At 66.4% G+C, this 57,671-nt stretch carries 45 protein-coding genes; 29 read left to right on the top strand and 16 right to left on the bottom strand.

Translation table 11 applies throughout. The features are described from left to right. The first annotated feature begins 115 nt into the window (after positions 1-115). The 5 genes from J4H91_RS09625 (at position 116) to J4H91_RS09605 (ending at position 6,607) form a co-directional block, all read left to right on the top strand. Complete coding sequence (locus J4H91_RS09625) at positions 116-1,288, top strand: TIGR03364 family FAD-dependent oxidoreductase (protein ID WP_208046053.1); 1,173 nt, start codon at positions 116-118, stop codon at positions 1,286-1,288. A gap of 70 nt (positions 1,289-1,358) precedes the next feature. Beyond that, positions 1,359-2,270: a phosphate/phosphite/phosphonate ABC transporter substrate-binding protein gene (locus J4H91_RS09620; protein ID WP_208046052.1), complete on the top strand. Its 912-nt coding sequence runs from the start codon at positions 1,359-1,361 to the stop codon at positions 2,268-2,270. Continuing rightward, a complete protein-coding gene (locus J4H91_RS09615) occupies positions 2,270-3,061 on the top strand; it encodes a phosphonate ABC transporter ATP-binding protein (RefSeq protein ID WP_208046051.1) in 792 nt (263 codons plus the stop codon). The genes J4H91_RS09620 and J4H91_RS09615 overlap by 1 nt, the downstream gene beginning before the upstream one ends. 8 nt (positions 3,062-3,069) lie before the next feature. Then, positions 3,070-3,894: a phosphonate ABC transporter, permease protein PhnE gene (phnE, locus tag J4H91_RS09610; protein ID WP_208046050.1), complete on the top strand. Its 825-nt coding sequence runs from the start codon at positions 3,070-3,072 to the stop codon at positions 3,892-3,894. A 169-nt stretch (positions 3,895-4,063) separates the two neighbouring features. Beyond that, positions 4,064-6,607 carry a LuxR C-terminal-related transcriptional regulator gene (locus J4H91_RS09605; protein ID WP_208046049.1) on the top strand — a complete coding sequence of 848 codons (2,544 nt, stop codon included), beginning with the start codon at positions 4,064-4,066 and terminating at the stop codon, positions 6,605-6,607. Positions 6,608-6,644: 37 nt separating this feature from the next. Here the strand turns inward: J4H91_RS09605 and J4H91_RS15580 are convergent, their stop codons facing one another. Next, a complete protein-coding gene (locus J4H91_RS15580) occupies positions 6,645-7,217 on the bottom strand; it encodes a MarR family transcriptional regulator (RefSeq protein ID WP_208046048.1) in 573 nt (190 codons plus the stop codon). A gap of 9 nt (positions 7,218-7,226) precedes the next feature. After that, on the bottom strand, positions 7,227-9,065 hold the full coding sequence (locus tag J4H91_RS09595; protein ID WP_208046047.1) for a DHA2 family efflux MFS transporter permease subunit: 1,839 nt from the start codon (positions 9,063-9,065) through the stop codon (positions 7,227-7,229). Positions 9,066-9,294: 229 nt separating this feature from the next. Here J4H91_RS09595 and J4H91_RS09590 point away from each other — a divergent pair, with 229 nt between their 5' ends. Next, positions 9,295-10,443, top strand: a complete 1,149-nt coding sequence (locus tag J4H91_RS09590) for a 5-(carboxyamino)imidazole ribonucleotide synthase (RefSeq protein WP_208046046.1) — start codon at positions 9,295-9,297, stop codon at positions 10,441-10,443. 78 nt (positions 10,444-10,521) lie between these two features. Here the strand turns inward: J4H91_RS09590 and J4H91_RS09585 are convergent, their stop codons facing one another. After that, positions 10,522-11,871, bottom strand: a complete 1,350-nt coding sequence (locus J4H91_RS09585; protein WP_208046045.1) for an FHA domain-containing protein — start codon at positions 11,869-11,871, stop codon at positions 10,522-10,524. Positions 11,872-12,119: 248 nt separating this feature from the next. Between J4H91_RS09585 and purE the strand changes: the two genes are divergently transcribed. After that, the gene (purE, locus tag J4H91_RS09580) at positions 12,120-12,632 is read left to right on the top strand and encodes a 5-(carboxyamino)imidazole ribonucleotide mutase (protein WP_208046044.1); all 513 of its coding nucleotides are present in this window, start codon (positions 12,120-12,122) and stop codon (positions 12,630-12,632) included. A gap of 36 nt (positions 12,633-12,668) precedes the next feature. Here the strand turns inward: purE and J4H91_RS09575 are convergent, their stop codons facing one another. Then, positions 12,669-13,793 carry a glycosyltransferase gene (locus J4H91_RS09575; protein WP_208046043.1) on the bottom strand — a complete coding sequence of 375 codons (1,125 nt, stop codon included), beginning with the start codon at positions 13,791-13,793 and terminating at the stop codon, positions 12,669-12,671. A gap of 244 nt (positions 13,794-14,037) precedes the next feature. Between J4H91_RS09575 and J4H91_RS09570 the strand changes: the two genes are divergently transcribed. From J4H91_RS09570 to J4H91_RS09555, 4 genes are all read left to right on the top strand, one after another. Continuing rightward, on the top strand, positions 14,038-15,390 hold the full coding sequence (locus J4H91_RS09570) for an LCP family protein (protein WP_208046042.1): 1,353 nt from the start codon (positions 14,038-14,040) through the stop codon (positions 15,388-15,390). A 27-nt stretch (positions 15,391-15,417) separates the two neighbouring features. Continuing rightward, positions 15,418-16,839, top strand: a complete 1,422-nt coding sequence (locus tag J4H91_RS09565; protein WP_208046041.1) for an LCP family glycopolymer transferase — start codon at positions 15,418-15,420, stop codon at positions 16,837-16,839. 280 nt (positions 16,840-17,119) lie between these two features. Beyond that, positions 17,120-18,685, top strand: a complete 1,566-nt coding sequence (locus J4H91_RS15895; protein WP_208046040.1) for a sulfatase-like hydrolase/transferase — start codon at positions 17,120-17,122, stop codon at positions 18,683-18,685. Next, the gene (locus tag J4H91_RS09555; RefSeq protein WP_208046039.1) at positions 18,678-20,384 is read left to right on the top strand and encodes a sulfatase-like hydrolase/transferase; all 1,707 of its coding nucleotides are present in this window, start codon (positions 18,678-18,680) and stop codon (positions 20,382-20,384) included. Before J4H91_RS15895 ends, J4H91_RS09555 begins: the two co-directional genes overlap by 8 nt. Here J4H91_RS09555 and J4H91_RS09550 read toward each other — a convergent pair. After that, complete coding sequence (locus J4H91_RS09550) at positions 20,332-21,726, bottom strand: sugar nucleotide-binding protein (protein ID WP_208046038.1); 1,395 nt, start codon at positions 21,724-21,726, stop codon at positions 20,332-20,334. The genes J4H91_RS09555 and J4H91_RS09550 overlap by 53 nt on opposite strands. Positions 21,727-21,728: 2 nt before the next feature. After that, entirely contained in the window at positions 21,729-22,730 is a 1,002-nt protein-coding gene (gene rfbB, locus J4H91_RS09545; protein WP_208046037.1) for a dTDP-glucose 4,6-dehydratase, read from the bottom strand. Positions 22,731-22,893: 163 nt separating this feature from the next. Between rfbB and J4H91_RS09540 the strand changes: the two genes are divergently transcribed. From J4H91_RS09540 to J4H91_RS09525, 4 genes are all read left to right on the top strand, one after another. Next, positions 22,894-23,817: a glycosyltransferase gene (locus tag J4H91_RS09540; protein ID WP_208046036.1), complete on the top strand. Its 924-nt coding sequence runs from the start codon at positions 22,894-22,896 to the stop codon at positions 23,815-23,817. Then, on the top strand, positions 23,814-25,133 hold the full coding sequence (locus J4H91_RS09535; RefSeq protein ID WP_208046035.1) for a UDP-glucose dehydrogenase family protein: 1,320 nt from the start codon (positions 23,814-23,816) through the stop codon (positions 25,131-25,133). Before J4H91_RS09540 ends, J4H91_RS09535 begins: the two co-directional genes overlap by 4 nt. Positions 25,134-25,204: 71 nt before the next feature. Continuing rightward, positions 25,205-26,065: a glucose-1-phosphate thymidylyltransferase RfbA gene (gene rfbA, locus J4H91_RS09530; protein ID WP_208046034.1), complete on the top strand. Its 861-nt coding sequence runs from the start codon at positions 25,205-25,207 to the stop codon at positions 26,063-26,065. Next, a complete protein-coding gene (locus tag J4H91_RS09525; protein ID WP_208046033.1) occupies positions 26,062-27,030 on the top strand; it encodes a glycosyltransferase family protein in 969 nt (322 codons plus the stop codon). Before rfbA ends, J4H91_RS09525 begins: the two co-directional genes overlap by 4 nt. Before the next feature lie 27 nt (positions 27,031-27,057). On the opposite strand, the gene J4H91_RS09520 is transcribed toward J4H91_RS09525, so the two are convergent. Beyond that, positions 27,058-28,308 carry an ABC transporter ATP-binding protein gene (locus J4H91_RS09520; protein ID WP_208046032.1) on the bottom strand — a complete coding sequence of 417 codons (1,251 nt, stop codon included), beginning with the start codon at positions 28,306-28,308 and terminating at the stop codon, positions 27,058-27,060. Positions 28,309-28,315: 7 nt separating this feature from the next. Then, positions 28,316-29,245: an ABC transporter permease gene (locus J4H91_RS09515; protein WP_208046031.1), complete on the bottom strand. Its 930-nt coding sequence runs from the start codon at positions 29,243-29,245 to the stop codon at positions 28,316-28,318. A 268-nt stretch (positions 29,246-29,513) separates the two neighbouring features. On the opposite strand from J4H91_RS09515, the gene J4H91_RS09510 reads away from it, so the two are divergent. The 4 genes from J4H91_RS09510 (at position 29,514) to J4H91_RS09495 (ending at position 36,168) form a co-directional block, all read left to right on the top strand. Further along, entirely contained in the window at positions 29,514-31,601 is a 2,088-nt protein-coding gene (locus J4H91_RS09510) for an acyltransferase family protein (RefSeq protein ID WP_341783503.1), read from the top strand. A 93-nt stretch (positions 31,602-31,694) separates the two neighbouring features. Continuing rightward, positions 31,695-32,978, top strand: coding sequence for a glycosyltransferase family protein (locus J4H91_RS09505; protein WP_208046029.1), 1,284 nt, complete (start codon positions 31,695-31,697; stop codon positions 32,976-32,978). A gap of 336 nt (positions 32,979-33,314) precedes the next feature. Continuing rightward, a complete protein-coding gene (locus J4H91_RS09500; RefSeq protein ID WP_208046028.1) occupies positions 33,315-34,145 on the top strand; it encodes a rhamnan synthesis F family protein in 831 nt (276 codons plus the stop codon). After that, entirely contained in the window at positions 34,117-36,168 is a 2,052-nt protein-coding gene (locus J4H91_RS09495; protein WP_424960839.1) for a glycoside hydrolase family 99-like domain-containing protein, read from the top strand. The genes J4H91_RS09500 and J4H91_RS09495 overlap by 29 nt, the downstream gene beginning before the upstream one ends. A gap of 45 nt (positions 36,169-36,213) precedes the next feature. Here the strand turns inward: J4H91_RS09495 and J4H91_RS09490 are convergent, their stop codons facing one another. After that, a complete protein-coding gene (locus J4H91_RS09490) occupies positions 36,214-38,610 on the bottom strand; it encodes a glycosyltransferase (RefSeq protein WP_208046026.1) in 2,397 nt (798 codons plus the stop codon). 122 nt (positions 38,611-38,732) lie between these two features. After that, complete coding sequence (locus J4H91_RS09485) at positions 38,733-40,097, bottom strand: glycosyltransferase family 4 protein (RefSeq protein ID WP_208046025.1); 1,365 nt, start codon at positions 40,095-40,097, stop codon at positions 38,733-38,735. Positions 40,098-40,220: 123 nt separating this feature from the next. Here J4H91_RS09485 and J4H91_RS09480 point away from each other — a divergent pair, with 123 nt between their 5' ends. Together J4H91_RS09480 and J4H91_RS09475 are read left to right on the top strand one after the other, a co-directional pair. Beyond that, positions 40,221-42,704 carry a glycosyltransferase gene (locus J4H91_RS09480; RefSeq protein ID WP_208046024.1) on the top strand — a complete coding sequence of 828 codons (2,484 nt, stop codon included), beginning with the start codon at positions 40,221-40,223 and terminating at the stop codon, positions 42,702-42,704. Positions 42,705-42,835: 131 nt separating this feature from the next. Further along, positions 42,836-44,362, top strand: coding sequence for an ArnT family glycosyltransferase (locus tag J4H91_RS09475; RefSeq protein ID WP_208046023.1), 1,527 nt, complete (start codon positions 42,836-42,838; stop codon positions 44,360-44,362). Here J4H91_RS09475 and J4H91_RS09470 read toward each other — a convergent pair. Then, complete coding sequence (locus tag J4H91_RS09470) at positions 44,359-45,201, bottom strand: glycosyltransferase (protein WP_208046022.1); 843 nt, start codon at positions 45,199-45,201, stop codon at positions 44,359-44,361. The genes J4H91_RS09475 and J4H91_RS09470 overlap by 4 nt on opposite strands. After that, positions 45,198-45,707, bottom strand: a complete 510-nt coding sequence (locus J4H91_RS09465) for a GtrA family protein (RefSeq protein WP_208046021.1) — start codon at positions 45,705-45,707, stop codon at positions 45,198-45,200. Before J4H91_RS09465 ends, J4H91_RS09470 begins: the two co-directional genes overlap by 4 nt. Positions 45,708-45,773: 66 nt before the next feature. On the opposite strand from J4H91_RS09465, the gene J4H91_RS09460 reads away from it, so the two are divergent. Next, complete coding sequence (locus J4H91_RS09460) at positions 45,774-46,889, top strand: glycosyltransferase (protein ID WP_243752854.1); 1,116 nt, start codon at positions 45,774-45,776, stop codon at positions 46,887-46,889. Between the two features lie 2 nt (positions 46,890-46,891). Beyond that, a complete protein-coding gene (locus J4H91_RS09455) occupies positions 46,892-47,893 on the top strand; it encodes an NAD-dependent epimerase/dehydratase family protein (protein ID WP_208046020.1) in 1,002 nt (333 codons plus the stop codon). 230 nt (positions 47,894-48,123) lie between these two features. Here the strand turns inward: J4H91_RS09455 and J4H91_RS09450 are convergent, their stop codons facing one another. Both J4H91_RS09450 and J4H91_RS09445 read right to left on the bottom strand, forming a co-directional pair. Continuing rightward, the gene (locus J4H91_RS09450; protein ID WP_208046019.1) at positions 48,124-48,849 is read right to left on the bottom strand and encodes a DapH/DapD/GlmU-related protein; all 726 of its coding nucleotides are present in this window, start codon (positions 48,847-48,849) and stop codon (positions 48,124-48,126) included. Continuing rightward, positions 48,842-49,840, bottom strand: coding sequence for a Gfo/Idh/MocA family protein (locus tag J4H91_RS09445; RefSeq protein ID WP_208046018.1), 999 nt, complete (start codon positions 49,838-49,840; stop codon positions 48,842-48,844). The genes J4H91_RS09450 and J4H91_RS09445 overlap by 8 nt, the downstream gene beginning before the upstream one ends. A gap of 120 nt (positions 49,841-49,960) precedes the next feature. On the opposite strand from J4H91_RS09445, the gene J4H91_RS09440 reads away from it, so the two are divergent. After that, entirely contained in the window at positions 49,961-50,473 is a 513-nt protein-coding gene (locus J4H91_RS09440; RefSeq protein ID WP_208046017.1) for a DUF1990 family protein, read from the top strand. A gap of 16 nt (positions 50,474-50,489) precedes the next feature. Here J4H91_RS09440 and J4H91_RS09435 read toward each other — a convergent pair whose 3' ends face one another. Together J4H91_RS09435 and J4H91_RS09430 are read right to left on the bottom strand one after the other, a co-directional pair. After that, entirely contained in the window at positions 50,490-50,843 is a 354-nt protein-coding gene (locus tag J4H91_RS09435) for a DUF2304 domain-containing protein (RefSeq protein WP_208046016.1), read from the bottom strand. 10 nt (positions 50,844-50,853) lie between these two features. Further along, on the bottom strand, positions 50,854-51,558 hold the full coding sequence (locus J4H91_RS09430; RefSeq protein ID WP_208046015.1) for a glycosyltransferase family 2 protein: 705 nt from the start codon (positions 51,556-51,558) through the stop codon (positions 50,854-50,856). 44 nt (positions 51,559-51,602) lie between these two features. Between J4H91_RS09430 and J4H91_RS09425 the strand changes: the two genes are divergently transcribed. From J4H91_RS09425 to J4H91_RS09405, 5 genes are all read left to right on the top strand, one after another. After that, entirely contained in the window at positions 51,603-52,712 is a 1,110-nt protein-coding gene (locus J4H91_RS09425; protein WP_208046014.1) for a DegT/DnrJ/EryC1/StrS family aminotransferase, read from the top strand. A gap of 18 nt (positions 52,713-52,730) precedes the next feature. Further along, entirely contained in the window at positions 52,731-54,566 is a 1,836-nt protein-coding gene (locus J4H91_RS09420; protein ID WP_208046013.1) for an ABC transporter ATP-binding protein, read from the top strand. A gap of 9 nt (positions 54,567-54,575) precedes the next feature. After that, complete coding sequence (locus J4H91_RS09415) at positions 54,576-55,775, top strand: glycosyltransferase family protein (protein WP_208046012.1); 1,200 nt, start codon at positions 54,576-54,578, stop codon at positions 55,773-55,775. 103 nt (positions 55,776-55,878) lie between these two features. Beyond that, positions 55,879-56,895 (top strand): DUF4436 family protein, encoded by a 1,017-nt coding sequence (locus tag J4H91_RS09410; protein WP_208046011.1) that lies wholly within the window; start codon positions 55,879-55,881, stop codon positions 56,893-56,895. A gap of 131 nt (positions 56,896-57,026) precedes the next feature. After that, the gene (locus tag J4H91_RS09405) at positions 57,027-57,416 is read left to right on the top strand and encodes a hypothetical protein (protein WP_208046010.1); all 390 of its coding nucleotides are present in this window, start codon (positions 57,027-57,029) and stop codon (positions 57,414-57,416) included. The last annotated feature ends 255 nt before the right edge of the window (positions 57,417-57,671 follow it).

Genomic DNA, 57,671 nt, shown 5'->3' with positions numbered 1-57,671 from the left:
CGATCGGGTGAACGCTCGTTTGCCTTTCTGGCTCATCGGCGAACGGCGGTGAACTCTGTCCGAACGAGGTCGCGAGAAGTTGTTATGACTACTTCTCGCTCGTCACGATGGTCCCATGACACCCATCGCATCAGCACCGCGCATCGCGGTCGTCGGGGCCGGCATCGTCGGCCTCGCCCACGCCGTGGCCGCGCTCGACGCCGGCTACCGGGTCACCGTGGTCGAGCAGGACTCGGCCGCCGTGCTCGCGAGTGTGCGCAACTTCGGTCACGTCGGCGCTTCCGTGCAGGCCGGCGAGTTGCGCGAACTCGCGGAGGAGTCGCTGCCCATCTGGCACTCACTCGTCGAGCGCGCAGGGGTCGAGGCCCGGCGCTCGGGCACTCTCGTCGTCGCCCGCTCGGCTGCGGAGGAGGCGGTACTCCACGAGCTAATGGGGCGCGCACCGGAGCGCGCCCGGCTGCTGTCGGGCGCCGAGACGGGCGACGCGCTGCGCCTCGACCCCTCGGTGCGGCCCCGAGCGGCGGCCCTCCTGCCCGACGACATCACGGCGAACCCGCGCACGACGGTCGCCCGCATCGCGGCATGGGTCGACGCGCACGAGCGCGGCGAGGTGCGCTTCGGCACGACCGTGCACGCCGTCGAGACGGGCGCGCGCGGCGGCGTCGAGGTCGTGACGAGCCGAGGCGCGCTGGAGGCCGACCACGTGGTCGTCGCCGCCGGCCACCTGCTCGGGCGTCTCTTCCCCGAGGTCGCCGAGCGCGGCGGGGTGCGGGAGTGCGCGCTGCAGATGGTGCGCGTGCGCGCGCCCCACGCTATGGGGCTCGGCCCGGCAGTGCTCACCGGCACCTCGATGCTGCGCTACGGCGCGTTCGAGGGCCCCGCTGCCGAGGCGCTGCGGGCGGAGCTCGCGAGGGATCGACCCGAGCTGCTCGAGATCGACGCCAATGTCATGCTCACGCAGCAGGACGACGGCACGCTGCTCGTGGGCGACTCGCACGCGACGCACGACACCGCGCCTCCGTTCCTCGACGAGCGCTGGTCGCAGCTGCTGCTCGATGAGGCGGCCGCGCTGCTCGGCGCCCGGCGTCTCGAAGTGCTCGAGCGCTGGCAGGGCGTCTACGCCGCGAGCGATCGTCGGCGCATCCTGCGGGAGTCGCCGGTTCCCGGCGTCACCGCCGTCTCCGTGACGACGGGCACCGGCATGACCGTCGGTCTCGCGCTCGGCGCCCGCACCATCGCCGCCCTCCCCGCCGCCGGTCGAGCGAGCGCAGTACCTCCCGCTGGTTGAGCGAGCGCAGCGAGTCGAAACCATGCGAGTCGAAACCAAGTCCCCGAACCCCGAATCCACAAGGAGAATCGTGAAGAAGAACACCATCATCGCCGCCTCGGCGGTCGCACTGCTCGGCCTCGGCCTCATCGCGTGCTCGTCGCCGGCGGACGCCGCTTCGGGCGAGGCCTCGGCCACGTGCCCCGACGGCAGGATCCGCTTCGGCATCCTGCCCTACGAGGATCCGGAGCGCCTGGAGCCCGCCTACCAGGTGCTCGCCGACGCGCTGTCCGAGAAGCTCGACTGCCCGGTCGAGGTGAGCATCACCGAGGACTACGCGGCCGAGGTGCTCGCAATGGAGAACGACCAGCTCGAGATCGCGCAGTTCGGCCCGCTCGGCTTCGTGTTCGCGAACGAGCGCGCCGGCGCCACCGCCCTCGCCTCGTTCGGCGATGCGGAGGGCAAGCCCACCACCTACACCGGCGGCATCTGGGTGCCGAAGGACTCGCCCGTGCAGACCATCGAGGACCTCGAGGGCAAGACGCTCGCGCTCGGCAGCCCGGGTTCGACCTCGGGCGACGCGCTGCCGATGTCGGCGCTCGTCGAGGCGGGCATCGACGGGGACGTGCAGTGGGACTACGCGGGCGGACACCCCGAGGCGCTGCTGGCTCTCGTCAACGGCACGGTCGACGCCGCGCAGATCAACTCGCAGACCCTCGCGACCGCGAAGGCGGAGGGCACCTTCGACGAGTCGGAGTACCGGCAGATCTGGGAGTCGGAGCCGATCCCCAACGATCCCATCACCGTTCGCGAGAACCTGCCCGAGGAATTCAAGACCGCGGTGAAGGAGGCGCTGCTGAGCCTCGACGCCGAGTCCGTCGAGCAGGTCAGCGGTTTCCTCGGCGTCGACCCCGCGGGGCCGCTCATCGAGGTCGACGACGCGACCTACCGACCGCTCTTCGACCTGGCCGAGACCATGGGCCTCACCGAGGAAGACGTGTGATGAGCGCCGCCACACTGCTCGGGGCTCAGGCTCCCGCGGATGCCGCAGCCGCCCGCGAGGTGCTGCTGGACGTGCGCGCCATCTCCAAGAGCTTCGGCGACCGCGTCGTGCTCTCCGACATGAGCATGCGCGTGCACGCTGGCGAGGTGGTCGCGTTCCTCGGGGCCAACGGCTCGGGCAAATCGACCACGCTGCGTGCGGTGAACGGCCTCATCGAGGCGGACTCCGGCGACATCACGATCGCGGGCGTCAGGCTCAGCGAGGCGAGTGCGCAGCGTCGTGCCGAGGCGCGCCGCACCGCGGCGACCGTGTTCCAGAAGATCCACCTGGTGCAGCGCCGCACGGTGCTGCAGAACGTGTGCGCCGGAGGGTTCGCGCGCCTGCCCGGCTGGCGTTCGATCCCTCCGCTCTTCCCCCGGAGTCTGCAGGAGGAGGCGATGGTGTGCCTCGACCGCGTGGGCCTCGCCGACCGCGCCCACGATCGCGCGGGCAGCCTGTCCGGCGGCCAGCAGCAGCGCGTCGCGATCGCCCGCGCGCTCTGCCAGCGGCCGCGCATGATCCTGGCCGACGAACCGGTCTCCGCGCTCGACCCGAAAGCCGCCGACGACGTCATGCGGCTGCTGCGCAGGCTCGCCGTCGAGGAGAACCTCGGCGTCGCGGCGGTGCTGCATCAGCCGCAGCTGGCCCGGGCATACGCCGACCGCGTGATCGGCCTGCGCGGCGGCCGTCTCGTGTTCGACTCCTCCGTGCTCGATATCGACGACGTCGAGCTCGGCTCGCTCTACCTCTGAGGAATCCGATGACCACGACCCTCACCCGCGCCCCCGAGGCGCTTCCCGTTCCCCGCGACCCCCGGGCCCCGTATCGCGCCGGCTCGTGGGCCGTCATCGTCGCCGTGCTCGTGCTGCTGCACCTCATGGCGTTCTCGGCCACGGAGTTCTCCCCGGGCAAGCTCGTCACGGGCGCTCAGGGCATGACGAACTTCCTGGCGGAGGCGATCCCTCCCGATCTCAGCCCCGATGTGGTGCGCGCGGGCATCGACGGTGCGATGACCACGCTCTGGATCGGCCTGCTCGGCACCACGATCTCCGTGCCGTTCGCGCTGCTGCTCGCGGTGCTCGGCGCGCGCACCACGAGTCCCAACGCCGTCGTCTACCAGGTGGCGCGAGGGATCCTGTCGTTCTTCCGCGCCGTGCCCGACATCGTGTTCGCCCTCATCTTCGTGACCGCGGTGGGCCTCGGCCCCTTCGCGGGCGTGCTCGCGCTCATCGCCCACAACACGGGCGTCATGGGCAAGCTGTGGTCGGAGGCGATGGAGGACGTCGACCCCGGCCCGGAGCAGGCGCTGCGCACGGCCGGGGCCTCGCGGTGGCAGGTGGTCGCGAACGCGACGATCCCTACCGTTCTGCCGCAGCTCACCGGTCTGCTGCTCTACCGCTTCGATGTGAACGTGCGCTCGTCGCTCGTACTCGGGCTCGTGGGCGCCGGCGGCATCGGGCTGCTCATCAACAAGGCCATCAAGACCTTCCAGTTCGACGAGATGCTGACCTACCTGATCATCATCCTCGTGGTGATCGTCGCGGTGGACCTGGCATCGGCCTGGATCCGCAAGCGGCTGCAGTAGACGCCTCACTGCTCCGCGCGTATCGGCGCGCACCGATCCGTGCGCGTGCGAGCACGCCTTCGCCCGCGCGCCCGCGGTAGACTGCTCGGTGGGGAAGCACCACGAAGAAGACTCGGTGGTCGGCGGTAACGGGGAGACGCCGACGGGAACCGGGCGGGGCGAGGAGGAGATGAGCACACCAGTCCTGCGCTTCCTCGCGCTTCCCCGCGGCAGGATCAGTGATCGCCTCGCCGCTTCGCCCGACGACCTGTCGCCGCTGACCCTGCTCAGGGCCCCGGCCGGGTTCGGGAAGACCACCGCGGCCATCCACTGGACGGACGGACTGCGGGGCTCGGGGGTCGGCGTCCGATGGGTGCGGCCGCTCGAGCGCGACGCCGATCCGCGTCTCATCTGGCAGCGCATCCACGAAGCCCTCGGCGGCGACGCCAGGCGCCGCGACCAGGCTCAGCTGCGCGATGACGTCGACCGCATCCTCTCGTCGCTCGACCGCAGCACCGTGCTGCTGCTCGACGACTACCAGCACGTCACGTCGGGCGATCTCGACCTCGCACTCTCTCGCCTGCTCGAGCGCAGCGGCCGGCTCCACCTCGTGGTGCTGGGGCGGCGCTTCACCTCGCTCGACGGCCCGCTCGTGAGCAGCCGCATCGGCGTCACCCTGCTCTCGGGAGACGAGTTGGCGTTCTCCGAGGAGGAGAGCCTGGAGCTCGCTGCCCTCTACGGCGTCTCGCAGCAGGATCATGTCGCGAGGCTGCACCGCCGTTCGCACGGGTGGCCCGTGATCATGCGCTCGACGCTGCAGCAGATGTCCGAGGGCATCGCGCCGCGCGACAGCGCGCGCACCCTCGCCGTGTTCGGCCGACAGCATCTCGAGGGCATCGAGATGCCCGGGGCCAAGCGCGCGCTGCTGACCGCGGTGCTGTGCCCCGACATCAGCATCGAGGTGCTGACGGAGGTGCTCGACTGCGAGGTGGACCGCGCCGAGCGCATCGTGCGCGAGCTGTGCGAGCAGGGACTGCTGCAGGAGAGCCTATGGGAGTACACGTCGCGCTATCGCTGCCACGGCGGGCTGGCGGGGCCGCTCCGCACGCTCGCGCTGCAGGAGCTCGGCGACGAGATGCGCGACATCCGCCTGCGGCACGCGGCCGACCTCGGCCGCGACGATCCGGCCGCCGCCGCGATCCAGCTGCTCGACGCTGAGGAGTACGACGGTGTCTCGCGGCTGATGGCCCGCTACTTCCTCGAGGTCGTGAGACCCGACGGCGGGGTGGTGCCGCGCCTGCTCCGCATTCCCGACGATGTGCTCCGCGAGCAGCCGGTGCTGACCGGTGCGGTCGTCTTCCTCATGGGCCCGGGTGTCGAGGTGCCTGAGCAGCGCATGGCGCAGCTCTTCCGCTGGTTGCGGGCAGGGATCCGGAGCGAGCTGCGCGAGGGCAACTACGAGCAGAACATCGCCGCCATCGGCCTGCTGATCGCAGCCGAGAGGATGCGCGGCGACGGGGCTGAGGCACTGCGCATTAGCCGCGATGCGGAGGAGCGCATCGCCCAGGTGCCCGAGACCCGCATGGCGGGCTACCGCTTCACCTTCCCGCTGCTCTTCTCCGCGCTCGGCGCAGCCGGTCTGGTCGGCGGCGACCTGGAGCTCGGGCGGCGCAACTATCAGCAGGCCGTCGATGTCGCCGCGCGCTTCGAGAACCGCATCGAGGAGGTGCGGGCGTGGAACGGGCTCACCCTGGTGACCGCGCTCTCGGGGGATCTGCGTGCTGCGGAGGACCACATGAGGCGGGCCGAGGAACAGCGTGCGGCTCTCGGGGTCGACGCCCCTCAGTTCAGCGGGTTCAACGCGGTGATGAGCGCGGCCCTGATCGCGACCGAGCGGGGCGACGCAGAGGAGGCCCTGGGCGCGCTCGACCCGGGGCTCGCCGTGCTGAACAGGCTCGAGCACTGGCCGCTGATGATCGTCGCCGAGGCGCAGGCGCTCGAAGTGCTCGAGGGGCCGCGCGCCGCGCTCGAGGCGATCGAGCACCGGCGCGCCTCGGCGCAGGGCGGCATGCCGTCGACCTTCACCCTGCGCTGCTCGCTCGCGGCGTTCGCGGCGCGGCTGAGCGTGCGACTCGGCGACTACGCGGAGGCGGAGCGGGTGCTCGAGACGCTGCCGCTGCCGCACCCCGATGTCTCCCTGGCTTCCGCGACGCTGCTGCTCTACCGCGGCGAAGCCGAGGGCGCTCTGCGCCGCGTCGGATCCCTCTCCGCGGTCACGCAGCGGCAGCGGGTCGAGGCGCTGCTCATCGAGGCGGCGGCTCACTGGGCGCGCGGGGAGACGGAGACCGCGATCGACTGCTTCGCCGAGGCCGGAGACGTCATGCGCCGACTCGGCCTGCGGCTGCTGCTCGGCACGGTCCCCTACGACCGTCTCGTGCAGCTCGCCGCAGCCGCGCGCGGAGCGGGGGCGATCGACCTCGTCGACGAGGTCGCCCGTCTCCCCGAGACCCTGCGCACCGAGACCTTCGAACCGCTCACGAAGGCCGAGCTGCGCACGCTCGGCGCGCTCGCCACCGGGCTCACGGTGTCGGGCATCGCCGAGCAGTGCTTCATCACGGAGAACACGGTGAAGTTCCACCTGCGCGGGATCTATCGCAAGCTCAGGGTCACGAGCCGCACCGCTGCGGTCGAACGCGCCACGGCCATGCGTCTCGTGCCGCTCGAGTCGGATTAGGTACGTGCGCGGCGCGTTGTCGCGGCACCGAGCCCGCCTAGCCGCGCGCCTCTCCGCCGCCGTGCCCGCCGCCGTGATCGCGGGCGCAGCGCCCCGCCGGGCCCTCGACGCGCACGTCGTGCGCCGACGAGTTGAAGCGGTGCAGGCCCGCGCGCAGCTGCGCGAGATCCTCGACGCTCCAGTCTCCGAAGCGTTCGTGGTAGAGGTGCGCCCAGCGCTCGCGCAGCTGCTCGATCAGCTCGTCCGCCATGGGTGTGGCGGTGAGCAGTACCACCCGTCGATCCTCGGGGGCCGGCTCCGTCTCCACGAAGCCGAGCTCGCGTAACTTCGCGACCTGGCGGCTCACGAGAGCCTTGTCCATGTCGAGCATCTGGCTGAGGCCGGTCGCGGTGACGGGACCCTTCTTCAGCACCAGCTGCATCACCATCATCCCGACGCCCTTGAGATCGGGGTGGATCTCATTCGCGAAACTCGTCCAGCGGCTGCGAGCGAAGGCGAAGACCTCCGAGAACTCGGAGATGATCGCCGAGATCTGCTCCTCCTTCGAGGCGGATGCGGCGCTCGCCCCCGCATCCGGCCGGTGCGGGGACGAGTCGCTCTGCGTGTGCACGCTCAGATCCTAGCGGTCCGACCCGGCGGAGCCGGCTGCACCCGGGTCGCGCGGATCCGGGCGGCCGGCGGCTGCGGATCCCTCGCCCGCGCCGGCACTCGACCCCGAAGTCGCGCGCGCGGATCCCTCGCCCGCGTCCGCCCCCTCGCCGGCCGAGGCCGATCCCTCGCCGGGCAGCCGGCCCGCGACGACCGGGATCTGACCCGTAGCCGCCTCGACCGCGGCATCGAAGAACTGCGGAGTGACGGTTCCCGTGGCCTCCGAGCCGGCGGCCGCCTCGCGCTGCAGCTCGGCTCGCTGCTGGGCCGCGCTCTTCGAGCTGAGCGGGATGTTCGGGATGAACATGATGGCGATGATGGCGACGATCGCGACCGGTGACGCAGCGAGGAACACATCGCCGATGCCATGGCCGTAGGCGTCCTCGACGACGGTGCGGATCGGGGCAGGGAGCTCGGCGATCTTGGGGATCGTGCCTCCCGACAGCTTGTCGGCTCCGGCCATCGCGGCCGGATTCGTCTTGGCGAGCGCCGCCAGCCCCTCCTTGATGAACTCGATCACCTGCTGCGAGAGCATCGCGCCCATGGCCGACATGCCGGCCGTGCCGCCGATGGTGCGGAAGAAGGTGACGGCCGAGCTCGAGACACCGAGTTCGTTCGGCGACACGGTGTTCTGCACGACGAGCACGAGGTTCTGCATGCACATGCCGACGCCGGCGCCGAGGATGAACATCGAGACGCCCACATACCAGAACGACGTGTCGTAGCGCAGCTGCCCCATCATCACGAGGCCCGCGAGCAGGACGAACGAGCCCGCGACCATGTAGCGCTTCCATTTGCCGGTGCGCGAGATGATCTGGCCCACGACGGTCGAGGCGAGCAGCACGCCCGCCATCATCGGAATCGTGAGCAGGCCCGACTCGGTCGGGGTCTTGCCCCGGGCCAGCTGCATGTACTGGCCGAGGAACACCGAGGTGCCGAACATCGCGAGGCCGACGGCGATCGAGGCGATCACGGCCATCGTGAAGGTGCGGTTCTTGAACAGGTGCATCGGGATCAGCGGCTCCTCGACGCGCAGCTCGACGATCACGGCGATGACGAGCAGCAGCAGCCCGCCGCCCACCATCACGAGCGTCGGGAGCGACCACCAGTCGAACTCCTGGCCGCCGAGCGTCACCCAGATGAGCAGGCTCGAGAAGCCGGCCGAGATGAGCACGGCGCCCCAGTAGTCGATCGTCACCTTGCGCCTGAGCGTCTGCAGGTGGAGCGTGCGCTGCAGCACGACGATCGCGACGATCGCGATCGGCACGGAGACGTAGAAGTTCCAGCGCCAGCCGGCGGCGTCCGTGATCCAGCCGCCGAGCAGCGGGCCGCCGACGGTCGAGACCGCCATGATGGCGCCCATGATGCCCATGTACTTGCCGCGCTCGCGGGGGCTGATGATCTCGGCGAGCACGATCTGGCCGAGCGCGCCGAGGCCGCCCGCGCCGACGCCCTGGAAGACGCGCGAGGTGATGAGCCACGTGGGATCGTGCGCGAGGCCCGCCGCGGCGGAGCCCAGCACGAACACGATCAGCGAGAGCTGCAGCAGCACCTTCTTGCTGGTGAGGTCGGCGAGCTTGCCCCAGATGGGCGTCGTGATGGCGCTCGCGAGCATGGTCGCGGTCATCACCCAGGTGAAGGCGGCCTGGTTGCCGCCGATGTCGGCGATGATGATCGGCATCGAGGTGCCGACGACCGACATCGAGAGCATGGAGACGGCCATGCTGAGGAAGAGGCCGGTGAGCGCGAGGTTCTTCGCGCGGCCGGTGAGCACGCCCGCGTCTGCGGTCTGCGCTGTGGTCGAGGTCATAGAGGCTCTTTCGGGTCGGGGTGTGCGATGCGCGGGGGCGAGGGATCCCTCTCGCGCGGCTGCCGGGCGCGGGCATCGGGTGCCGGGGGTTGGCGCCGGATGTCGATGTCGGAGCGCCCGATTCGTTGACAGTTGTCAACTATATCGCGATGGTTGACTAGCGTCAACTGATTCGGGTGGCGCGACAGGCTCATCAGCCGGCGGAGCCCGGTAGGGCAGAATAGAAGCCATGGGTCTGGAGAGCGGCAGCATCAGCATCGGCGTCATCGGGGGCGGGCAGCTGGCCCGCATGATGGTGCCCCCTGCGATTCACCTGGGCCTGCGCATCAGCGTGCTGGCCGAGGTCGAGGGATCGAGCGCGGCCCGTGCCGCTGACGCCGTCGGCGACTACCGCGACCCCGAGACGGTCTACGCCTTCGCCGACACGGTAGACGTGGTCACCTTCGACCACGAGCACGTTCCGGGCGAGATCCTGCGCGAACTCGAGCGCCGGGGCAAGGCCGTGCACCCCCGCCCCGACGCACTGCAGTACGCGCAGGACAAGATCCTCATGCGCGAGAAGCTCGGAGAGCTCGGCGTGCCCGTGCCCGCCTGGGCCGCCGTTGCCGACGAGGCCGAGCTGCAGCGCTTCATCGACGAGCACGGCGGTCGCGCGGTCGTGAAGACCGCTCGCGGCGGCTACGACGGCAAGGGAGTGCGCGTCGTGTCGCAGGCCGATGAGGTGCGCGACTGGTTCACCGCGCTCGCCGAAGACGGCCGAGGAGGCCGCCTGCTGGTCGAGGAGCTCGTCGATTTCGTGCGCGAGCTCTCGCAGCTCGTGGCGCGCCGCCCGAGTGGCGAGAGCCGCACCTGGCCGGTCGTCGAGACCATCCAGCGCGACGGCGTCTGCGCGGAGGTCATCGCGCCGGCTCCCGTGGCGAACCCGGAGACCCTCGACGAGGCAGCCCGCATCGGCGCCGCCGTCGCCGAGGGCGTGCGAGTGACCGGGGTGCTCGCGGTCGAGATGTTCGAGACACGAGACGGGCGCGTGCTCGTGAACGAGCTGGCGATGCGTCCGCACAACTCGGGCCACTTCTCGATCGAGGGTTCGGTGACCAGCCAGTTCGAGCAGCATCTGCGCGCGGTCGCCGACCTGCCGCTCGGCGACACCTCGATGACCGCGCCCGCCGCGGTGATGGTGAATGTGCTCGGCGGGCCCGAGGAGGGCCCCATGCCGGTGCGTTACACGACCGTGCTCGCGGAGCATTCCCGCGCGAAGGTGCACAGCTACGACAAGCAGCCTCGGCCGGGCCGCAAGGTGGGGCATGTCACGGTGACGGGCGACGATCTCGAGGCTGTGCTCGCCGAGGCGCGGGCTGCTGCGGAGGCTTTCGCCTGAGCCTGGTGCGGCACGGGTTCCGCGAGGGATCCCTCGCGGAACCCGTCTCGCGAGGGATCCTCCGCGCTTCCGCGCGGCTCAGTCTGTCGGGCCCTCGAACGAGACCAGCCTGCCGCCGAGGCTGAGGCTGAAACCCGCGGCGACGGCGGTGCGTTCCCGCGGTTCGCACTCGACCATGCCGCCGTCGGCGTCGACCAGGTCGGTGCCGTTCGTGGAGTCGAGGTCGGTGACCCAAAGTCCGTCGGCGTCGACCTCGAGCAGGGCGTGGGTGCGCGAGAGCACCCGCTCGGCGTCGGAGAGCGAGACGAGTTGCGCCTGCTCCGGTGCGTCCTTGGGTGCGGGTCTGCGACCGAGCACGTTCGAGGCGTGCAACGGGTAGGCGGTGCCGTCGAGATCGATGAGTTTCCACCGCGTCGCCGTCTTGGCGCGGGGCACGACGATGGTGGCTTCGAACTCCTCGTCGTCGTAGGGATCGGAGACCGATGCGGGCGCCGGTACGGGGGCAGGTGCGGATGCAGGTTCGCGGTGGGCCGGCTCGACGTTCTCAGCAGCAGGCGGCGGGGCGTGCACGGCCTCGGTCGGCGCGGGCGGTGTTTCCTGCGCGGGAGGTGTCTCCTGCGCGGGAGGTGCCTCCTGCGCGGGCGGTATCTCCTGCGCGGACGGCGCCTCCGGTACGGCTGCGGCCACCGGTTGCTCGGCGGGCTCGACGGAGGGCACGGGGCCGGGTTCGGCCGCCTCGGGGAGCGGCTCGGGCCTCACTGCGCCGAGTTCAGGCCCCGGGAGCACCAGCGGGATGTCGGAGGGCGGCGGCTGCGTCTCGCCCAGCGGGCGGGCGGGCTGCACACGACGCTGCCCTGCGGGGCCGGAGAAGGCCGAGGGGCGGGGCGGGGGTGCGAGAGGCTGAGCGACCTGGTATGCGGGGAAGCCCTGCGGTTGCGGCGGCGTCGGTTGCTGCGGGGCAGGCTGCGGGGGCGGGGGAGGGGACGCCTGCGTGAACTGCGGGTGCTGCTGGAAGCCCTGCGGTGGAAGCGGCTGCTGGAAGCCCCGCGGCGGTGCCGGAGGGTTCGGGGGTGCGCTCTGCCGTGCGGGTGGCGCAGGCGGCATCGGCGCGGAGGGCATCGGCGGCATCGGCGGTGTCTGCGGCATGCTCTGCTGGTACGGCTGCTGCTGATAGTTCGGCTGCTGCTGCTGGTGGTGCTGCTGTTGCTGTTGCTGGTACGGCTGCTGTTGCTGCCCTGCGGGCATCGGCGGCGAGGGCATTTGCGGGGGAGGGGGCGGCATCGGCGGCGCGACGGGCTGCTGAGGCATCTGAGACGCGCCGGGCTGCTGCGGCATCGGCGGGGGCGGAGGGAACTGCTGCTGAGCAGGCGGTCGGCCCTGGTTCTCGGGCTGTTCCCACGGCGGCGGCTGCTGGGCGAACTGTGCCATGGGCATTCTCCACTCGCTCCCGACGCGGCACAGCCGCGATCGGCGATGATCTGACGTGGACAGTTTACGGGGTCGGCGTATGGGGTGCATCTTCGGACGGGATGCACGGGCGGGCGACGATGCGCGGCCACCAAACCGAACAGCACCGACATCACTCGCGAATCGCGTGAATCACGGGTGATGCCGGTGTGAATGGGATGTCTGGATGACGAGCCGAAGCACCCTCCCCCGACCGCTACGATTGGGACATGGCTGAAACCGCATCCCCCCTCGTCGGCGTGATCATGGGCTCCGACAGCGACTTCGATGTGATGAGCGATGCGGTGCAGGTGCTCCGCGATTTCGGCATCGCGCACGAGGTCGAGGTGGTGAGCGCGCACCGCACGCCCGCCAAGATGGTGTCCTATGCGAATGAGGCGGCCGGCCGCGGCCTGCGGGTGATCATCGCGGGCGCAGGCGGCGCTGCCCATCTGCCCGGCATGGTCGCGTCGATGACCACGCTGCCGGTGATCGGTGTACCGGTGCCGCTCGCGAAGCTCGACGGGCTCGATTCGCTGCTCTCGATCGTGCAGATGCCTGGAGGGATCCCTGTCGCGACCGTCAGCATCGGCGGTGCGAAGAACGCCGGGCTGCTGGCCGCGCGCATCCTCGGCTCCTCCGACCCCGAGCTCGCGAAGCAGCTGGACTCCTACGCGCAGGGGCTCGAGGAGATGGTGGAGCAGAAGAACGCCGCGCTGCAGGAGCGCATCGCCGCGGAGTAGGCGGAAGCACCGCTTGCTCGACCAGCGGGGCCTGCCTCAGATGTCGGCGTGCGTCTCCCAGAGCTGCCAGGCCGTGTTGCGCCAGCCGAAGCTGCGGCTGCGATCGCGAGCGATGACGCGGAGCCGTTCGAGTTCATCGGGCTCGCGTGCGATGCGGCTGAACTCCGCTGCGAAGCCCGCGGCGTCCTCGGCGGCGGTTCCCGCGTCGAAGACGAGTTCCGCGGTCGCGGCGTGCCCAGCGTGCAGCACGGGGGCGTTCGCGGCGAGTGCGCCGAGCAGCGTGTATCCGGTGGTTGCGTAGGCCTGCGGCTGCAGCAGCAGGTCGGCGCCCGAGAGGATCGTGCCGACGTCGCTCAGGGTGCGGGGCTTCACGCTGAGTACGCGGCCCTGCAGGTCTTCGGGAACCCCCGCGGCGGTCGACTGCTCGGGACCGCCCCGCTTGGGCTGCGCGGGCGGAACCGGGTCGAGGCCCTCGATGATCACGACCGGCGGCAGCGAGGGATCGGCGCGCAGCGCGTCGAAGATCCACTCGAGGCGCCCGTGCTCGCCCGCGACGGCAGTGGTCGCGGCGTAGCGCTCGGGCAGTCCGAGCGCGAGGGACTGCTCCGCCGCATCAGCGGGGGCCAGGAACTCGGTGGGCGGTGCGAGCGGGAAGACCTGCACGGGGAGGTCGGCGCCGTAGTGCGCCTGCAGGGCCTCCGCGGTCGCTTGCGTGGGAGTGAGGATCACGTCCGCGTATTTCGCGGCGCGGCGCACGTAGGTTCGGTACAGCTTGGCCAGGTTCTTGCCCAGCAGCTCCGGCGCATCCCAGGCGATGCTGTGTGGCACGAGCACCGAGGTCTGAGATCCGTCGTCCTCCTCGCGGGCGCGAAGGGGGGCGAGCGGGGTGATCGCGTGCACGAACTCGCCGTCGAGCGGGCGGGCGGCCGAACCGGCGCGCCATACGAGCGGCAGCGATTTCGCCGGCATGGGCAGGTGCTCGGTGCGCAGCAGCGGAGACGTGAATGTGGGGAGCTCCGCCCCCTTGGAGATCAAGTAGCGGGCGCTGCAGGTGCGGGGCGCGGTAGCGGCGACTGCGGCGGCCAGATCCCTCGAGGCGGCGGAGTGCTGCTCCGCCTCCCAGTCGGGAAAGGGCTCGGCGATGAGCGTGATTGCGGTCACGATCCTCCCGCCATTCTCGATTCCATACTCGGTCCATCATCATTCTACGGAGCGTCATGCTGGGAAAGCGTCGCGAGAGATGAACTTCCAGGTCGAAAGGGATCCGACGAAGTGCTCAGGTCATTCCCTGGACCGCTCGGGTAGATTCGTCTACGTATTTTGCGCGTTCGGGAAGGGATCCCGAGCCGATGAGAGCAGGGGAGAGCGGGCGACGTGCCCGCTCGGCACGAGGGACCGGATGACGATGAGCAAGAACCGCGAGCACGGGGTGTCGAGCCGATTCAGGCACGGCAGGTTGCGTCGCTCGAGCTCGTGGGGCAACGCGCTGCGGGTGCTCATCACGGGTGCTCTGGTGGTCGGTCTGAGCGGTGTCGCCACGGTCGCGTACGCCGTGTGGGGTCTGGCGCAGAACGTCAACACCGTGTCGCTCGGGGGCAGCGCCCCCGGTGTCGACGCGGTCGATCTCAGCTCGCAGTCGCTCGACGGCCCGCTCACGGTGCTGCTCGTCGGCTCCGACACCCGCGCGGGGCAGAGCCTCGACGACGGGGAGACCGGCGAGCTCAACGACGTGAACCTGCTGCTGCACGTCTCGGCAGACCACGAGAACGCGACCGTCATCAGCTTCCCGCGCGACCTGATGGTGCCGATCCCGAGCTGCCCGGGCCCGAACGGGGAGCCGGACTACACGCCCGCGATGAGCGAGCAGCAGATCAACACCACGCTCGGCGTGGGCGGCCTGCCGTGCGTCGCGGCCACGATCTCGGAGCTCACGGGGATGGAGATCCCCTACGCCGGCATGGTCACCTTCGACGGCGTCATCCAGATGTCGAACGCGATCGGCGGCGTCGAGGTGTGCCTCACCCAGCCCATCGACGATCCCTACACCGGCCTTGAACTGCCCGCGGGCATGAACACGCTCTCGGGCGGGCAGGCGCTGCAGTTCCTGCGCACCCGTCACGGCGTCGGCGACGGCGGCGACACGAGCCGCATCAGCAACCAGCAGGTCTTCATGTCGGCGATGATGCGCCAGCTCAAGAGCTCGAACACCCTCGGCGACCCTATGAAGGTCTACGGCCTCGCGAAGGCGATCGTCGAGAACATGACGCTCTCCGACAACATGGCGAACGTGCCGTTCATGCAGGCCGCAGCCGGCACGGTCAAGGACATCGATCTCAGCCGCATCAACTTCGTGCAGTATCCGACGACCACCCATCCATACGAGGCCGGCAGGCTCACCCCCGACAGCGCTTCGGCGCAGGCGCTCATCGACGCGGTCGTCTCGGGCCAGCCGTTCAACGTGACCGCGGTGGGCGAGGGCGTCGCCGCAGATGGCACGGCGGAGACCGCCGATCCCTCGGCCGAGCCGCAGGTCGACCCCGAGACCGGTCTGCCGATCGACCCGGCCACCGGGTGGCCGATCGACCCGGCTACGGGTTGGCCTATCGACCCCGCGACGGGTCAGCCGGTCGACCCCGCGACGATCCCCCCGACGGAGACCCCGGCCGCCGACCCGAACGCCCCGGTGGAGCTGCCGTCGAACATCACCGGCCAGCGCGCCGATCAGCAGACCTGTTCGCAGGGGCGCACCGTCTTCTAACGACGGCCTTTTGATAAAGTACGGTCAGTGAGCCAGGATCTCGAGCGGCCCATCCGCTACCCCGACACCGACTCCGCCCCGCTGATGGACAAGCGGGCGCGGTGGCTCGTGGTTCTCGGATTCCTGCTCCCGGGCAGTGCGCAGGTGCTCGCGGGCAACCGGCGCCTGGGCCGCTTCGGCCTCGCGGCGACGGGGGTCGCGCTGCTGCTGCTCATCGCTACGCTCGTCGGCCTGCTGCTCTTCCAGACGGCCACGCTCACGGTGATCGCGAACTCGTACGTGCTGCTGGTAGTGCAGGGGCTGCTCATCGCCTATGCGGTGCTGTGGCTCGTGCTCGGCATCGACACGCTGCGGCTGACCCGCATCGTGAAGGTGTCGCGCGGTTGGCGGGCGCCGGTCGCGATGATCGCGGTGCTCCTGACGCTGGTGGCGAGCGGCGGAGCGGCGTGGGCGTCGTCGCTCATCGGGGCGAGCCGCGGCGTGCTCGACATCTTCGCGGGCGCGCCGGCGGTCGAGCCGGTCGACGGCCGTTACAACATCCTGCTGCTCGGCGTCGACCCCGGCGCCGACCGCGAGGGGCTGCGGCCCGACAGCATCTCGCTCGTGAGCGTCGATGCCAAGACCGGCCAGTCGGTGATCGTAGGACTGCCGCGCGAGCTCACCGATATGCCGTTCCCCGAGACCTCGCCCATGGCCCCCGTCTACCCCGAGGGGTACTGCGACGAGGTGAACAACTACGAGGTCGTCGACGGCGGCGGGTACTACTGCTACACGACGGGCAACCTCAACTCGATGATCACGGAGCTCGAGGCTTCGGGGTCGCCGTCGTACGAGGGCATGTACGCCGACGCGGTCTCGAAGGGTTCCACGCCGGGCATCGAGGCCACGAAGGATGCGGTGACCGGTGCGACCGGCTTGCAGGTGCAGTTCTACGTGCTCATCGATATGGAGGGCTTCAGCTCGCTGATCGACGCCCTCGGCGGGGTGACCGTCAACGTGGAGCAGCCGATCCCGCTCAACGGATACGAGGATCCGGCGACGGGCGCGTGGGTCGACGGCGACGCCTTCCTCGAGCCGGGGGAGCAGCACCTCGACGGCCAGACCGCGCTGCTCTTCGCCCGGGTGCGGCACGGGCTCGCGAACGGCGATTACGACCGCATGGCGCACCAGCGCGAGCTGCAGCGGGCGATCCTCGCGCAGATGAAGCCGGCGAACGTGCTGCTGCGCTTCCAGGACATCGCGAAGAGCGGCGCGAGCGTCGTGCAGACCGACATCCCCGAGTCGATGCTCGGGCGCTTCGCGAGCCTCGCGACGAAGGCGAAGGAGCACCAGCCCGTCACCGTCGAGCTCGTGCCGCCGACCGTCGATCCCTCGCTGCCCGATTACGCGCAGATCCAGCAGATGGTCGCGGACGCGGTGGCGCAGGCCTCGCCGCAGCCCGAGGAGTAGGCTCCCGCGGTTCGCGCTCCGTGCGGTGCGGCTACGCCGAGTGCGCCTGCGCGCCTGCGGGCGCCGTGCGAGATTGCACCCGGTGTCGGCTTCCGGTTCACGTTCAGTTCACCCGCGTAGGCTCGTGAAGTTGTTGCTCCGCGCCGGTCGAGAGGCGCGCTGCGAGCGAGACTGGAGGTGAGCCGCCCATATGGCGTTGACGGATCCGGACACGGACGATCGGCCGCAGGAGGCAGAACCTGTCGAACCTGTCGGCGCTCGGCGCAGCCGTCTCCGCCGTGTGCTCCGCACGGTATGGGCGATCCTGGGCTGGACCCTCGTGGCGGTCGGCGCGGTGCTCGCGGGAGCCGCGCTCTGGATCAGACGCACTTTCGGGGCCATCTCCGTCGATCAGATGCTGACGAATATCGCCGGTGCCGAAAACACGGGCTCGGTCGACTACATCGGGAGTTTCGTGTGGACGGGGCTCGTCGCGCCGCTCGGCGCGGTCGCCTGCCTAGCTCTGCTCGTTCTCATGTTCCGACGCCGCGCGGTCGTTCGCGGGCGTAAGCGCGATGGTTCGAGCTCGTCTACCGGCCCGGCCGGTTTCAAGCGCATGCGGCGTCTGCACGCCTGGGCGGCACCCCTCGCCGCAATCGCGATCTGCGCTTTCGGCACTTCCATGTTCGTGCAGACGGTCGGACTCGATCGGTATGTGCGTTCATTCTCTACCTCCTCGACGATGGCCGACTACTACGTGACGCCTGATCTGCAGGCTCAGCGGACTGCAGTAGCGGGCAACACCGAGAACCCCAAGAACCTCGTGCTCATCTTCCTGGAATCCACCGAGGACCAGATGGGGAACGAGGAGCTCTTCGAGCTGAACATGCTCGAGCCCGTCCAGGAGGCGACCCGGGGGTGGCAGACGATCGAGGATTACCAGCAGTACGACGGTGGCGGCTGGACCATGGCAGGTCTGATCGGCACGAGCTGCGGGGTGCCCCTGCGAGGAGCCGGCATCAGTGATGCCGATGTGGGGAACGGGATCGGCACCGAGGCCGAGTCATACCTCCCGGGCGCGGTCTGCTTGGGCGATGTGCTCGCATCCAATGGATACCGGAACGTCTTCCTGGGAGGGGCCGACGCCCAGTTCGCGGCGAAGGCGAATTTCTTCCACACTCACGGATACGACGAGGTGAAAGACCTCAACACTTGGGAGGATCAGGGCGAAACCGATATCTCGGGGTGGGGTCTGTCCGACCACAGACTGATGGAGCTCGCTGCGGAAGAGGTGGACGCGCTGCACGCGAGCGGGCAGCCTTTCAACCTCACGATGCTGACCGTCGACGCGCACGAACCCACGCACATCTATGAGTATTGTCCTGTCACGACAGAGGATCCCCTGGAGTCGGTGATCCACTGCTCGATGGACTATGTCGGCGGCTTCATCCGGCATATGGAGGAACAGGGCTACCTCGATGACACCGTAGTGGTGGTGACGGGTGACCACCAGAAGCTCCTGAGCGAGGGATTCATCTCGCTCCAAGCATTGCGCGATGTGGAAGACCGGCCGGTATTCAATCGGATCTGGAGCCCGGACGGGCAGAGGATCGAGCGTTCGGGCGCTGATCAGCTCAGCATGTATCCGACGATCCTCGATCTCGTCGGGCTCGGCCGCCCCGACCATCGTGCGGGGATCGGGGTGTCCGCACTCGTCGACTCCCAGCCCGGGAGCATCCTCGACCTGGACCCTGCCGAGTACACCGAGCTCGTCGAGTCGCGCTCACCGGACCTCTATCGGCGGCTCTGGGCGGGTTCGGGCGCGGTGAGTACCGAAGCCGCACGTGGCATATCAGAGCATGGCTGAGACTTCCCGGCGCGTCAAGCGCCGCACGTGGGTGACGTGGGTGAGGAAGGTCGGTCGCGTCGCCACCTACGCGCTCCTGCTCGTCGGAGCGATTCTGGCTGCCGCCTCACTCTGGGTTCGGCGGACCTTCGGCATGATCTCCGTCGATCAGATGCTGACGAATCTACCCGCGGGCGGTGGAGACGGCGCGACTGGCGCGGAGACGGGCTACATCTCCGGTTTCGTCTGGGAGGTGCTGGTGATTCCAGCGCTGATCGTCGCGCTGGTCCCCGTCATCGCGGCGGTGGTACAGCGTCGTATGCGGAGCAGCTCGCGCAGCTTCATCGCGCTGCGCAGGGATCCGGCTGCCGCCCGGCGCCGGGCGGTCCTCGCCGGACGTGTCTCCTCTTGGGGTGCAGGCCTCGCCTCCGTCGCGGTGCTGGCCCTTGGCGCCGCGTTGTTCGCTCAGACGATCGGTCTGGTGCAACACGTTCGTTCCCTGACCACGGACCTCACGCTCAGCTCCTACTACGTTGCTCCGGCTGCGACGGCGCAGGAACACCCGAAGAACCTGGTCCTGATCTATCTGGAATCGATGGAGGAGGCGTTCGGTGACGAGCGCTTCGTCGAGAAGAATGCGCTGGCGCCTATCCAGCGGGCGACCGGGGACTGGTCGCAGATCGAGAATCTCCGTCAGTACGACGGCGGCGGATGGACGATGGCCGGAATCGTCGGTACGCAGTGCGGGATCCCTCTCCGCGGCATCCAGACCGCGAGAGAGAACGAACTCGACAGGATCGGTGAGGACTCCGACACCTATCTGCCGGGGGCCACGTGTCTCGGTGACGTGCTCGCGGACGCCGGGTACGAGAACGTCTTCCTCGGAGGTGCGGATGCCGCGTTCGCCGCCAAAGGGACGTTCCTCACCACGCACGGCTTCGATGAGGTGCTCGACCTGGATCACTGGCTCGAGGAGGGCGAGGAGGAGCGTTCGGACTGGGGAATCTCCGACCGCGCCCTGATGGATCATGCGAGGGACGAGGTCGATCGACTCCACGCATCCGGCAGGCCCTTCAACCTCACGATGCTAACTCTCGATACTCATGACCCGGAGCACGCCTTCGAGTACTGTCCGATCACCACTGACGTGGGGATGACGTCGATCATGAGGTGCTCGATGGAACAGGTCGCGGGTTTTGTGGATCACCTCGAGCAGCGCGGTTACCTGGACGATACCGTTGTCGTCGTCATGGGTGATCACGAGCGGTTCATCTCGGACCAGTCGAGCTATCAGGAACTGAAGCAGCTCGAGGACCGGCCGATCTTCAACCGTATCTGGAGCCCCGATGGCGCTGAGTTCGCGCGAGAGGACATCGACCAGCTCAGCATGTTCGCGACGATGTTGGACTTGCTCGGATTCGAAGTGCAGGATCACCGCGCAGGAGTCGGCGTCTCAGCGCTCGCCACCGAAGTCCGAGCGGATAGCATCCTTGCGCTGAGCCCGGACGAATACCGGGAGGTCGTGGAGTCGAGGTCGAGCGACCTCTACACGACGATGTGGGGTCTGGGCGAGGGCGAGACCGTCGAAGCCGACTACTTCGACCCGAAGCATCCGGACCGCGTCTCTGGCGCCGCCGATGATTCCGACGGCGCCAGGTGGTGGGAGCCTAGAGGCCCCCGAGATAGGCTTCCAGCGCCTCCCGCGCTTCACGCGGGGTGAAGCCGGTCGCCTCGATCTTGTCGAGGGCGAGAGTGCTGTTGAGCGGGCGCGGGGCGACCGATTTCCCCGCGAAGTACTCCTCGGTGCTGACGCCGCTGACGCGCTCGGCGTCGTGACCGGTGCCCGCGTAGACGAGCTTCGCGATATCCGCCCACGACATCGCGGCGCCCTCGTTCGTGAGGTTGTAGACGCCGTAGGCCGGGCGCGCCCGGAGCAGGTGCGCGATGCCGGCCGCGATGTCCTCGGTGAAGCTGAGGCGGCCGATCTGGTCGTTGACGACCGCGGGATCGATGCCGCGCTCGGCGAGGGACGCCATGGTACGCACGAAGTTGTTGCCGTCGCCGATCACCCAGCTGGTGCGCACGATGTAGTGCCGAGGCACGGTGGCGATGATCGCATCACCGGCCGCCTTGGTCTGGCCGTAGACGCCGAGGGGGGCGAATGCCGCATCCTCGGCGTAGAGCCGCTTGGTGCCGTCGAAGACGTAGTCGCTCGAGACGTGTACGACGGTGAGTCCGTGCTCTGTCGCAGTTCGCGCGAGCGCGGCGACACCCGTCACGTTGGCGGCCCACGCGTCGATGCGACCGGTCTCAGTCTCCGCCTCATCGACCTGCGTGTAGGCCGCCGCGTTGACGACCGTGTCGTAGTCGGCCCAGCGAACGCCCGCGAAGGGGTCGTCCGAGGCGAGATCGATGCGGTCGCGCCCGGCGAATTCGGCGCCGGGCATGATCTGCCGCAGCGCGCGGCCGAGCTGACCGTTCGCGCCGAGCACGAGCGTGCGCTTCGGCTTCATCGGCACGACGTCGGCGAGGCGCGGGTGAGCGAGATCCTTCTCCGAGCGCTCGGCCTGATCGAGCGGGATGGGCCACTCGATAGCCGCAGTCTCGTCCTCGAGATTCAGGAAGGTGTACTCGCCCTGCGCCTCGGCGCTCCAGTGATCGTTGACGAGGTACACGTATGCGGTGTCGTCTTCGAGCGTCTGGTAGGAGTTGCCGACGCCGCGGGGCACGAAGATCGCGGTCGACGGATCGAGTTCCGCGGTGAACACGTTGCCGAAGCTCGGCCCCTCGCGCAGATCGACCCAGGCGCCGAAGATCTTGCCCGTCGCGACGGAGACGTACTTGTCCCAGGGCTCTGCGTGGATCCCTCGGGTGGCTCCGGTCTTGTCGTTGAACGAGATGTTGTTCTGCACCGGCCCGAAGTCGGGCAGACCGAGCGCGACCATCTTCTCGCGCTGCCAGTTCTCCTTGAACCAGCCGCGGTTGTCGCCGTGGACGGGCAGGTCGAGGAGGACGAGGCCGGGGATCGTGGTCTCGCGGAGCGAGAGCTGCTTCGCCGCCATGCCTACTGCCCCTGCTCCTTGTACTTGGCCTCGGTAGCGGCCTTCTGCGGCTGCCACCAGGCCTCGTTCTCGCGGTACCAGTCGATGGTCGCGGCGAGGCCCTTCTCGAAGTCCGGGAACGAGGGCTGCCAGCCGAGCTCGGTGCGGAGCTTCGTCGAGTCGATCGCGTAGCGCAGATCATGGCCCGGGCGATCGACGACGTGGTCATAGGCGTCAGCCGGCTGACCCATGCCGGTGAGGATCAGCTCGAGCACCTCTTTGTTGTTCTTCTCACCGTCGGCGCCGATGAGGTAGGTCTCGCCGATGCGGCCCGCCTCCACGATGCGGAGCACTGCGGAGGAGTGGTCGTCGGCGTGGATCCAGTCGCGCACGTTGAGACCCTCGCCGTAGAGCTTCGGGCGCTCGCCGACCAGGATGTTCGTGATCTGGCGGGGGATGAACTTCTCCACGTGCTGGCGGGGGCCGTAGTTGTTCGAGCAGTTCGAGATGGTGGCCTGCACGCCGAAGGAGCGTACCCAGGCCCGCACGAGCATGTCGCTGCCGGCCTTGGTCGAGGAGTAGGGCGACGACGGGTTGTAGGGGGTCGCCTCGGTGAAGCGGTTCGGGTCGTCGAGCTCGAGATCTCCGTACACCTCGTCGGTGGAGATGTGGTGATAGCGCTTCCCGTGGCGGCGCACGGCCTCGAGCAGCGTGTAGGTGCCGATGATGTTGGTGTCGAGGAAGGGGCGCGGATCATGCAGCGAGTTGTCGTTGTGCGACTCGGCCGCGTAGTGCACGACGACGTCGCTGTCGGCGACGAGCCGGTCAACGACCTCGGCGTCGCAGATGTCGCCGCGCACCACGGTGACCCGGTTCTCGGGCAGGCCGGTGAGCGATGCCTCGTTGCCGGCGTAGGTGAACTTGTCGAGCACGGTCACCACGTCGTCGGTGTTCGCGACGAGATAGTGCACGAAGTTGGAGCCGATGAAGCCGGCTGCGCCGGTCACGAGAATCTTGCGGGCCACTTGCGGTCCTCCTGATGTTCTGCATCTGTTCTGCAGCTCCGCCGCACCGACCGAGGCCGCAGGCAAGAGCCGCACTCAGTCTACTTCGGCTGTCTGAGTGGTGGGGAGCGGCGGTGCTCGCTCACGGGCGAGGGGTCGGCAGGCGCGACCTAGGATGGAGTGCATGACTCGATCGCACGTGCCCTCCGACGTTCGCGCACGCGCGGCCGTCATCACGGTGAGCTATGGCTCCGGCGAGGCGCTCGAGGTGTTCCTCTCCAGCCTCCGAGAGCACCACGGCGATGAGATTCCGGTCGTGGTCGTCGACAACAAGCCGGATCACGAGAGCGTCGAGGCGCTCGCCTCCCGTTTCGGGGCCTTGTATCTCCCCCTCCCGGACAATCCCGGGTACGGGGCCGGCATGAACCGCGGGGTGAGCGCGATAGAGGCCATGCGCTCGAGCGCAGACCGCCCGTTCGACGCGTACTTCTTCTGCAACCCCGACCTGAGGTTCGTCGAGCCCGCGGTGGAACCGCTTCTCGACTCGCTGAGCGGTGATGTGGATGCGGGTTCGATCGGACCCAGGCTCCTGAACGAGGACGGCACCACCTATCCCTCCGCGCGCGACATCCCATCGCTCGGCACCGGTATCGGGCACGCCCTCTTCGGTAGAGTTTGGAAAGGCAATCCCTGGACCAGGCGCTACCAGAAGGCCTCCGACTACGAGCGGCGCAGGTCGGCCGGGTCGCTCTCCGGTGCTGCTGTGATGGTGAAGCAGAGCGTGTACGAGCGGATCGGCGGGTGGGACGAGGCCTACTTCATGCACTTCGAGGACATCGACCTCGGCTACCGCATCGGGCTCGCGGGCTTCACCAACGTCTACGATCCGGTCGTCTCCGTCGAGCACGTCGGGGCGCACTCGACCAAGAATCACGCGGTGGTCGTGGAGCGGGCGATGACCGAGAGTGCCGTACGATTCATGGGCAAGCGGTACGCGGGATTCCGGAACGCGCCGCTGCGCTGGGCCATCACTCTCGGCTTGCGTCTGCGAGGCGGCCTGAAGGTCGCCGCGGCGCGGCGCGGGGAACGCATGGAAAGGGCGTCATGAGGATTTCGGTGATCGGCTGCGGTTACCTGGGTGCGGTGCACGCCGCGGCGATGGCGGATCTGGGCCACGACGTCGTGGGCATCGACGTCGATGCGGGCAAGGTCGCACTGCTCTCGGAGGGGCGCACGCCTTTCTACGAGCCCGGGCTCGACGAGCTCCTGCGATCGGGACTCGCCTCGGGGAGGCTGCGCTTCTCCACCGATATCGGCGAGGCCGCGGGCGCCGAGGTGCACTTCATCGCCGTCGGCACCCCGCAGTCCGCGAACGACAACTCCGCGGACATGAGCTATGTCGATTCGGCGGTCGAAGCCCTGATCCCTCACCTCTCGCCGGGGAATCTGCTCGTGGGCAAGTCGACGGTGCCCGTCGGCACGGCCGAGCGGCTGTCGTCGTGGGTGTCGGAGCGGGTGCCCGGAGTGATGCTCGCCTGGAATCCCGAATTCCTGCGAGAGGGCTTCGCCGTGCAAGACACGCTCAGCCCCGATCGCATCGTCTACGGCCTGCCCGCAGGCGGCAACTCCGACACGGCCGAAAGGCTGCTCGACGCGGTCTACGCCGAGGCGCTCGCTGCAGCGACGCCGAAGGTCGCGACGGACTTCGCCACGGCGGAACTCGTGAAGGCGGCCGCAAACGCCTTCCTCGCGACGAAGATCAGCTTCATCAACGCGATGGCCGAGGTCAGCGAGGCGGTCGGCGCGGATGTGACGAGGCTCGCCGATGCGATCGGCTACGACGCCAGGATCGGCCGACGATTCCTGAACGCGGGCGTCGGATTCGGTGGGGGATGCCTGCCGAAGGACATCCGAGCCTTCGCGGCGCGAGCGGAGGAGCTCGGCGTGGGAGAGTCTGTGGCCTTCCTGCGCGAGGTCGAGGCGATCAACCTGCGCCGACGAGCGCGCGTCGTGCAGCTCGTGGAGGAGCACTGCGAGGGATCCCTCGCGGGTCGCCGGATCGCCGTGCTCGGCGCGACCTTCAAGCCGGATAGCGACGATGTGCGCGACTCACCCGCGCTCGACGTGGCAGCGGCGCTGCGCGCAGGCGGCGCCGAGCTGACGGTGACCGACCCGCAGGGCATCGAGAACGCCAGGAGGCGTCATCCCGAACTGCACTACGAGGCGGATACCGACACGGCGCTCGTCGGCGCCGAGATCGTGGTGCTCCTCACTGAGTGGAAAGAGTACCGGCGTCTCGAACCCGCGCAGACGCTGCGCCGCACCGGTGTTGATCGCCCGCTCATCATCGACGCCCGGAACTGTCTCGACCCCGAGGCATGGCGCGCTGCGGGCTGGCAGTATCGAGGGCTCGGCCGCTCATGAGGCCGGATGGGCTGGGTGTCCGAGGAATCCGTCGCTAGGATTTTCATGAATCGTAGAAAGGAAGTGCTCCCATGAAGGGCATCATTCTCGCCGGAGGATCCGGCACACGGCTGTGGCCCATCACCAAGGGCATTTCCAAGCAGCTCATGCCGATCTACGACAAGCCGATGGTCTACTACCCCCTGTCGACACTGATGATGGCAGGCATCAACGAGGTACTGATCATCACCACGCCTGAGTACAACGACCAGTTCCGAGCGCTGCTCGGCGACGGTTCGCACCTCGGGATGAGGCTCGAGTACGCTGTGCAGCCCTCGCCCGATGGGCTGGCGCAGGCCTTCATCATCGGTGAGGAGTTCATTGGTGATGACAGCGTCGCGCTGGTGCTCGGCGACAACATCTTTCATGGTGTCGGCCTTGGAACGAGCCTGCGTAAGCACACTGAGATCGAAGGCGCGGTCGTGTTTGCATATCATGTCGCGAATCCGACAGCGTATGGAGTCGTCGAGTTCGACGGGGACATGCGCGCGATCTCGATCGAGGAGAAGCCGACCCAGCCGAAGAGCAACTACGCTGTGCCGGGGCTCTACTTCTACGACAACGACGTGGTGCGCATCTCGAAGACGATCGAGCCGAGCGCTCGAGGGGAGCTCGAGATCTCCAGCGTCAACGAGGAGTACCTCAACGCGGGCAAGCTGACGGTGCAGACTCTCGATCGCGGAACCGCGTGGCTCGACACGGGCACCTTCGAGTCGATGATGCAGGCATCTGAGTATGTGCGCGTGATCGAGGATCGGCAGGGTTTCAAGGTGGGCTGCATCGAGGAGATCGCGTGGCGTAACGGCTGGATCGATGACGTGCAACTCGCCGAGCTCGCAGTGCCGCTGGTGAAGAGCGGGTACGGGAAGTACCTGGAGATGCTTCATAGATGAGCTCCGCGCGCTCGGGGCTGCGTGAGCGTTTTGCCCGTAGAGTCAGGCTCGCTCGCAGACGACTTCGCTGGGTAGTCAAGATCAGTGCTCCTCAAGGGGCTGCAGGCGATGCCTGGGGAGACGTAGCGTTCGCCGATGACTTAGCATTGGCGTTGCGGCGCCTTGGACAGACTGTGCGTATCGATCGACTGGGTGCTCCGCTAGAAGCGCCGGGAGGCGGCTGGGACGACGTCGTGCTGTGGCTGCGTGGGCTTGCCGAGCCGACTCCGGTGTCGAATGCCGTCAACATGCTGTGGATCATTAGCCATCCTGAGATGGTGGACGATCGGGAGATCGATCGAGGCTGGGACCACGTATACGCGGCAAGCGAGAAATGGGCTGGTGAACGCAGCCGGAGGACGGGGACGTTCGTGGTGCCACTGCTGCAAGCGGCTTCTCAGGACAGGTTTGCTGCTACCGGGCCCGCCGATCCCCATGACATTCTTTTTGTCGGAACGACGCGAGGAGTGGAACGCCCCGTGGTGCTTGATGCGGTGCGCGTTGGAGCGCAACTGCAAATCTACGGTCACGGGTGGGAGGAATACGTCGAGGCGCGCTACATTCGAGCGGACCATCTGAGCTTTGAGGCTGTTCCTGCCGCCTATCGTGGTGCTCGTAGAGTTCTCAATGATCACTGGGAGGACATGAAGCAGGAAGGATTCATCTCCAACAGGCTCTTCGAGGCAGTGGCTTCCGGCGCGTGCGTAGTCTCGGATCGTGTTCAGGGCATGGACGAATTATTCGGTCCTATGGTGCGTACCTACGGTAGTCTCCAGGAGCTCATTCAACTCCTGGACAGGGATGATCTATGGCCGAACACTGCGGAGAGGCGAGATAAAGCCGAAGAAGTGCTCAGAGACCATTCCTTCGATGCCCGGGCTAGGGTTCTGCTCAGAGACGCGTTGGCTTCATTTGACCTTCAGTAACGCCAGACGGGTGAGGCAGAACCGACCTCATTCTGATGCTGAATCTGTGTATACCGAGGTCACCGAAGGGCGGGCGAAGGTGAGCCCGCTTGACACCTCAGGTGCTCGTGTGTTGAACGAGCAGGCCTGCAGCCAGTCGAAGAGATGAACGCGATCCGCGGAGAGGATCGACACGTTCACGAAGAACTTACCGGTGCCGAGCTGCACGTCCTCGAATACAAAACGTAGGGAACAAGCGCCCGAGATCGGCCTAGCCGAATGGTTGAGCCTGGGCGTTGAGGTGCCGAGAACAGCACTTCCCATCGTGCTGTCGATCTGTACGCCGCAAGCCCAGTCGTCGAGTTCCAATTCACCCGTGAGATTGACTTCTACGGTCAGCGTCCCGCCCGGCTCCAGTGCGAGGTCCGGCTGATCACCATATGCGCGTACTTCTGCCTTCAACTGGGGGCGTGCTGTGTCCGGCGCGCCATCCCCTGCGTCTTCTGTAGGAGCATGAGCTGCTTCGTGCTCGAGCCTGCGTTCCTCTAGAAGGTCGCGGAACTGGGCGACCGCCTCGCGGGGCTCCCCCTCGTAGACGAGCTGGCCGTGGTGCAGAAGCACGGCGCTGTCTGCGAGTTCGACCACCTGGCCGAGGTTGTGGGTAACGAGCAGGATCGTGCGGCCCTCGGCCTGGAAACGGCGGATCGTATCCATGCACTTGCGCTGGAAGGCCTCGTCGCCGACGGCGAGCACTTCGTCGACGAGCAGGATATCGGGATCGGTGTGCACGGCGACGGCGAAAGCGAGGCGGACGTACATGCCGGACGAGTAGAACTTCACCTGCGTGTCGATGAAGTCCTCGAGCTCGGCGAAGGAGACGATATCGTCGAACACCGCCTCGGTCTCCGCGCGGCTCATGCCCAGGAGCGAAGCATTGAGGTACACGTTGTCGCGCCCGCTGAGATCGGGGTGGAAGCCCGCGCCGAGCTCGAGAAGGGCCGCGATGCGTCCGCGTCGTGAAATAGTGCCGGATGTCGGGTCGAGGATGCCGCCGATGATCTTCAGCAGGGTGCTCTTCCCCGACCCGTTGTGGCCGATCAAGGCTACGGTGTGACCGGCCTTGACCTCGATGCTGACGTCGTCCAGGGCGACGAATTCCTCGCGATTCTGTCGGCCTGTTCGGAAGGACAGCAGTCGGTCCTTGAGCGAATTGTCGCGACGCAGCACGAACTGCTTGCTGATGTGATCCGCGGTGATAACAACCGGTGCGTGGTCGGAGGCCTGATGAAGTGGTGACATGTTGCGGCTAGAGCTCCTGGGCAAAGTTGCCCTGCATACGGGCGAAGATGCGTTGCGCACCGACCACGCAGAGGAGGCCGAGGACTGCAGCGACGCACAACTGGGTCATGAGATTCTCTGGGAGTGCCAATCCTCGTTCCGCGGTTCCCCAGATGGACTCCTGGAAGCCGAGCACCGCGAGAGTGACCGGGTTCGCCGTGTAGATCTGAAGAAGCCACGGCAGGCCGATTCCCATGACCACGTCGTGGACCATCTGCCAAGAGTACAGAATGGGAGAGGCCCACATCAGCACCATGACTGCGATCTCGACGAAGTATCCGATGTCGCGCAGGTAGACGAACCATGCGGAGAACAGAAGCGCGAGGGCGAGCCCGAAGCTGATGAGCACGATCAGGGACGGGATGAGATAGAGCAGATTCCAGCTGATGTGGAACTTGCCCGTCACTAGGACGATGACGATCAGGATGGCCAGTTGGATGGCGAAGTTGAAGAGCGCGGTACCGGTGGCCGCCAACGGGAACAGCTCTCGTGGAACGTAGACCTTCTTGACCAGGCCCGCATTGCCGAGGATCGAGGCGGTGCCGCCCGAGACGATCTCTGAGAAGAGGCCGTAGGCAGTGAGTCCGGTGAAGATGTAGATGGCGAAGTCGGGGATGCCTCGCTCTGCACCCAGGAACTTGCCGACGACGACGAAGTAGATGGCAAGCTGGGTGAGCGGGCGGATCAGCGTCCATATGAGTCCGAGGGAGCTGTCCTTATACCGCGACTTGATGTCTCGCCTGACGAGCAGGGCAAGCATGCTGCGATTCTGGATGATCTCCCGAGAGGTGCTGAGGAAGCCCTTGTAACTGGCATGCGATTTGCCAGAGTCGGCGGGGACACCGATCGTCGAGAACGGCTGCTGAGCCAGCGATTCGAAACGTTCAGCCTGATTCATGATCCTCCAGTGACGGCAGCCCGACACTGCCTCGCGCCGGGCGATAGCGTCCGGGCATCCCTCACACTTTACCCCACCGGTCCTGAGACCTTCGGTCGCCGATGAAGAGCAGTGCAGTGCCCGGCCGATCGGCTCTCATCCGTGCGATCGAGGGCAAGGTAGACCTCGGCGAGAGCAAGTTCGGCCATCGTCCAAGGTTCGGCTACCTGGTGCTCCGCGTTCTAGACTGGCAAGCTGATTCGCTCGAGACGATGCTTGAGGCAGGTGCATGGCCGATCGCAAAGCGGGGTACATCCCCGAGATTCAAGGGCTGAGGACGCTCGCTCTGCTCATGGTGGCGACCTTTCATATCTGGTTCGGAAAGGTGTCCGGAGGGGTCGATGTATTCCTCCTCGTCTCCGCCTATCTCATGACCCGGTCGCTCGCCCTCCGCAGCGAGGGCGGCTCGATCACAAGGCCCGTCTCGTACCTCATCAAGAAATTCTCCCGACTGCTTCCGGCCGCTGCCGTAACGATCGCTCTGATCACGGTCGGAGTCTTCGCCTTCCTGCCTGCCAATCACTGGCAGGGGTCCCTATCGGACGCCCTCGGCTCGCTCTTCTACTTCGAGAACATGCGTCTGCAGGACGCCACGGTCGACTACTTCGCTGCCGACCGTTCCTCTGCGAGTCCGTTCCAGCACTTCTGGTCGCTGTCCGTCCAGGGGCAGGTGTTCATCCTCTTCGCGTTGCTCCACCTCATCGGAGATGCGGGAGCCCGCTACCTGGGATTCCCCGTTCGGAAGATGCTGCTGGGGATGTTCTCCGTTCTCGCGGTCGGTTCGTTCGCCTACTCGGTGTGGCTCACGGATCAGAATCAGGCCTATGCGTATTTCGACACAGCCGCCCGGGTGTGGGAGTTCGCGGTCGGCTCGGTTCTCGCCCTCGTACAGCCCTGGCTGCGAGTACCGTGGATCGTTCGAAGCTGTGCGTCTTGGCTCGGTATCGTCGCGATGCTCGCTTGCGGTTTCGTGCTACCCGTGGAATCCAGCTTCCCCGGCTGGGCGGCGCTATGGCCGGTTTCCGCTGCGGCGCTGGTGATCATATCGGCAGGGGCTCCCACTCGTTTCGGGGCGGACCGCATCCTTGCGCACGGTGCACTCAACAAGCTCGGCGGCTACACCTATGCGCTCTACCTCACGCACTGGCCGGTGCTCGTGCTCTTCCTCTGGGCGGTCGGGCTGGAGCGGGTGAACTGGTGGCAGGGGCTGCTCATTCTGGGAGTGTCCGGCGCGCTGAGCTTTGTGATCGCCCGGTGCTTCGAGCGGCCCGTCGCCGCCTGGCTCAAACGAGACCGACCCGCGCGGAAGCGCTGGCTTCCGAGAACGGGATGGCGCAGTCCGGTCGCGATCCTCCTCAGCATCGTCCTCGTGGTCGGCGTGGTGGGAGCTGGGACGATGCGCCTGACGCAACAGCTCCGGCAGGACAGGGCCGCGATCGAGGCGCTCCGCGTTTCCGAAGCCGGGGCGAATGCCCCGGGCATGACTTCGCGCGATACGGGGCCCCTGCCTGCGGTGAGCCTGGTGACGAGCGACTGGGTCTCGGCGGGCCAGGACTGCGCGGCCGACGACCCGTTCCTCACCGAACTGTGCTACGAGATTCCAGCAGTCGAGGGTGAAGCCGAACGTGTCGTCTACGCGATCGGGAGCTCCCATTCCACTCAGTTCAATGCCGCGCTGCTGGAAGCGGTGAACCGCCACCCTGGGTGGGGATTCCGCACCCAGGTCTCGCCGGGTTGCTACTACATGTCGCGAGAAGGAGTGGGGCCGGAATGCGTCGATCTCTGGGATCGGGCCGCCGCCTACATCGCTACTCAGCAGCCCGATCTCGTCGTCCTTTTCGGCACGCAGACATACCATGAGTTCGAGATGACCCAACCCGATCTCGTCGACTGGATCGACGATGCGCGGCATTCCTATCCGGGCACCCGTTTCGTTGCGATGCGGGACAACCCTCGCATTCCGACGTCGCTGTTCGAGTGCGCAACACGTTTCGGATACGACAGCGATGACTGTGCGTTCCGTTACGAGACCAGCACAGACCCCGCGTACATCGCCGCCCTCGAGGAGGTCGGGGTGATCTGGGTCGACCTCAACGGCTTCATCTGCCCCGACCGGGAGTGTCGACCGTCACAGGGCGGGGTCGTCACCTATCTCGATGAGAGCCACCTCACGGGGACCTATGTGAGGACGCTCGCGCAGAAATTCTCGAATGCGATCGTGCCGGCGGTGGACTGGTGGCCGCGACGGGTCTACGAGGAGGGAGCCTTCACAGACCGGGCTCGCGGCAATGATGTGCTCGAGGATCTCAATCGTTGAGACGCCGGTCAAGAGAAGATTCCAACCGGGATGACGTGCTGGTGAGATTCCCGGTGTTGGCGCGCTCGCCGCTCATCGGCCATCATGAGGGGTATGTCTCACGAAAGCGCTCCTCCTCGAGGCGGTACCATCGCCTCGGCGCACACACGGCTCCTCGAAGGAACGTTCGCCGATGACCGTGCCGAGAACGTTCTGTTCAAGGTATACAGCGTCGACCTCGAGGAAGGCAGGGGCGACCTGTTCGTCGCCCTCGGGCTTGCACGCGCTCTGGACGCGCTCGGTTGGGGCGTCGCCTTCCAAGGGCGGGATGAATGGCTGGAAGCGGTGCCAGCGGGCACCACAGTATGCGTATCGATGATTCAGGGGATCCCGCTGACTGGCTTGGGGGAGGAAATCGTCAGGATCGCCTGGGCGCGCAATTGGGTGCGGGAATGGGCGACGTCGCCAATACTGCTTCAGCACGATGGCGTTCTCGCCTCTTCTTCTGCGGCGGCGACCCACCTCGCCGAGGCGTTCGAGGGACTCACTGGCGTGCTGCCGATCGGTGCGGATACGGAGATGTTCCGTTCCACCGGAGAGGAACGTGATCTGGCGGTTTCGACGACCATGAACTACTGGGGCTATGACCGGGGGATGCTGGGGATGCTGCGCGACCTCCGCGCTGCCGACGGCATCCACTGGTACGGTCACCGAGAGGGTGCTCCGCTCGAGTTGAGTCCGGACGTCGTCGTAGAACCGATGCTCGAATACGCGGAAGTCGCCGATGTGTATGCTCGGAGCCGTGTCGTGCTGGACGATATGACGCCTTCGACGCACGAGTTCGGAAACCAGAACAGCCGTCTATTCGAAGCGCTGGCAACCGGAGCGCTGGTGATCACCAATTGCAGGGAGGGTCTCGAGGAACTCGGCCTGGGGGAGACTCCGGTTGCGGAGAACGCGAGCGAACTGCAGCGTCTTCTCGACCTGTACTTGGAGGACGAGGAGAAGCGCAGCAGTCTCGTGGCACGACTGCAGGCGGTCGTACTGGAGCGGCACTCCTTCGCTCGGAGAGCGGAAGTCTTCGTCGACTTCGTTTCCCGTGCCCGTTCCGAGTTCCCCTCTCGCCCGTTGCGGTGGAGGTGCGCAGAGCTGATGCAGCGCGGCGCGGAGCAGGAGCGGCTGGTCGATGAGCTCCAAGCGCGCAACCAGACTCTTGCGTCGCAGAACCGAGCACTCGCCGCGGAGATGCAGCGCCTAAAAGACCGCATCGACCACGGCGATGCGCAGATGCTCCAGGGCATGCAGGAGCTGCGCGCCGAGAACGAAGCGTTGCGGGGGAGCACCGTTTTTCGGTTCGCCCATGCGGTGGGACGGATGCTACCCGGCAGAAGGGGCTGATTTCTCGGTCGAGTACCATGGGTATTCGCGCATTGGGAGGAACCGTCCCACTGATGAAAGGCTGTCGATCGTGAATGATGTCCCCCCGGCCGACGTACCGGACCCGGTTTCCGATGACGCTGCTCTGCAGCGTGCGTATACCGAGATGCGGAGTCGACTCCTCGGGCTCGAACGCAGGAATGCTCAGCTCAGCGCAACGCTGAATGCGCTTCGACTCGAGAACGACGGGAACCGTGAGCGACTGGTCGAGATGCGCTCTTCGCTTTCGTGGAGAATCACGCGTCCGTTGCGCAGGACGCGTCGCCTCCTCTCCTCAGTGCTGCGTCGGAGGATCAGGTGAAGCCGACGATTGCCCGCCTGCGGAATCCGCTTCTGCGGACCGACAGGTCGATCAGTCCGAGTCCGCGTGGTCTCGAGGGGACGAGGGCCGCCTTCTTCGCTAGCTACGGCGAATCCGATCGCTTCTCCAGAAGCGTCATCGAGCTGACTCGGGCGCTGAGCGGTCGTGGGTACGACGTGGTTCTCATCCGTGCGGCGAGCGGGGGCGCCCGGGCTCAGTGGCCTGCGAACGAGGAAGCGATTCGGCCGACCATCATGTGGCGTCCGAACGTGGGATACGACTTCGGTTCCTGGGCGGTCGGTATCGATCAGTTCCCGAAGCTCGCGGGCAGGGAGCATGTGCTGCTGGTGAATGACAGCCTCGTCGGCCCGTTCGGCGACATCGATCGTATGATCGATCACTTCGAACATTCGACCGCCGATGTCTGGGCGGCGACCTGTTCCGAACAGGTGGAGCTTCACCTCCAGAGTTTCACGCTCGGCTTCCGGCGAGGTGTGCTTCGTGCATATCCGCTGAACAGGTTCTGGGGTTCGATCCGTGAGATCGGAGATAAGAATCTGCTCATCCGCGAGTATGAGATCGGACTGTCGAGGCTCATCGACCGTGAGATGTTGACCGCCGAGTCCTTCATTCCCGTAGGTCTGGTCGGTCGCGGTCAGATCAACCCCGCATACGATAGCTGGGACGTCCTGCTGCGGAACGGGTTTCCGTTCGTGAAGCGTGAACTGCTCCGCGAGGACCAGCCCGCCGCGCTGCGTGAGCGGATCGTCGCTGAGGTCCGCGAGCGATGGGAGCAGGATCCGATGCAGTGGTTCGAGCCCGCCTGATGCGAGGCACTCGATCGGTGAGCGCACTTTCAGACGTACGAGAAACGGAGCAATCGTGAGGGCAGCCAAACGTCCGCCACTGCAACACCCGAGTTCCTACGAGCGCTGGGTGGAACGTCGCTCGGACAAGTTGCGGCACGACGGGCGACCGGAGTGGCAGCGTGTCGGTGCGGAGGGGACCGTGCCTCGGGTGGGGGTGCTCGTCCACGTCTACTACCAGGAACTCGTCGGTGAGATCTTGGAGCGTATCGCGGAGCTTCCGGTGCCCTTCGACCTGATCGTGACCAATGCGTCAGGGCTGCCTCTCTCGCTCGAGCCGACCGAGGCAGGGGGGCATCTCCGGGGTCTGCGCGTGCTCGATGTTCCGAACCGCGGCCGCGATATCCTGCCGATGATCTCGGTGGTGAACGCGGGGTTGCTCGAGCCCTACGACCTGGTGTTCAAGGTGCACACCAAGAAGAGCGAGTGGAGGGAGTCTCACGAGTCGCTCGGCGGGACAGGCGAGGAATGGAGGAATGCGTTTCTCGATGAGCTCGCCGGAGACGTCGACCGCATGCGGGATATCCTCTCGGCATTCGCCGAGGATCCGTCGATCGGGTTGATCACAGCTGAGAATTGCCTGGTCGGGCCGGAGCACTGGGGAGGTGACCAGCAGCTCACCGCAGAGTTGCTGAGGCGTCTGGAACTCGACCTCGCACCGAGCGAGCTCCTGTTCGCCTCGGGCTCGATCTACTGGGTCCGCGGGTTCCTGCTCAACGGCTTGCGGGCGCTGGACCTGTCGTCCGAGGATTTTGATGACGAGCAGGGTCAGGTCGACGGCACCACAGCGCACGCAATAGAGCGAGCGGTCGGCATTCTGTGCGAGGAGGCGGGCTTCTCTCTTCGCGAAGTGCAGGATCTGAACGACGCAGCCGAGCGCGAGAGCTGGCGGCGCTACGACCCCGCGTCTCCGATGGAGCCCGAGGCGCGCGTGTATCCTTTCTACCTTCCGCAGTTCCACACCTTCCCGGAGAACAACGCGTGGTGGGGCGAAGGGTTCACCGAGTGGAACAACGTCGCGGCCGCCAAACCCGTGTTCCCCGGGCACCGTCAGCCCAATCTCCCGAGTGATCTCGGCTACTACGACCTGCGCGACCCCTCCGTTCGCCCCCGACAGTACGAACTCGCCAAGAAGTCCGGCCTCGAGGGCTTCATGTACTACTACTACTGGTTCGCGGGCAAGAGGTTGATGGACCTCCCCGTGGAGGAGCTGGTCGCCTCGGACGATGATCACCCGTTCTGCCTGATGTGGGCGAATGAGAACTGGACGCGCACGTGGGACGGCAGCGAGACGAACGTGCTGATCGCTCAGGACTACGATCGCGTACCAGCGGAACAGTTCATCGACGACATCCGGCACCTCATCTGCGACGAACGCTATATGCGCATCGACGGGCGACCCCTGATCGCCGTGTACCGCATCTCGCACATCCCCGATTTCGAACGGGTGATCGAGCATTGGCGCCGTCGGGCTGAGGAGTTCGGCCTCCCCGGCATCGAACTCATCACCGTAGATGTCGGCTCCGGCTTCGCCGGGATCGACGGAGATGTACGGGAAGCCGGCCTTGACGGCACTCTGGAGTTCCCGCCGCATAACCGCCGATGGGTCGGCGCCGATCACGCTCGGTTGCGACTCGCACCCGGTTTCGCGGGTGGGATCTTTCGCTACGACGGCATGGTCGCAGAGGCGGAGGAAGCCCTTCTCGGCGGCATCGAGGGGTATCGCTACCCGGGTGTCCTGGTGAACTTCGACAATACGGCGCGTCGACAGGGCAACCCGACATTCTGGCTCGGCTCGAACCCGTATACGTTCCGGCGATGGTTGCGAACGGCAGTGACCGCGCTTCAGGATAGGCCTGCCGGACACCGTGTCGTCTTCATCAACGCATGGAACGAGTGGGCTGAGGGCGCCGTCCTCGAGCCGACTCAGCGATTCGGGCGGACCTACCTGCAAGCGGTCCGCTCAGCAGTGGTATGCCCCTGACCGACGACCTCGTACCGGTCGGAGTCCGTTGGCATGCTCGGCGGGCTAGGGGAGTGTTACGGTCTGGCAGCCGTAGGCCGTCGGGCCTCCCATGCCCGAAACGCACACTCGATTGGCTCCTCGATTCGCCGGGAGCGTCACATCGAACCCGTGAGCGTTCCCCTGACCCGGTGCGAACGAATTGAACCAACCGAGTTCCACGTTCGCCTGGTAGGGTCTCCCCGAGCCGTTGACGTCGATCCAGACGTACGAGGGCGCCGGCTGTCCCGCGATGTGCGACCAGCCCCAGACCCGGAGCGTTTGCGACGCGGCATCGAGAGTGACGCCGTCGAGATGTCCCTGTTCCGCGGGTGCGGGGACGTGGACGACTCGACAACCCGCGCTCGCACCCGTACGCGCGGTGTAGACGCAGACCTCGTGCCTTCCCGTCGTCGCTGCGAACGAGATGTCGAACCCGTGGTTGTTACCGCTGCCAGGGGCATAGTTGTTGAACCAGGGAAGGTTTGCGTTCGCGCCGTACATCTGTCCGACGCCGTCGACGTTCACCCAGATGTACGAGGGATCGGGCTTCCCCAGGACCGCGGACCAGCCTGTGATTCGAATCTGGCCGACAGTCGCGGTGGCCGAGTCGAATGATGTGCTCTCACCGCCGAGCAACTGCGCATTCCTGCAGCTGAGACGCTGGCCGGTGACCTTGCCGAAGATGCAGACCTCGTAGTTGCCGCTCTTTGGAACTGCGACGGGAACGACCGCGTCGAAGCCATGGCCGGTCCCAGCGCCGGGATAGAGAGCTTCGAACCAGGAGACGGGCTTGTCGGCGAGCACCGTCGCCTTCACCCCGTTCACGGTCACGTCTACGGACGACGGTGAAGCCGAAGCAAGGTCCACGGCCCACCCCGCTACTCGCACCCCTCCCTCGGCTCGTTCGGCGACGTCGAGACTCCCGCGTTCCGCATGACCCAGAGTGATGGTGGAGCATGGCTGGAGCAACCCAGCTGCCCCGTAGACGCAGATCGTGTGTTTACCCGTGGACGCGGGTACGACGAAGTCGAACGCGTGGTCATTGCCCATGCCCGGGAATAGTGTGTTGATCCAGGAAGTCGGCTTGTTCGCCGGGTAGGTGAGCGGCGGGTTCTTGCCGTCCAGCACGACCTTGACGGTGTCTGCGGCGCCTCCGGTCCGGAAATCGACGGACCATCCCTGCACGCGGATGCCGCCCACGGCTTGAGAGACCGAGTCCACATGTCCCTGGCCGATCGGCACTGTCACAGTCCGGGACGCGATGAACTCGCTGTTGACACTCGTGTTGAACAACTCCACACGATATGTTCCCGGCGGGGCTGAGACCAGGTCGTTGAAGCCGTGGTTGTTCCCCCACCCCGGGAACTGGCCGTTGAACCACGCAAGCGGTTGGTTTGCGGCGATGAGCTTGTTCGTCACCAGTGTGTTGCTCGCGTCGTACACATTGGCCCAAACGTAGGCGGTAGACGGGTCGGTGAGCTTCCTGGCCCACCCGTTCACGCGGATACCGCCGTACTCACCGGAGGCGGAATCCAGGTTCGCATGGCTGATTCCCTGCGTAGAACCGAACCAAGAGGTGTAGAACATGTAAAAGTTACGGTTGCCGTACGTCGAGCAACTGTCTCCAGTGCCCCACTGGGCGTTGAGCGAGGCCTGGTTCGGACGATACGGTGTGTAGATGTAGAGCGCGGCGGTCGCCCAGTTCTCGATGTAGACCTGCGAGGACCCGCACTCCGGATTCGGGTGCCATTGGATCGTGTTGGTCCGGAACGGCTTGTAGTTGTACTGATCGCTGTGCGCTCGATAGACCTTCAGTTGCCAGGCTGCATAATAGACCTGGTTCTGGAAGCCGTAGTACTGGGGGTTGCAATTCGCGGCCCAGTTCGGCCCCGAGTCCGGGCATGCGTAGCCCGTGGCGACATCGAGCTGACGCACCGTGGGCCAGCTGTCCGAGACGAGGCTCTGTTCCTTCTCGAGGGTGATCAGGAGTACTCGCTGGCTGATGCCGCAGGCGCGACCCACCTTGGCGATGATCTCGGCGGCGCTCTCCCCGGAACGGCCAGCATAGGCACCGCAGTAGTTATTCGCCGCCTTGGACACGGTGTTCATCGAGTAGTCGCGCAAACAGTTCTGTGCAATATTCGTGGTCCCCCACGGGGTCCCGGCGGTTCTGCCAGGATCCCCGATCGTACAGCGAGGGACGCGCTGGTTCAAGAAGGTTTGCACGTCGGCCGCCGTCATCGCGTTGCCGTCGTAGAAGAGCGAGTCGGAGATGATGTTCCCCGCGTTGAAATTCCGGGCGTCGGCTCCGGCCGCATTGGCAGGGCTGACGAACTGGAACTGGACTCCTGCGAGCGCTACGAGACAGACGCAGAGAATGCCGAGAAGCGAATTCCATCTGCGAGTGCGCGTCTTCGCCATCCTGCTCTACCCCTTCGATGCGATTCATGCGTTCCGCTTGAACTTGGAATCCTGCTGACTACACCAGCGTACGCGAGACCGCTGCCGAGAGCTGCCGGAGGGCTTTCCCGTGGCGTCGGCAGTTACCGTCTCCGGACGATGGACTTCAGCGCTCCGAGCACCGACCGGATGTTCGCAGTCGCCTTCCAGGCGGTGCTGTGCTCGATCTCGTCCAAACGCTGCTGCAACTCGGCACGGTGCGTCTCACGGGGAGGGATGATCCCCTTCCCGAAGTCAGGGGCGTGCTGCGGGTTCTCGCAGAAACTCACGAGCGGGGCGAGGACCCGCGACCACGTCATCTTCGTGCGGTAGCGCCGCACGTTCTCTCGGTAGCGCCCGTTGAGACCCCCGTCGTACACAGCGCGTTCGATCGCGTCGGCGAGAGCCGCTTCGTCCTCCGGCTCCACGATCTCGCCGAGCTCGGATTCCGCGATGACCTGGGCGAAGGTGTCTCCCGCAGTGCTGATGATCGGGAGTTCCGCCCACAGATAGTCGAGAATGCGAGTGCGAAAGCTGAAGGCGGTCTCCACGTGGTCGAAATGCGTGCTGACACCCAGATCGGCGTCGAGCAGGTAGTCCGCTCGTTCCTCGTACTTCACCCATTCCTGGTTGAAGAAGACATGTCGATCGCGGATACCCAGCTCGTCCGCAAGTGCCATCGCATCTGCCGCCATCCGCATGGCGGGAACGTGGGGATTCGGGTGCTGCACGCCGAGGAAGAAGAGTCGGAGGTCGGGACGGCGCGGAGCCAGGAGCGCGACGGCGCGGATCAGCGTGAGCGGATCGAACCAGTTGTAGACACCGCCGCCCCAGATGATGACTTTGTCCTCGGACGAGATCCCGGGAACGGTGCCTTTGATGGCGTGGCGCCGCTGAATCGGGTCCTGATCTTGGATCCCGAACGGAACGACATCGATGAGGGAGCGGAGGCTCTGGTCGTTGTCGTACGTGTATGGATTGATGCGGCAGAGAGCGCCCAGGTGGCCCAGCCAGAGATCCCGCTGCTTTTCGGAGGCGCAGATCATGAAGTCGGCGCGCTCGATCTGGGCGGAGAGCGCATCCACGGTATTCCGAGAATGCTCGATCCGCTCTAAGGGCGGGAACTCCTTTCCATGTTCCAGGATCTCGAGCTGCATTGGATCGTAGATATCCGCTACGAGTATGGCGTCGCCTTCCGCGATCCAGGGGAACTGAGAGAGCAGGTGTCCCTGGACCACGATCACATCGCTCGTCGAGACGATCTGCCGCAGAAGATGCTCGCCGGCGTGCTCCACGGGGAAGGCCTGCGCTTGCAGAGAGTTGCCGACGGTCGAGACGAGCCGGACCTCGGCGACCCGGTGCAGAGCTTTCGCGATCTCGAACGCGCGGATCGCCGGGCCCGCCATCTTCTCTCCCAGAGTGTCAGGGGTGAGGACGAGCACCTGTGGCCGCCGGTTGCCTGCAGTCATCGAATCCGTCCCTGTTCTCGCCTCGATCAGTCCATGACGATGGTATATCCATGAACGACTACGATGGCATGAGCGGCGGCCTCAGCCGGCGACTGTACAACTCGTGTGAGGACTCTGGAACGTATGGAACCCAAGAACCCGCTGGTATCGGTCGTCCTCGTGAACTTCCGCGGAGCCGACGACACCATCGAGGCGATACGCCACCTCGGCGAACTCGACTGGCCGAACGACCGACTCGAGATCGTCGTCGTCGAGAACGCCTCCGGCGACGACAGTGCGGAACGCATCGCCGCCGCTGCGCCTCACGCCGTGCTCGTCAAGTCGAAGAAAAACCTCGGTTTTGCCGGCGGCTGCAACCTCGGCGTCAAGAAGAGCAAGGGCGACATCATCGCCTTCCTGAACAACGACGCGAAGCCCGATGCCGGCTGGGTGCGCGAGGCGGTGCGCCGCTTCGAGGAGTCGCCCCGCATCGGCGCCGTCGCCAGCCGCGTGCTCGACTGGGAGGGCGAGAAGGTCGACTTCATCGGGTCGGGGCTCACCTGGTTCGGCATGGGCTACAAACCCCACACAGGGCTCGCCATCCCCGACCAGGCCGATGAACCTCATGACGTGCTCTTCGGTACCGGCTCCGCGATGTTCGTGCGCCGCGACGTCTACGAGGAGCTCGGCGGCTTCGACGAGCGCTACTTCATGTTTTTCGAGGACGTCGACCTCGGCTGGCGGTTGAACCTCAAGGGCTACCGCTACGCCTACGAGCCCGGATCCCTCGCCTATCACAAGCACCACGCCAGCATGAGTAAGCTCGGTGCCTACAAGGAGACCTACCTGCTCGAGCGCAACGCGCTCTACACGCTCTACAAGAACCTCGGCTCCGAGAAGTTCGACGAGACCCTTGCCGCCACACTGCTGCTCTCGGTGCGGCGCAGCGTGGCCCGCGGAGAGCTCGATTCGACCTCCTACGACATCCGCAAGGCGTCCTCCGACGCGGAGCTCACCGAGGCGATCCCGAAGGACACGATCGCCACGCTCTACGCCATCGACCAGTTCGTGCAGAACCTTCCCTCGCTCACCGAGTCGCGGCGCGAGATCCAGGAATCCCGCACGACCGCCGAGCACGTGGTGCGCCGTCGGTTCCTCGAGACGAACGCACCTTCCTTCACCGGTGCCCACTTCTTGCACGGCTACCAGAACATCATCGACAATTTCGACGTGCTCGACGGACCCGCCCGCACCAACGTGCTGATCATCACCGGGGACCCCATCGGTGCGAAGATGGCCGGCCCCGCGATCCGCGCCTGGCACATGGCCGAGGCGCTCGCTCCGCAGAGCGACGTGCGTCTGGTGAGCCTCGAGGGTCATGAGGACCTCGCTGCGGACTTCGTACTCGACACGGTGAAGCCCGGCGATAACAAAGCGATGGCGCAGCACGAGGACTGGGCCGACGTCATCATCTTCCAGGGTCTCGCGATGGCGCTCTTCCCGTCGATCCGCAAGACGCAGAAGGTGCTCGTCGTCGACATCTACGACCCGATGCACCTCGAGCAGCTCGAACAGGGCCGCCCGCAGGGCGAAGAAGCGTGGACACGCGCCACCGCCGACGCGACTACCGTGCTCAACGAGCAGCTCGCCCGCGGCGACTACTTCCTCTGCGCCTCCGAGCGCCAGCGCCACTTCTACCTCGGCCAGCTCGCGGCACTCGGTCGCATCAACCCCGCGAACTACGCTGATGACCCCGACCTCACCGGGCTCATCAGTGTCGTGCCCTTCGGCCTCGAAGCCGAACCGCCCGCGCACGAGAAGAAGGTGCTGAAGGGTGTTCACCCCGGCATCGGCGAGGATGACAAGCTGCTGCTGTGGAGTGGCGGGCTCTACAACTGGTTCGACCCGCTCGCGCTCATCCGCGCCGTGGCGAAAGTCGTCGAGACCCACCCCGAGGTGAAGCTCTACTTCCTCGGCACCAAGCACCCGCACCCCGGTGTGCCCGAGATGAAGATCGTCACCGACTCCCGTGCACTCGCCGCGGAACTCGGCGTCGCCGACACGAACGTCTTCTTCAACGGCTCGTGGGTCGAGTACAAGGACCGAGGCAACTACCTCGCCGAGGCGGACCTGGGAGTCAGCACCCACCACTCGCACATCGAGACCACCTTCAGCTTCCGCACCCGTATCCTCGACTATCTCTGGGCCGAGTTGCCCATGGTGGTCACCGAAGGTGACCACTTCGCCGAGCTCGTCGACGATCGCGGTCTCGGCCGTGCAGTGCCTGCGGGCGACGTGGACGCGCTCGCCGCCGCGATCGAAGACCTGCTGTTCGGCAAGGGCAAGCTGGCCGCCGCGCAGAAGGCCATCGGCAAGGTGCGCAGCGAATACGAGTGGGGCAATGTGCTCGCGCCCCTCGTCGAGTTCGTTGGCAATGCGCACTACGCGGCGGATCGCATGCGCCGCGGCGAGGTGCGCGTCGACGCCGCCGGCGCGAAGCGCCAGAAGCGCCGCCGGCCCGCGGGCCAGAACGGCATCGTCGAAGACGTGCGCCGCGCCAGCCTGCTGCTCGTACGTCAGGGCCCCGGCGCCGTGGTGCGCAAGGTCAAACAGCGTCTCGGATTGTAGGCGTGGCACCGGCGGTAGTACGTCACGGGGCGACGTCACTGACTCGGCGCCCGTTGTTCTGGCTTACAGTCGTTATTGCGCTCGGGGGGGCGTTGCGCGTTGCAGGTATCACATGGGGTTTGCCTCTCAACTTGCACGCAGACGAATGGGTCGTGGTCGACGGCGCACTCGACCTTGTCAAGCGAAACTCGTTTGAGCCCACCCAGTTCTCGCGACCTGATCATCTCGAGATTCAGCTGAGTTACCTCCTGTACGAGGCCTACGCTCATCTGATTCACGGCACCGATCCAATCTCGCTGTATGCATCGGATCCGGGCCTGTTCACGGCCCTGTCTCGGTTGCTCATTGCGGGGCTCGGCACACTGTGCATTCCCGTTGCCTATTTGGCTGTCGCCACCTTCGGTCGTTGGATGCCGGTGACTGCGGCTGCCATGGTCGCGTTCTTTCCTCCTTTTGTGGAGCATGCGCATTACGCGACGCCCGATGTGCCGCTGGTGCTCGTGACGTTCCTCGTCGTGTGGGCCTGTGTGCGCTACATCGAATCCCCTAGATGGAAGTGGCTTGTGCTGGCCTGCGCAAGCACCGCTTGGGGGTTTACCGCGAAGTACCCGGCGGCGCTACTGGGGGCCGTCGTGGCCGCATCCGTCGTCACCGTCGCCGTACGCGATCGCAACTGGCGCCGCAGTCTCTGGCATGCGCTCTCGAGCCCGGTGCTCTTCGTGGTGTGTGTCTTCATCGCCTCGCCGGTCTTGTTGACGAACTTCGCCGCCGTCGAGGCGCAGCTCACTGGCCAGAACTCAACGGGGCATCTCGGCGCCGATGGCCTGGGGTACTTCGGCAAACTCGGCTTCTACGCCACGAACGGGCTGACGAGTCTCGGCCTGATTCTGACAGTGTGCGCCCTCTTCGGCGTGCTGCGCCTGATACGCCTGCGTGCTCTGCACGCCATCCCTCTGCTCGCGGGGGGCGTCTTATGGCTGGCCATTTCCGCGCTCACCCTGCACTGGGATAGGTGGGGCATTCCCATGTATGTCACGCCGATTTTGCTCGCGGCCATCGGCATCCCTGAGCTGGCCAGAGTCTTGCGCCGAGTGAAGCTCTCGCGTCGTATCGCGACCATCGTCATCGCCGGGGTGGTAGGGGTTGCGGGCCTGAGCCTCGTGCTCACATCGCTGGCCACTACTGCTCGATTCGTCAGCGAAGATAGCCGCAGTGCCGCGCTGGCATACGTGAATGAGCACGGGATCACACCCGAAATTACGGTGTATGAGGGGTACACGCCTTTTTTGCCCGGTAGTTCGAGAACAGTGTTCGATGAGTTCGAGCTTTCGGACGAAGGTACGCTCATGCCCGTCGCCGCGGTCAATGGCGAAACCCCGCCGCACTATCTCATTTTGAGTAGCATTATGTCCGAACGATTCAAAGCTGAGGCGCGTTACGCTAACGAGCAGGCTTTCTATACCGCGGTGCAGAATCAATTTGCGCTCGTTGCAGAGTGGGAAGGCGCCGCATCGGCCGTCGCCTCGAACCCCGTCGAGCTCGTCAACATTCCGGGCCAACTCGTCAACGCCGTGCGCAGTATCACCGGAAGTCAGTTGGGCGGACCAACCATCTTGATCTATGAGATTCCCGGAGCGGCAACCGCCGAGACGCCCTAACGTCCCTGGAGGCTCAGCACGAGGTACGCGGCGCGGCGTTGCAGCGACGAGATCCTGGCCCGTACGTTCCCGCGGCGTACATCGCCGTCGGTGATGTGCTCCGGAGCGAGCTGTTGTGCGTGGCGATTGAATCGCACAGCATCTTCGGCCTGCTGCCGAGCGAGACGAACCGACCATTGCCCACCTCCGACCCGAAACGCGGCAAGCGTCTGCGGCAATGCCACCATGTCACCGGCCGCGAGCGGACCTGCATAGCCGCTGAGGTCAAGGTAATAGCGCATGTCATGCCAGCCGCCGGCCTCTCGCAGTGCGTCACGGCGTATGAGCACGCACGCGGGCTCGCCAAACAAGTTGCCCCCGGAACGTACTGTCGCACGAAGCGCCTGTCGCCCGTCGACTCGCCCGACAAAGCCAGCGAGGCCGCGCGAGCGCACGAAAATATTGCCGCGCACATCGATCAGATCGCGCTTTGACGCGACCAAGACCAGGTCACGATCAGACGTAGTGGGGACGCCGAATGCAGCCACCTGCTGACGCAGCGCTTCGGGATAGAGCAAATCGTCTCCGCAGACGAGCTTGACGAACTCACCCTGTGCCAGATCAGTCACGCGGTTCCAATTGCGGAGGGCCCCGCCGCCAGCGGGGGTGGATACCACGGTAATTCGAGGATCCTGCGACGCATAGGCCTGCGCGATCTGAGCTGTGTCGTCGTCGGAACAGTGGTCAGCAATGATCAGCTCGAAGTCGTGCCAGGTCTGAGCGAGAATCGAGTCGAGGGTCTCTGAGATCGTTGATGCGTTGTTGTACGCCGGTACGACGACAGACACACGTGGGGTCACCGGGCAGCCTCACCTTCAGAACGTTGTGGGGGTGTTGCATCGTGCTGCTTCATGTCGTTGGGGCTCTTTCGCCGGAATGAAAAATCGCGGTGGGCGAGGTAGCTCGAGATGGCGATCACAGCGGTCACGGCGAGTTGCGCCGGAATCTTCGGCAACCCCAATAGCTCTACGCACAGAGGAAGCAGCACGAGGTTCGCGCCGAAGGCCGATGTGCTCACGAGCGCAAACCGAGCGAGATCGCCCCAGAACCGACCACGTACACGAAACACGAGATACCGTTGGCTAAGAAACGAGGTGAACACGGATGTGATCTGGGCGCAGACAAGACTCAAAATGTAGTCAAATCGGCCGACGTGCAGTGCCTCGAAGACGAGCTGATACCCAATGAACCAAAGCGTCCCCAATACCGTGTTCATGCCGCCCACGATCATGAATGCGATACGGCGATCCTTGATGATCCTCAAGAATAGACCCGGCTCGGGCACGGTCTCTGCAGCTTCTGGCATTGCCTGGTCTTTCCGGTCATCGACTGGTCACCATAGCTGGCAAGTATAGTTAGTTCGGAGTATCTGATGCCGACGAGACGCGGCAAGCGGGCATTATTCATGCCGCTGAACTGTACAGGAGAACCGAACGTGAACGCAGCCCCGGGCACGACATCTCAGCGCGTGACCGTCAGCGTGGTCATACCGGTATATCGAGGTGAAGCGACTATCGAGCAGTTGGTCTCGGAGCTCGCAGCCTACCGGGACGGCAAGATCACCCCAGCCGGGCGCCCATTCACCCTCAGCGAGGTGCGGCTGGTCTGGGACCACGGGCCAGATGCTTCTGATCGCGTCATCAGGCAGCTGGAGACCCAGTATCCAGAATGGGTGCGTCCAGTGTGGCTCTCTCGTAACTTCGGGCAGCATGCAGCCACGGTTGCTGGTATTGGTGCATCCGGAGGTAACTGGGTGGTCACGATGGATGAAGATGGACAACATGATCCGGCAGCTATCGCGAGAATGATTGATGCGGCGTATGCCGAGCGGGCGAGCCTCGTGTACGGGGCGCCGGCGAACAAGCCTCCCCACGGGGCGCTGCGCAACGCGGCATCATGGTTCGCGAAGCGAGTGGTGTTGCCGTTGCTGACCTCGCGCGATACCCCTGCCTTCCACTCGTACCGTCTGATTGCTGGTGATGCGGCGCGGGCTATGGCCGCATACGCGGGGCCAGATGTGTACCTGGATATTGCTCTGGGGTGGATCACGACTGCCGTGGCGACCATCGACGTGGATATGCGCAGGGAGGGCCGCGAAGCGAACAATTATCGTATTCGCGCACTGCTGTCACACTTTTGGAGGTTGGTGCTCTCCTCCGGCAATAAGCCGTTGCGAGTAGTGTCAATCTTCGGCGGTCTGTGCGCCGTGGCCGGGCTCCTATTCGCCCTGTGGATCGTGGTGTCGTACCTGCTGGGGCATGACCCCGGTCTCGTTGCTGGGTGGGCTTCAGCTCTAGTGTGCACCCTGGTTATCGGCGGGGTCACGCTCGGCTCACTCGGCATCATCGCAGAGTACCTCGGCCTTGCTGCGACGATGTCAATGGGGCGGCCAAGTTTTGTAGTGCTCGAAGACCCTGCCTTGCGGTTTGGAGTGCCGAAAGACGTGGGTGCTGATCATGATTCACCCAAAAACTCAGGCCTCAGCTAACAATGCATGGTGAGCTCGTCTGGGTAATCGGGGCCGGTGGCTTGCTGGGCCGTGCTGTCAGTACTGAACTCAGGCGACGCGGCAACGCGTACCCGACGGTGCTCTTCGAGGGCGCTAAAGTGCCGTGGGAAGATTCTGAACTGAGCTCGAGTAAGTTGGTGGGCCAGTTGCATCGTTTCCTTGGTGAAGCGGCACCATATATACGTTGGAAGATCTACTGGCTTGCCGGTAGCGGCGTTATCGGCACACCTGCGGAGACGTTCGCATGTGAGACACGAGTACTGCGCAACTTTGTCGAGGCTCTGGCGGAGGCGCTAATGGAGCCTGTGTCAGAGCCGGTGGCGGGATTGACGGCAGCGGAAGAACCCCTTGCGAGTCGCGGCGCCTTCTTTCTCGCATCGTCTGTTTCTGTATACGCCGGGATCCCTGGGGCACCATACGATGAGTCGAGCCCGGTGGCAGCCACGTCGGCGTACAGCGCCGGGAAGTTGGACAATGAAGCCGTGGTGTCGGCGAGCCTTACCGGGTGGTTGCCGCACGTGATAGGCAGAATCACCACACTTTATGGCCCCGGTCAGAATCTTCGAAAGAATCAGGGCCTGGTATCGAAGCTCTGTTTGCAGGCAGTGAAGCAGCAGCCGATTAGCGTGTTCGCTCCGCTAGACACCATTCGGGATTACCTCTTCGCCTCGGACGCCGCGCGGCAGGCGATGGCGTTCCTGGATGCGGCCATAGCTTCAGGGGAGACGGCCACCAGGGTGCGAGATCTGGCAAACGGGTCAACGCTTTCGATCGGCGCGCTGAGTTCGCTGGTGCGTCACGTCAGCCACCGCAGGGCGGGTGAGCTTCATGTGGTGCCTGTCCATACCGGTGCCCACGTCCTTGATCTCCGAGTGCGCAGCCAGTACGGGTACGAGATCACTGGGTTGGATCGCGTGCCGATCGCCGCGGGAGTACGGCGAGTCTACGAGGACGTCCTCTTTCGATACGTGCATGGTCGTTAAGGCCTCGGGTAGTGCTGACTTTGCAGACGAAAGACGGAGAAGAGCCCTCGCAGCATGTGTGGACGCTGCGAAGACTCTTCGCTCTCAACGATATGCGATCGATTTGAATGAAGAGTGCAAGTCGGTGAGCTCCACCAACATCCTGAACACGAGTTTTCGGCACACGGTCGGGAGCTTGCGATGGCGGTAGTAGTCTCTAAGTTTATTTGGGAGCAGCGCGCGGTACGGGTTCAGGCTGCGTACACCGCGGGCCGGCGGTTGTCGCGTTCGCGCCACTGCGCGACTACGGCAGCGAAATCGCCCGACCATTCGATGACGCCGTCGAGCAGCAGGTCGCCCTGCGCATACGCCCGCTGCAGCGCCTCGATCTGCGCCTCGTCGATGCCGTGCCGCTGCATGCCGATCGAGTTCAGACCATGAATGCGCGCCGGGGAGCCGAACGCCTTCACGTACGGGGGGAGATCCCTGGCGAGAGGCGTGCCCATGCCCACCATGCAGCCCGCACCGATGAACACCCGCTGGTGAATCGAAGCGTTCATGCCGATGTTGACGCGTGCGCCGATGACGCAGTGGCCGCCGATGCTGACGCCCGCGCTCACGGTGCTGCCGGCCCCGAGCAGCACGTCGTGCGCGAGGTAGGCGCGGTTCAGCACCCAGGCGCCCGCGCCGACGGTGGTCTCCCGGTAGCTGCCCTGATGGATGACGGCGCCCTCGCGGATCACCGCGCCAGCTTCGATGCGCACGCCCGCATGGGCGAGGTCGCCCGACCAGGCGGCGTTCTGGGGCTGGTCGGTCATCTCGGGCGGTGCGCCGATCTGGGCGCCCGCGCCGATGAATACGTCGTCGCCGATGGTGCACGGGCCCAGCACGATCGCGCCCGGGCCGATCGAGACGCGTGCGCCGAGCTCGACGCCCGGCCCGACGAATGCCGCCGGGCTGATCAGGCCGTCACTCACCGGGCTCGCCCAGGTGCACCGTGCGGCCGATCTTCGCCGACTCGATCGACGCCTCGCACACGCGCAGCACGTCGAGGCCCTGCTGCAGCGTGACGGCCTCGGTCGGCTCGCCCAGAATGCGGTCGCGGAACGCCTCGTGCTCGGCCTTCAGCGGTTCGCGCTTCTCGATCGCGAAGCGGGTCATCGTTCCCTCGCTCACGCCGCGGAAGTTATGCAGCGCCTCCCACTCGGTGTCGAAGGTGCCGTTCTCGAAGAAGGTGAGATCGACATTCAATGTATCGGCGACGAAGGCGCCGCGCTCGCCGGTGACGAGCGTCATGCGCTCCTTGAACGGGGTCAGCCAGTTCACCAGGTGGTTCGTGATGATGCCGTTCTCGAGCTTCGCCGAGATCGTCACCATGTCTTCGTGGTCGCGGCCGCTCTTGAACGCGGTCTGCGCGGCGACATCGGCGTACGCCGACTTCGCGAGCCACGAGGTCAGGTCGATGTCGTGGCTGCCCAGATCCTTGATGACGCCCACGTCGGCGATGCGGCCGGGAAACGGGCCCTGGCGGCGGGTGTGGATCTGGTGCACCTGGCCGAGCTCGCCGTTCTCGAGGCGCTTGCGCAGCTCGACGAGCGCCGGGTTGAAGCGCTCGATGTGCCCGACTGCGCCGATCAGGCCGCGCGAATCGAACGCGTCGACCAGTCGCCGGCCCGCCTCGATCGACTCGGCGATGGGCTTCTCGATGAGCGCGTGCACGCCGGCCTCCGCGAGCTCGAGGCCGACTGCCTCGTGGAACTGCGTGGGCACGGCGACCACGGCCGCATCGATGCCGTGTTCGATGAGCTGCGCGACGCTCTCGAAGCGAGGCAGTGACCCCGCGACGCCGTGCGGGTCGCCCATCGCGTCGGCGACGGCGACCAGTTCGACCCCTTCTACTTCGCGCGCCACACGTGCGTGGTGGCGCCCCATCATGCCGAGCCCGATGACGCCCATTCTGATGGTCATAGTGCGAAGAACCTCCGAAGTAGTCTCTGCTCCCGCAGGGTTGCGGGGCAATGCATGAGAAGAATTCTACCGCCCGCGGTGCTCCGGCTCCGCAAGAGAGCGCTGGCCTACGATTGACGCGTGTTCACCCTCACCTATTCGGAGGTCGGCGCGACCGCGGGCGATCTGCCCGCAGGCTTCCACCATGTGCGCGTCGAACGCGTCATCGGGCACGGGCGCCAGGCGTTCGAGCGTGCCGGCGCAGACCTCTTCGCAGGGGAAGTGCAGCGGCGCGCGGGCGCCGAGGTGCAGCTGTCGCAGGCGCCGCTGCGCCTCGGGAGCCGCGTGGAGATGCGCCTGCGTTTCGGTCCGCTGAAGTTCACGGCGCCGTGCCTCGTCGTATGGGCGGAGCGGAGCGCCGAACTCTGCGGATTCGCCTACGGCACCCTGCAGGGGCACCCGGAACGCGGCGAGGAGCGCTTCGAACTCCGGCTCGACGCGTCGGGCGACGTCGTGTTCCGCATCACCGCGTTCTCGCAGCCGGCGCGCTGGTACACGCGCCTCGGCGGGCCGATCGCCCGCTTCGTGCAGGCGCGCATGACCCGCCGCTATCTCGCCGTGCTCGGCGAGCCGATGCGCGGCGTAGGCGCGTAGAAGGCTGAACGGCGTCCTACCGGCCCTCGTCCTGCCGCTCCGAGAGCCGCGCCTCCATGAGCGCGACCGACCGGGCAAGCTCGGTCACTCGGGCATCCTGGCGGGCCCGAGTGCGCACCGAGATCAGCGCGAATACGAGCGACGCCAGTACGAACACGTAGAGCAGCAGGTCGGCGCCGCGGCCGATGCCGAACAGATTCGCCACCCAGGTGAGCAGCTGCGGGAAGAGGATCGCGAGCACCGCGCACACCGCGAAGAGGATCGCGAGCATGCGCTTCACCGCGAGCGAACGATCGCCCGACAGCAGGCGCAACGCGAAGATCGCACCGATGGCGATGACGGCGATGAGCAGCAGCTGGAAAACAGTCATGGCGTCCCCCTTACCGGATGACCAGCTCGATGAGGATGTTGATCGAATTCAAGAGCGACTGGCCCTTGCTGCGCGAGTAGTCGGTGTACAGCACCTCGACCGGCTGCTCGGCGTACGGCAGACCCGTGCGGCCCAGCTGCATCACGATCTCGGTGCCGTGCGCCATGCGATCCTGACGCAGCTTCACCTGGCGCAGTGCATCCTCGCGAATCACACGCAGGCCGTTGTGCGCGTCGGTGAGCTTCGTCTTCGTCGTCCAGTTCGTCGCGACCACCGCGGTCTTCAGCACGATGCGCTTCAAGAGCCCGGGCTTCGTGCGGTCGTCGAGGAAGCGCGAACCGAACACGATCGACAGGCCTTCGGCACGGGCCCGCGCGACCATCGCCTCGGCGTCGACGACGCGGTGCTGACCATCGGCGTCGAACGTGACCACGAACCGCGCGTCGTGCTCGAGGGCGTACTCGAAGCCCGTCTGCAGCGCCGCTCCCTGGCCGAGGTTGATCGGATGCGACACCACGCGGGCGCCCGCGGCGCGCGCCACAGCCCCAGAACCGTCGCGCGAACCGTCGTCGATGCAGACGACGTTCGGGAAGACCGGCAGCAGACCCGCGATGACTTCAGCGATGACCGTCGCCTCGTTGTAGAGCGGAATGACCACCCAAACATCGCGATTGTCGGCGCTGGCAGCGGGGTGCTCGGCCGGATTGAAGCTCATACGACTATTCTGGCAGACGGACGAATCGAAAGAAGGTCACCTCCATGGTCGAGTTCATTCCCGCGGCGAAGCCGATTATTGGCGACGAAGAACGCGCCGCCGTTGACCGGGTGCTGCGATCCGGGATGATCGCACAGGGCCCCGAGGTCGCCGCTTTCGAGCGCGAGTTCGCCGAGCACTTCGTGAACGGACGCGAAACCGCCGCCGTGAACTCGGGTACGAGCGGCCAGCACCTCGGCCTGCTCGCCGCGGGCGTCGGCGCGGGCGACGAGGTCATCGTGCCGTCGTTCACCTTTGCGGCCACAGCGAACTCGGTCGCCCTCACCGGCGCGACGCCGGTGTTCGTCGACATCGAGCCCGACTACTTCACCATCGCCCCCGACGCCGTGCGCGCCGCGATCACGCCGCGCACCAAGGGCATCATGGGCGTGCACCTCTACGGCCACCCGTACCTCGTCGACGAGATCGACGCCATCGCGCAGGAGCACGGCCTCGCGATCTACGAGGATGCCGCGCAGGCGCACGGCGCCTCGTGGAACGGTCGCCCCGTCGGCACCTACGGCGACTTCGCCATGTTCAGCCTCTACCCGACCAAGAACATGACCTCGGGCGAGGGCGGCATGGTCACCTGCGGCAGCGCCGAGATCGCCCGCAACGTGCGCGTGCTGCGCAACCAGGGCATGGAGAAGCAGTACGAGAACGAAGTCATCGGCTTCAACGCGCGCATGACCGACATCCACGCCGCCATCGGCCGCGTGCAACTCACCAAGGTCGACGCGTGGACCGCGCAGCGCCAGGCCAACGCCGCCGCGCTCACCGCAGGCCTCGCAGGCCTCGCCGGCGTGCAGACGCCGAAGGTCGCCGAGGGCGCCGTGCACGTCTACCACCAGTACACGATCCGCGTCGACGCCGGCGAGCGCGACCGCATCCGCCAGGCACTGAACGACGAGCATCAGATCGGCTCGGGCGTCTACTATCCGATCCCGAACCACCGCCTGCCCTCGCTCACCCGCTTCGCCCCAGGCCTCGAACTGCCCGAGACCGAGAAGGCTGCAGCCGAGGTGCTTTCGCTGCCGGTGCACCCGTCGCTGGCCGAGGGCGACATCGAGCGCATCGTCACGGCGATGACCGCCGTGCTCGGCGCGGGCGCGTAACGCCGACCTGCGGGCCTCATGAAGGAGATCTGGAGAACTCTTCGCGAACTGCTGCCGATCATGCCGGCGGGCGCACGCCGGTACTTCATCGGCTATGTGATCGCCACGACCGCGATCACCGCGCTCGACGCGGTCGCCATGGGCCTCCTGGCCATCGTGATCGGCCCGGCGCTGTCGGGCGGCTCGTTCACGGTGCCGCTGCTCGGCGAGCTCGGGCAGGATTCGGTGCCGCTGCTCGCCGGCACCGCGATCGGCCTCGTCATCCTGAAGTCGACGCTCGCGGTGACGCTGCACTGGTTCGCGACGCGCCGCTTCGCGCGGTACGAGCAGGAGATCGGCGACCGCCTCTTCCACGCCTACATCAACTCGAGCTGGGAGCAGCGCTCGAAGCGCACCGTCGCCGAGGTCACCCGCATCGCCGACCAGGGCATCGCCATGTCGATGCAGAACTTCGTGCTGCCCGTCGCGCGCGTGCCGAGCCTCTTCTTCACCTTCGTGGCGGTGCTCGGCGTGCTCGTCTTCGCCGACCCCGTCACCTCGCTCATCGCGCTGCTCTACCTCGGCCTCGTCGCGTTCCTCGTACACTCGGTCGTGACGCGGCGCGCCCTCGTCGCCGGCCAGGTCGGCCTCGACTACACCTACCGCGTCGCGAACCTCATGACCGAGATGATCGAGGCGCTGAAAGAGCTCAGCCTGCGTAACCGGCTCGGCGAGGTCGCGGGCCTCGTCAGCAAGAACCGCACCCACGCCGTGCGGGCGCGGGCGAACATCTCCTTCCTGAGCATCGTGCCCGGCTTCGCATTCGAGGCGGCCCTCATCGGCGGCGTCGTGCTCATCGGCGTCAGCTCCTTCATCGTGAACGGCAACATGACGGCCGCGCTCGCTTCCGTCGCGCTGTTCGCCGCGACCGGTTTCCGCCTGATCCCGGCGCTCACGGGCATGCAGGCGGCGCTCGTGCAGGCCGGCCAGGGCGTCGCGACGACCCGCGACGTCATCACCGACCTCACCTCGGCCGAGCGCGACATGCTCACCTCGAAGGTGCCCGACGACACCGCCCGGCTCGACGAGCGGCCGCAGCACCTGCGCTTCACCGAGGTGAACTTCCGGTACCCCGGCGCGCAGGACGACGTGATCCGCGGTCTCGACCTCGACATCCCGCTCGGCAGTTCCCTCGGCATCGTCGGCCCCTCGGGCGCCGGCAAGTCGACGCTCATCGACCTGATCCTCGGCCTCAGCCAGCCCGGCAGCGGCTCGATCGACATCGACGACGATCCGCTGCGCTCGGTACTGCGGCAGTGGCGCGGCCGCGTCGGCTACGTGCCGCAGCGCGTCGCGCTCTTCGACGGCACCATCGCGCAGAACGTCGCCCTCACCTGGTCGGATGACATCGACCGGGACCGCGTGCAGCACGCTCTCGAGCGCGCGCAGCTCGGCTCGCTCATCGCCGGCCGCGAGCACGGCATCGACGAGCGCATCGGCGAACGCGGCGTCTCGCTCTCGGGCGGGCAGCAGCAGCGCCTCGGCATCGCCCGCGCGCTCTACACGGACCCGCTCGTGCTCGTGCTCGACGAGGCGACCAGCTCGCTCGACACGAAGACGGAGGACGAGGTGACGAAGGCGATCAAGGAGCTGCAAGGCCAGACGACCCTCATCTCGGTCGCGCACCGCCTGTCGACCATCAAGGACTACGACAAGATCTGCTATCTCGACGGCGGCGTCATCGCAGCCCAGGGCACCTTCGCCGAGGTCGCCGCCGGCCATTCGGCGTTCGGCGAGCAGGTGCTGCTCGCGGGCCTGTCGGGGGAACTCGGCGCGGCAGATGTTGCAGACGAGCCGGGCCCGAACGAGAGGTAGCACGGACCCATGGATCGGAACCGGCTTCCCGGCTGGGCGAACAAAGTCATCGACAGCATCGCAGATGCGCCGATGAGCCCGCTCGGCCGCCTCGCCGCGCGCCGCCTCGGTCGCCCCGAGCCGCGCGGCAGCGTGGGGGTCACCGAGTTCGACCTCCGCGTGCCGACCCGGCTGCTCATCGCCCCCGTGAACTATGCGGCGCAGGGGCGGGCCTGGGCCGAGTCGCTCGAGCGCGCGAGCGGCTGCATCTCTGCGCGCAATATGGCGGTCACGATGCCGGGCGGCTTCGCCTTCGAATCCGACCTGCTCGTGCCGACCGGCACGTACCACAACGATGCCGACTGGCAGCGGCGCCAGTTCGACGCCGTCGCCGAGAACGCCACCCACGTGCTCATCGAGGCCGAGGAGCCGCCGTTCGGGCGCCTCATGGGCCGATCGGTCGAACGCCAGGCCGAGGCACTGCTCGATCGCGGGGTCGACGTCGCCTACCTCGCCCACGGCACCGATGCGCGGCTGCCGTCGCGGCATCGCGAGCTGAGCGAATGGTCGTACTACCGCGACGAGTCGGTCTACCTGCCGCGCCTCGAAGACGTCGCCGCGCGCAACATCGAGCTGCTGCAATCGAGCGCCCGCAAGCTCTTCGTGTCGACCCCCGACCTGCTGCTCGATGTTCCGCAGGCCGCCTGGTGCCCCGTCTCCGTCGACACCGCGCGCTGGGCCGCCCCCGCAAGACCGCCTCGCGACCATTCCGCCCCGCTGCGGGTCGTGCACGCGCCGTCGAACCCGGTGCTCAAGGGCACCCCGCTCATCATGCCGACGCTCGAGAAGCTCGCCGCCGAGGGCGTCATCGAGTTCCGGATCATTCAGGGCGTGCCCTCGGCCGAGATGCCGGCATTGTTCGCCGAGTCCGATGTGCTGCTCGACCAGTTCCGCCTCGGCTCGTACGGCGTCGCCGCCTGCGAGTCGATGGCCGCCGGGTGCGCCGTCGTCGGCCAGGTCTCGGCGCAGGTGCGCGAAGCGGTCGCCGCGGCGAGCGGCCGCGAGCTGCCGATCGTCGAAGCGAACCCCGACACGCTCGAGGCGGTGCTGCGCGAGCTCGCGGCCGACCCCGAATTCGATGCGCTGAGCCGCACCGGCCTCGAATTCGTGCGCGAGGTGCACGACGGGCGGATGGCCGCCGGCGTGCTGCGCGAGCACTGGCTCGACTGACCCGGCCGTCGATTACGGGTTTTCACTGAAGGGTGCCGCGGGTGCTCGCGTGCGACTCTACTCTGGGTCCGACACGACCCCTCGGCCTCGAACCCCGGAGCAGATGAACCCTCAGACACCTCGCGCGCAGCCGCGCAAGGAGCGGCGAACGCATGCGCTCGGGGCCGACTACTCGCCCCCGCCATTCAAGACCCTCGTGATCACCGCATCGCTCGTCGTGCTCATGCTGTATGCGCTCGTGGTGACGCTGCACGCGACCGGCGGCACCCGGGGCGACGCCGAGAAGTATGCGGTGTCGGAGAAGCAGATCGAGCTCATGATCACGCCGAGCGAAGTGGACGCTGCGGGCGATCGCCTGATCGCCGATCTGAGCTTTCGCGAGGGCGGGCTCATGACGGCCATCGACGGCCTGTCGGTGATGACCGACCTCGAGGTGTACATGACCTCCGAGCACAGCGGGCAGGAGCTGAGCTTCGAGGCGAACCGCCCCATCGCCCCGACGAAGATCTCGCTCAACACGACCGGGTCGATCGAGCTGTGGCCGTTCGACCGGCACGAGGCGCAGACCATGGTCGACGTCTACCGGCCAGCTCCGCCACCCGGGTCGTCTGTGGCGGCAGACGACGTGGAGCTCGCCGCATACGAGCAGTCGCTACCGGCCGTGCTCACGCTCGGCGATCACGACGTGCCCGGGTGGAGCATCTCGCTGCGCTCCGACCCCGAGCTGGCGTTCACCGACCCCGACAGCGGCGCCGTGGTGCAGACCTACCTGATCGAGGCGCAGCGGGAGCCCGCGACGATCGTCTTCGGCATCGTGCTGCTCGGCCTCATGATCATGCTACCCGTGCTCGGGCTGACCGTCGCCATCCGATGCCTGCGCGGCAAGCTCCGCGCCGAGCCGGCCTTCTTCACCTGGAACGCGGGCATGCTCTTCGCGACTCCGACGCTGCGCAACTTCTTGCCCGGGCAGCCGCCGGTCGGCTCCTGGGTCGACTACCTCGTGGTGCTCTGGGTCATCGCGGGCCTCATTCTCGCACTGTTGTTCAGCGTGGTCGCCTGGTATCGTCAGCGCACAGCCGATCCGAGAACGTACGAAGCAGGGGCACCCGTCGCCCACTGAGCGACCAGGAGGCTCGGGACTGGGCCTGCCCGCCTATTAGGTGATAGCTCGTAACGGATGAGGTCGCGTAATCGACGACCTGGGACAATCAACGTGATACTCTGCATCACTGAGCCGCCCTGAGGAGCCTCATGCCCACTTCTACTGCTGTGAAAGCATCATGCTCGATGCTGCTCATCGGGGCCATTCTCGAACTAATTGCGGCGGTGATCGGGCTCAGCACTGGCATCATGGCGCTGTCTGCAACGAGCGCCGCCGATTCTGACGATCCGGTAGCTGCGTCGCTGATCGCGTTTGCTGCTGTGACGCTGATCATCGGTGTTGCACAGCTCTTCGTTCTGCCTAAGGTCCGGGGTGGCCTGGGCTGGGCGCGGATCGCGATGACTGCGATCGTGGTTCTCGGCCTCGCGTCTGCAATATTGAACTTCGGGCTGTTGCCGCTCTTGGCCTCCGTTATCGGCGTAGTAGCACTGGTGCTACTGTGGCTACCCACAACGAATTCGCACTTTCGCAAGGGTTGACATGCCGTAAGAGCGCCTACGGGCCCGGGAACGGGTTTGGAGACGGATCTCATGATCCCGCGCGCAGAGATGTGACGGTGTGAGCGACGAACGAGCAACCGACCGTCCGCACAGTCCTGCTAGGGCGCGTCTCCTATATGCGTAGCCAGGTCAGGATCGCTGCGATCACAACCCCGGCTCGATAGGTCACCGCGAGTTTGTCATAGCGCGTAGCGAGCCCTCGCCACTGCTTCATCAAATTGAAGGCCCGCTCCA

This window comes from Leucobacter ruminantium (assembly GCF_017565705.1).
Lineage (GTDB): Bacteria > Actinomycetota > Actinomycetes > Actinomycetales > Microbacteriaceae > Leucobacter > Leucobacter ruminantium.
This window is presented reverse-complemented; position numbering and strand designations above follow the sequence as displayed.

What these genes read in the sequence shown, in the direction of transcription:
- J4H91_RS09625 (WP_208046053.1), top strand. Translation starts at nt 116, where the DNA reads ATGACACCCATCGCATCAGCACCGCGCATCGCGGTCGTCGGGGCCGGC.
- J4H91_RS09615 (WP_208046051.1), top strand. Translation starts at nt 2,270, where the DNA reads ATGAGCGCCGCCACACTGCTCGGGGCTCAGGCTCCCGCGGATGCCGCA.
- phnE (WP_208046050.1), top strand. Translation starts at nt 3,070, where the DNA reads ATGACCACGACCCTCACCCGCGCCCCCGAGGCGCTTCCCGTTCCCCGC.
- J4H91_RS09605 (WP_208046049.1), top strand. Translation starts at nt 4,064, where the DNA reads ATGAGCACACCAGTCCTGCGCTTCCTCGCGCTTCCCCGCGGCAGGATC.
- J4H91_RS09595 (WP_208046047.1), bottom strand. Translation starts at nt 9,065, where the DNA reads ATGACCTCGACCACAGCGCAGACCGCAGACGCGGGCGTGCTCACCGGC.
- J4H91_RS09590 (WP_208046046.1), top strand. Translation starts at nt 9,295, where the DNA reads ATGGGTCTGGAGAGCGGCAGCATCAGCATCGGCGTCATCGGGGGCGGG.
- J4H91_RS09585 (WP_208046045.1), bottom strand. Translation starts at nt 11,871, where the DNA reads ATGGCACAGTTCGCCCAGCAGCCGCCGCCGTGGGAACAGCCCGAGAAC.
- purE (WP_208046044.1), top strand. Translation starts at nt 12,120, where the DNA reads ATGGCTGAAACCGCATCCCCCCTCGTCGGCGTGATCATGGGCTCCGAC.
- J4H91_RS09570 (WP_208046042.1), top strand. Translation starts at nt 14,038, where the DNA reads ATGAGCAAGAACCGCGAGCACGGGGTGTCGAGCCGATTCAGGCACGGC.
- J4H91_RS09555 (WP_208046039.1), top strand. Translation starts at nt 18,678, where the DNA reads ATGGCTGAGACTTCCCGGCGCGTCAAGCGCCGCACGTGGGTGACGTGG.
- J4H91_RS09550 (WP_208046038.1), bottom strand. Translation starts at nt 21,726, where the DNA reads ATGGCGGCGAAGCAGCTCTCGCTCCGCGAGACCACGATCCCCGGCCTC.
- J4H91_RS09540 (WP_208046036.1), top strand. Translation starts at nt 22,894, where the DNA reads ATGACTCGATCGCACGTGCCCTCCGACGTTCGCGCACGCGCGGCCGTC.
- J4H91_RS09535 (WP_208046035.1), top strand. Translation starts at nt 23,814, where the DNA reads ATGAGGATTTCGGTGATCGGCTGCGGTTACCTGGGTGCGGTGCACGCC.
- rfbA (WP_208046034.1), top strand. Translation starts at nt 25,205, where the DNA reads ATGAAGGGCATCATTCTCGCCGGAGGATCCGGCACACGGCTGTGGCCC.
- J4H91_RS09525 (WP_208046033.1), top strand. Translation starts at nt 26,062, where the DNA reads ATGAGCTCCGCGCGCTCGGGGCTGCGTGAGCGTTTTGCCCGTAGAGTC.
- J4H91_RS09520 (WP_208046032.1), bottom strand. Translation starts at nt 28,308, where the DNA reads ATGTCACCACTTCATCAGGCCTCCGACCACGCACCGGTTGTTATCACC.
- J4H91_RS09515 (WP_208046031.1), bottom strand. Translation starts at nt 29,245, where the DNA reads ATGAATCAGGCTGAACGTTTCGAATCGCTGGCTCAGCAGCCGTTCTCG.
- J4H91_RS09510 (WP_341783503.1), top strand. Translation starts at nt 29,514, where the DNA reads ATGGCCGATCGCAAAGCGGGGTACATCCCCGAGATTCAAGGGCTGAGG.
- J4H91_RS09505 (WP_208046029.1), top strand. Translation starts at nt 31,695, where the DNA reads ATGTCTCACGAAAGCGCTCCTCCTCGAGGCGGTACCATCGCCTCGGCG.
- J4H91_RS09490 (WP_208046026.1), bottom strand. Translation starts at nt 38,610, where the DNA reads ATGGCGAAGACGCGCACTCGCAGATGGAATTCGCTTCTCGGCATTCTC.
- J4H91_RS09485 (WP_208046025.1), bottom strand. Translation starts at nt 40,097, where the DNA reads ATGACTGCAGGCAACCGGCGGCCACAGGTGCTCGTCCTCACCCCTGAC.
- J4H91_RS09480 (WP_208046024.1), top strand. Translation starts at nt 40,221, where the DNA reads ATGGAACCCAAGAACCCGCTGGTATCGGTCGTCCTCGTGAACTTCCGC.
- J4H91_RS09465 (WP_208046021.1), bottom strand. Translation starts at nt 45,707, where the DNA reads ATGCCAGAAGCTGCAGAGACCGTGCCCGAGCCGGGTCTATTCTTGAGG.
- J4H91_RS09460 (WP_243752854.1), top strand. Translation starts at nt 45,774, where the DNA reads ATGCCGACGAGACGCGGCAAGCGGGCATTATTCATGCCGCTGAACTGT.
- J4H91_RS09455 (WP_208046020.1), top strand. Translation starts at nt 46,892, where the DNA reads ATGCATGGTGAGCTCGTCTGGGTAATCGGGGCCGGTGGCTTGCTGGGC.
- J4H91_RS09445 (WP_208046018.1), bottom strand. Translation starts at nt 49,840, where the DNA reads ATGACCATCAGAATGGGCGTCATCGGGCTCGGCATGATGGGGCGCCAC.
- J4H91_RS09435 (WP_208046016.1), bottom strand. Translation starts at nt 50,843, where the DNA reads ATGACTGTTTTCCAGCTGCTGCTCATCGCCGTCATCGCCATCGGTGCG.
- J4H91_RS09430 (WP_208046015.1), bottom strand. Translation starts at nt 51,558, where the DNA reads ATGAGCTTCAATCCGGCCGAGCACCCCGCTGCCAGCGCCGACAATCGC.
- J4H91_RS09425 (WP_208046014.1), top strand. Translation starts at nt 51,603, where the DNA reads ATGGTCGAGTTCATTCCCGCGGCGAAGCCGATTATTGGCGACGAAGAA.
- J4H91_RS09420 (WP_208046013.1), top strand. Translation starts at nt 52,731, where the DNA reads ATGAAGGAGATCTGGAGAACTCTTCGCGAACTGCTGCCGATCATGCCG.
- J4H91_RS09415 (WP_208046012.1), top strand. Translation starts at nt 54,576, where the DNA reads ATGGATCGGAACCGGCTTCCCGGCTGGGCGAACAAAGTCATCGACAGC.
- J4H91_RS09410 (WP_208046011.1), top strand. Translation starts at nt 55,879, where the DNA reads ATGAACCCTCAGACACCTCGCGCGCAGCCGCGCAAGGAGCGGCGAACG.
- J4H91_RS09405 (WP_208046010.1), top strand. Translation starts at nt 57,027, where the DNA reads ATGCCCACTTCTACTGCTGTGAAAGCATCATGCTCGATGCTGCTCATC.